Consider the following 53,707-nt stretch of genomic DNA (forward strand, 5'->3'; position numbering starts at 1 on the left):
TTCAGACGTGTGCTCTTCCGATCTGGCGCTGTTGGCGCGGCTGCGCCCTCGCGCGGCGCGGGCCAGCCGCCGATCGAGTTCGAGATGCTGCTCGGCATGGCGCAGGGGCAGGTGCAGGCCGTGTCCCGTGAGGTGGGAGAGGTGCTGCTGTACGTCCCCGTCGTCCGGCCGGACGAGTTCGATGTCGCGATCAGCTACCTGGTGCGCCGACTCGAGGAGAACGCCTCGTCCGACAACTTCCTCTCGGCCGCGTTCCACCTCGCCGACGACGAGTCGCTCTTCAGCCGGGAGCGCGATCGCTTCCTCGACGCGCTCGAGCTGTCGACGTCTCCGACGCTGCGGGTCGGCCCGCGCCGCGCCCAGGATCGGACGGCGCCGGTGCACGAGTCGGTGCGACCGGTGCTCGTGACCCCCGCCGCCGACGAAGGCCTCACTCAGGCGGTGCTCGGCATCTCGCGCGGATCGGACGACTCCGACGGACCGTTCCTCGAGACGGCGGTGTACGCGCATCGCGAGCTCGAGGAGGAGACGGGCGGCGCCCCCGGCTTCGAGAACACGCCGGACAGCGACCCCTCCCTGCCCGCCAATCGCGACTGGGCGCGGGAGATCCACGCCCGCATCGCCGACTCGACACGGGGCGTCTCGACCATCGAGGCCGCCCGGATCGACGACGCCGCCGTGCTCGAGAGCACCCTCTCCGGTGTGCGGGCCGCGGGCGCTCGGTGGGGCGCGCGCCCGGCGGTCGAGCGCGCCGAGGTCCTGCTGCGCGCCGCCGCGGCGCTCGAAGCACGCCGCGCAGAGCTCATCGAGGTCGCCGCGGCCGAGACGGGCAAGGTCCTCGCCGAAGCCGACATCGAGGTCAGCGAGGCGGTCGACTTCGCCCGGTACTACGCCGCCAAGGCGCGGGAGCTGGATGCCGTCGCCGGCGCCGCCTTCGAACCGGCCCGCGTGACCGTCGTCACCCCGCCGTGGAACTTCCCCCTCGCGATCCCCGCCGGGGGAGTGCTGGCCGCGCTCGCCGCAGGGTCGGGGGTCGTGTTCAAGCCTGCCCCGCAGTCGCGACGCTGCGCCGCCGTCATCGCCGAGGCGCTGTGGGAGGTCGGCGTGCCGCGCGACGTGCTCGCCCTGGTCGACATCGAGGAGGGCGACCTCGGTCGCGCCCTGATCAGCCACGAGGCGGTGGACCGCGTCATCCTCACCGGCTCCTGGGAGACGGCCGCGCTCTTCCGGTCGTGGCGGCCGGATCTGCCGCTGCTCGCCGAGACGAGCGGGAAGAACGCGATCATCGTGACCCCGTCGGCCGACCTCGACCTCGCGGTCGCCGACCTCGTGCGCAGTGCGTTCGGCCATGCGGGGCAGAAGTGCTCTGCCGCCTCGCTCGCGATCCTCGTGGGACCGGTCGGCCGGTCGAAGAGGTTCGCCCGCCAGCTGGCCGATGCCACTCGTTCGCTGCACGTCGGGTGGCCGACGGATCCGCTCGCCGAGGTCGGACCGGTGATCGAGCGTCCGCAGGGAAAGCTGGCCTGGGCGCTCACCGAGCTCGAGGGCGAGGAGCAGTGGCTGATCGAGCCGACGGTCTCGACCGACGACGACAGCGGGCGGCTGTGGCGACCCGGCATCCGCGTGGGGGTGCAGCCCGGCTCACGATTCCACACCGAGGAGTTCTTCGGGCCGGTGCTCGGGGTCATGCACGCGCCGACGCTGGAGCGCGCGATCGAACTGCAGAACGCGGTCGCGTATGGGCTGACCGCCGGGCTGCACACCCAGAACCCGGCCGAGCTCGGCCTGTGGCTCGACCGGGTGCAGGCGGGCAACCTGTACGTCAATCGCGGCATCACCGGTGCCATCGTGCAGCGGCAGCCGTTCGGGGGCTGGAAGCGCTCGTCGGTCGGCCCCGGTGCGAAGGCCGGCGGCCCGAACTACCTGATCGGGCTCGGGTCGTGGCGGTCGAGCGGGTCGGGTCCCGTCTCCAGCACGCTGCACCTGCGCGGGCTGGACTCGCGCATCACCGAGCTGATCGAGTCGGCGCAGCCGTCGCTCGACTACGAGGCGTTCGAATGGCTGCGCCGCTCGGCGCTCTCGGACGCGCTCGCCTGGGACCGCGAGTTCGGGCAGGTGCGCGACGTGTCGCACCTCGGCGTCGAGCGCAATCTGTTCCGCTACCGCCCGGTCGCCGTGGCGATCAGGGCCACTGCGGATGCCGGGTGGCAGGACCTGCTGCGAGTCGTCGTCGCCGCCGTGCGCGCCGGTGCCGGGTTCGTGCTGTCGACCCCCGTCGGACTGCCCGCGGGCGTGCGGCGGGCACTCGGCGACCTCGGTGCCATCGTGCACGTCGAGACGGATGACGAGTGGATCGAGCGGATGCGCCGGCGCGGCCGGTCGCCGGACGGTGCTGTTGCGGATGCCGTGGCGGAACCGCATCCGAGTCGCGTCCGTCTCGTGGGCCCGCGTGCGTCCGTCGCCGCGCTGCACAGCGCCCTCGCGGCGGCGGTCGACGGCGATCCCGACCTCGCGGTGTACGACGGCGAGGTGACGTCCGCCGGTCGCATCGAGCTGCTCCCCTTCGTGCACGAGCAGGCGATCGCGATCACCGCGCACCGCTACGGCAACCCCGACGACTGGAGCGCCTCCGTCATCTGACAGGTCGCTCCCCGCATCCCTCGCCCTGCGCATCCCCCGACCACCCATCCCGCTTTCGCCCATCCCGCTTCCGACGGGGATGCCTCGTCCCTACAGGCCAGGGGCCCGGCATCCGGTTCGGATCGATCGCGGCCCGCTGTGCGGGGTCAATAGCGCACCCGAACGAGTCGATTCGGATGCGGAACTGGCCCCCGCTGCGGGGGCGGATGCGGAAGTGGCCCCGCCTCACAGGGGCTGCCCCGCATCGCCAGGCGGGGTCAAAAGTGCCTCGGAATGTGTCGATTCGGATGCGGAAGTGGCCCCGACTGGGACAGGGGATGCGGAAGTGGCCCCGAACTGCGGGGGCGGGTGCGGAAGTGGCCCCGCTTGCGGGGGCGGGTGCGGCAGTGGCCCCGCCTGCGGCGGCTGCCCCGCATCGCCACGCGGGGTCAATAGCGCGCCCGATTGAGTCGATTCGGATGCGGAAGTGGCCCCGACTCGGACAGGGGATGCGGAAGTGGCCCCGACTGGGACAGGGGATGCGGAATTGGCCCCGACTGCAGGGGCGGATGCGGAAGTGGCCCCGGCTGCGGGGGCGGATGGAGGGCGGATGCGGAAGTGGCCCCGCCTCGCCGGGGCTGCCCTGCATCGCTAGGCGGGGTCAATAGCGCGCCCGATTGAGTCGATTCGGATGCGGAAGTGGCCCCGACTCGGACAGGGGATGCGGAAGTGGCCCCGACTGGGAGAGGGGATGCGGAATTGGCCCCGACTGCAGGGGCGGATGCGGAAGTGGCCCCGGCTGCGGGGGCGGATGGAGGGGCGGATGCGGAAGTGGCCCCGCCTCGCCGGGGCTGCCCTGCATCGCTAGGCGGGGTCAATAGCGCACCCGAATGAGTCGATTCGGATGCGGAAGTGGCCCCGCCAGCCGGGACGGATGCGGAAGTGGCCCCGACTGGGACAGCGGATGCGGAAGTGGCCCCGGCTGCGGGGGCGGCTGGGAGGGCGGATGCGGAAGTGGCCCCGGCCGACCGAGCCCAGAAGCCGTGTAAAGAATTCTTGACACAGCGGATGTCGCAGGCGTACCCTCATGTCAAGAATCTTTTACACGGGGAGGGCGTCATGGTCTACGAGGAGCGCAACGTCTGGACGGGGCTCGTCGTCAGCCTGATCGCGATCACGGCGTACGTCGTCGCGGTGCTGCAGCAGGCGGCGGGCGGGCCGGTGACCGAGGTCGACTGGCCTCCGCTGATGCTGTGGATGATCGGCGGCGGCATCGTCGTCACCATCGCGATCAGCATCGTCTGGGGCATGATCGCCGGCGCGCGCGACCCCGACGGCGTGGGGAAGTCCGACATCCGCGACCGGGACATCGGCCGCATGGGCAGCCGCGTCGAGCAGGCGTTCGTCGCCCTCGCGGGCACCGGGGTGATCCTGCTCTGTGCGCTGAACGCCGATGTCTTCTGGATCGCGCACACCATGTTCGCGGGCTTCGCGGTCGCCAGCATCGTGGGTGGGATCGCGCGGGTCGTCGCCTACCGACGCGGACTCGTCTGATGGTCAAGCCGACCCTCGTCTCCAACCGCATCCGCGCGCATCGAGAGGCCGCCGGATTCACCCAGGCCGAACTCGCCCGCCGCATCGGTGTGACGAGGCAGACGCTCATCGCGATCGAGCAGGAGAAGTACTCGCCGTCGCTCGAACTCGCATTCCAGATCGCCCGCGCATTCGGCGTCGGGCTCGACGACCTGTTCCAGTACCCGGAACCCCGCACGACGGAGGTGTGACATGAACGAGACGACGACGACCCCGATGATGCCGGCATGGCGCCGAGAGACCTACGGGCCCGCCGACGGGTTCCGACTCGAGCAGATCCCCGTGCCGGTGCCGCGCCGCGGCGAAGTGGTGCTGCGAGTCGAGGCGACGTCCCTCAACGCGGGGGATGTGCGGCTCATGCTCGGCGACCCGCTGCTGGTGCGACCGATCTACGGCCTGACCCGGCCGAAGCATCCGGTGCGCGGGATGGAGGTCGTCGGCACCGTCGTCGCCGTCGGGCCGCAGGCGATCGGCGCGGAGCTCGGAGAGCGGGTCGTCGGCGAGCTCGTCGGTGGGGGCGGCCTCGCCTCGCATGTCGCGGTGCCGGCGTCGCGGCTGGTGCCGATCCGTCCGGACGTCACCGCCGAGGCGGCGGCCTGTCTGCCCGTCGCCGGTGGCACGGCATGGCAGGCGCTCGACCTCGCCGGCATCGGCATCCGCTCGGATCGCTCCCCGGATCGTGATCCGGATCGACGTTCGGACGGCACTCCCGGGCATCGCTCGGGGACTGCGCCTGCCGGCGGTGTCCGGGATGACGCGCGAGTCCCGCGGGTCCTGATCCTCGGGGCCTCCGGCGGCGTGGGCACGTTCGCCGTGCAGCTCGCGGCGCTGCGGGGCGCGGAGGTCTGGGCGACGTGCGGTGAACGCAATGCGCGCCTCGTCGAGCACCTCGGTGCCGTGCGCACGCTCGATCATCGTCGCTCTCCCCTCGCCGAGCTCCCCGCCGGTCACTTCGATGCCGTGATCGACATCGCGGGCGGCGTCGGGCTGCGTGAGCTGCAGAATCTGGTGGCGCCCGGCGGCACGGTGGTGCTCGTCACGGGAGACGGCGGCCCGGTCCTCGGACCGATCCCGCGGATGCTGAAAGCCGCACTGCTCTCGATCGGATCCCGTCGTCGCATCCGCCCGTGCGCGGCGAGTCCGCGTCCCGAGATCCTCGCCAAGCTCCTCGAACTCGTCTCCGAAGGGCGCCTCACGCCCGTCATCGAGCGCGAGTACCCGTTCGAGGAGGGTGCCGTCGCCCTCGCGCACGTCGAGGCGGGGCACACGGTGGGCAAGGTGGTCGTGAGAGGAGCCTGAGCGAGAAGCGTCCGCGCTCTGGCGGCGTTCAGGGGCGGATGACAGAATGGATGCTGGCGTGCCCGAGTCGCATCTTCCCCGGGCGCCGACTCTGACCGAGCGGCGCGGGTCGAAGGACCGCCGGGCCCCTGGACAGCGTCCGCCGCATCCGTTCGAGGAGCCCCATGTCTGTCGAAACCACTGCGTCGACGTCCGAGACCGCCACTCCGGTCCGCACCGCACACCACCGTCACTACCTGATGTGCAAGCCGTCGCACTTCACGGTGAACTACTCGATCAACCCGTGGATGGAGCCGGCCAAGCCGACCGACACGGCCAGGGCCGTCGAGCAGTGGCAGAAGCTGCACGACCTCTACCTCGAGCTCGGCCACGAGGTCGAGCTCATCGAGCCGCTCGCCGGATACCCCGACATGGTCTACACCGCCAACGGCGGATTCCTGATCGACAACCGCGCCTATGTGCCGAAGTTCCGCTTCGTCGAGCGTCAGGGTGAGGCTCCGGCCTTCGCCGACTGGTTCCGCGCCGCCGGCTACGACACCGTCATCCCCGAAGAGGTCAACGAGGGCGAGGGCGACTTCCTGCTCGTCGGCGACGTGATCCTCGCCGGCACCGGCTTCCGCTCGACCGGCGACAGCCACCGCGAGGTGGGCGAGGTCTTCGGCCGCGAGGTCGTGTCGCTCAACCTCGTCGACCCGCGCTTCTACCACCTCGACACCGCGATCGCCGTGCTCGATCCGGTGCAGGGTGTCGAGAACGGCGGCCCCGAGCGCGCGAACATCGCATACCTCCCCGGAGCGTTCGACGACGAGAGCCGCGCGATCCTCGAGGAGCGCTTCCCCGACGCGATCCTCGTGTCCGACGAGGACGGCTCGGTGTTCGGTCTCAACTCCGCGAGCGACGGCTACAACGTCATCATCTCGCCGCGGGCGAAGGGCTTCGAGAAGCAGCTGCGCGAGCGCGGCTACAACCCGATCATGATCGACCTGTCCGAGCTGCTGCTCGGCGGCGGCGGCATCAAGTGCTGCACGCTCGAGCTGCGCGGTCAGGCATGACCGCCGTCGAGCCCGGCGTCGCGGCAGAGGTCGCGGCCGAGCCGCACGTCGCGCACAACTACCACCCGCTGCCGGTCAACATCGCCCGCGGCGAGGGCGCCTGGGTGACGGATGTCGAGGGCAAGCGCTACCTCGACCTGCTCGCCGCCTACTCCGCGGTGAACTTCGGCCACCGGCATCCGGCTCTCGTGGCAGCCCTGACCGAACAGCTCGGTCGGGTCACCCTCACCAGCCGCGCGTTCATGAGCGACCGCCTCGAGCCGTTCGCGGCCGCGCTCGCCGCGCTCGCCGGCAAGGAGATGGTCCTGCCGATGAACACCGGCGCCGAAGCGGTCGAGACGGGCATCAAGGTCGCCCGTGCGTGGGGCTACCGCGTCAAGGGCATCGCCGACGGGCAGGCGCGCATCATCGTCGCCGCCGGCAACTTCCACGGCCGCACGACCACCATCATCAGCTTCAGTGACGACGAGGAGGCGCGGGCCGGCTTCGGGCCGTACACGCCCGGATTCGACACCGTGCCCTACGGGGATGCGGATGCCGTCGCCGCGGCCATCACCGACGACACCGCGGCCGTCCTCATCGAGCCCATCCAGGGCGAGGGCGGAGTGGTGATCCCGCCGGAGGGCTACCTCCGCCGCATCCGCGAGATCTGCGACGAGAAGAACGTGCTGTTCATCGCCGACGAGATCCAGTCGGGTCTCGGTCGTGTGGGCGAGACGTTCGCCTGCGACCGGGAGGGCGTCGTGCCCGACCTGTACCTGCTCGGCAAGGCGCTCGGCGGCGGCATCCTGCCCGTCTCCGCCGTCGTCGGCGATGCCGACGTGCTGGGAGTCATCCGCCCCGGCGAGCACGGCTCGACGTTCGGCGGCAACCCGCTCGCCGCGGCCGTCGGGCTGCGCGTGGTCGAGATGCTCGAGTCCGGCGAGTTCCAGGAGCGCGCCCGCGCTCTGGGCGCCCACCTCGGTGCTGCGCTCGAGCCGCTGATCGGCCACGGCGTCACCGAGGTGCGCATCGCCGGGCTGTGGGCGGGCGTCGACGTCGACCCCGCTCGAGGCACGGGTCGCGAGATCGCCGAGAAGCTCCTCGATCGCGGCGTGCTCGTCAAGGACACGCACGGGCAGACCATCCGCATCGCCCCGCCGCTCGTGATCCGAGCGACGGAGCTGGACTGGGCCGTCGAGCAGCTGAAGCTGGTGCTCGGGGCCTAGTCCGCAGTCCGCTCAGGCCCGTGCAGCGACCCGCTCAGGCGGGGGTGTCGTTCGGGTCGAGGGTGCGCAGGGTGTCCTGCTCGACCTCGTTGTCGGCCTCGAGCTGGTCCTCGGTGTTCTCGTCGCCACCGAGGGCCGCGTCGCGGTCGGGGCTGGCGTCGCCCTGGATGGCGCCACGCGGGGATTCGCCGTGCGAACTGTCGCCCTGGATCGCGCCGCCCTGGGCGGCCCCCTGAGCGTTCTCCTCCTGGGCATCGCCCTGGATCGCACCGCGAGCGGCGTCGCCATGCGAGCTGTCGCCCTGGATGGCACCGCCCTGCGTCGAGCCCTGGGCGTTGCCGTCGAGCTCGTCGGGCCGGCGCCCGGCATCCGCGGTCGACTGTCCGGCATCCTCGGACGACTGTCCGTCCGGAGCGGTGTTGTGCTCGGGGATCTGCTCGGGGGAGCCCTCGGCGGGCTGCTCGGGGTGCGGGGTGCGTCCTGTGTTCTGGTCCATGTCGCGACGGTACGTCCGGCGTCGCCGACCGGGGAGGGCATTGACAAACCCCGTGGGCCCGGTCAGGACCGGTTCAGTCCCGGGGTGCCGTGCGGATCGGCGAGGTGGCGGCCGCTTCGTCGCTGAACTCGACGGGGTCCGCCTTCTCGCGCAGCTGGTCGCGATCCACGATGCTGAGCGGCCGGGTCTCGTCGAGCGTCATCAGGAACCGGCTGTTCTCCGAGCGGTGCAGGCGCCCCGAGGTGAACACCCAGATCGCGCCGATCGCGCAGGCGACGAACCCGGCGGTGCCGCCCAGCATGATCGCGCTGCGGGGACCGAACGTGTCGGCCACCCACCCGGCGATCGGGGCGCCGATCGGGGTCGAGCCCATGATCACGGCCATGTAGAGCGCCAGCACGCGCCCGCGCAGCGCCGGGGTGGTCGTCATCTGCACGTAGCCGTTCGCCGTGGTCAGGAGCGTCACGATCATGAACCCGGTGAACGTCAGCGTCACCGCGTAGGAGAGGTAGGTCGGCATCGCCGCCGACACGAAGGCGGCCACGCCGAAGCCGCCGGCCGCGAAGATCACCACGCGCACCCTGGCGCGGTCACGACGGGCGGCGAGCAGCGCCCCGGCCAGCGAGCCGATCGCGAGCACCGAGCTCAGTACGCCGTATCCGTCGGCGCCCGCCCCGAACTCCAGCGCCATGGTCGAGGCGAAGATCGGGAAGTTCATGCCGAACGCGCCGATGAGGAACACCGTCACGAACACCACCCGCAGGTCGCTGCGACCCCAGACGTAGCGGAATCCCTCGGCGAGACCGCCAGGACGGCGGTTCTTGAGCCGTGGTGCGAGCTGGCCGGTGCGCAGCATCAGCAGGGCGACGAGCATGGCGAGGAACGTCACGGCGTTCGCGATGAACACCCACCCCGACCCGATCGCGACGATCAGCAGGCCGCCGACGGCCGGGCCGATCATGCGGGCCAGGTTGAAGGAGGCCGAGTTGAGGGCGACGGCGTTCGAGGTGTCGCCGGCCGAGACCATGTCGGAGACGAACGCCTGCCGCGCGGGGGCGTCGAAGGCGTTCACGACGCCGAAGGCGGCGGCGAACCCGAACATCATCGGCAGCGTCATGACGTCGTTCAGCAGCAGCACGCCCACGGCGATCGCGAGCATCAGCAGCGCGGTCTGGGTCGCCAGCAGGATGCGCCGCCGCTCGAAGCGGTCGGCGACCCAGCCGGTCACGCTCACCAGCACGAGCGGCGGACCGAACTGCAGCGCCATCGTGAACCCCATGGCTGCGGCGTCGTTGTCGGTGAGCTCGGTGAGGACGACCCAGTCCTGGGCGGTCGCCTGCATCCATCCGCCGATGTTCGACACCAGCGCTCCGGCGAACCAGATGCGGTAGTTGATGTTCGCGAACGAACGGAACATCGCGCTCATCGGTCGACCACCTTCCGCATCAGGGCGCTCGCCGCACGCAGCGTCGCCAATTCGTCCTCCGTGAAGTCCAGCTCTCCGAGCATGTCGGCCAGCAGCTCGTCGCGGCGTCGGATGGTCTGCGCGACGATCTCGGTGCCGGACTCCGTGATGTCGACCTGTACGCGGCGGCGGTCTTCGGCATCCGGCGTGCGGATCACGTACCCCTGCTCCTCGAGGCCGTTGATCATGTTGGTCATCGACGGTGCGGTGACGCGCTCGCGTTCGGCGAGCGAGGTGATCGTGCGCTGCCCGTGCATGCGCAGCGTCGCCAGTACCGCCAGCTGCGCATCGCTCATGGCGTCGACGGCGCGGACGGAGCGAAGGCGCCGTGCGAGCCGGAACGTCGCCATGCGCAGGTCTGTCGCGGTGAGGTGGAGAGAATCATCGGTCGCAGACATTACTTAGACAGTCTAAGCAATTTCGATCGAGATCGGAAGTCGCAGCGGTCGAGTCCTCCGCGCTCAGGCCAGAATGGTCGGATGACCCGAACCCCCGCCATCGAGATCGCCGTCCAGGACCCCGCAGGCGTCCGCATCGCCGGAGCCGTGGGCGCCGCTCGCGTCGAGCTGGCTCAGGCCCTGCCGCTCGGCGGGCTCACGCCGTCGCCGGCGACGATCGAGCTCGCGGTCGAGGCCGCCCGGTCCGCGGGCGTCGAGGTGCACGTGCTGATCCGCCCGCGCGCCGGCGGCTTCCACTACGACGCCGACGAGATCGCGGTGACCGAGCGCGACGTGCGTCGCGCGATCGAGGCCGGTGCCGACGGCGTCGTGATCGGAGCGCTGGATGCCGACGGCGCCCTCGACCTCGCGGCGATGGCCAGACTCCGCGACGCCGCGGAGGGAGCATCCGTCACGCTGCACCGTGCCATCGACGTCACCGCGGATCCGGTCGCGACGCTGCGCGCGGCCCGCGACCTCGCACTCCGCCGAGTGCTCACCTCCGGGGGTGCGTCGGCGGCGATCGAGGGCGTCGAGACCCTCCGGGCGCTCGTCGCCGAGGCTGCGGGCTCGATCGAGATCATGGCGGGGAGCGGAGTGGATGCCGCCAGCGCGGCGACTCTGGCCGCAGCCGGCGTCGACGCGCTGCACTTCTCCGCCAAACGCACCGTGCACGAGCACGGCGGCGTTCGGATGGGGTCAGCCTCCGACGGCGTCGGCGGGTACGAGGTCACCGATCTGGAGATCGCCCGGGGCATCGTCGCCGCCGTCTCGGTCTGACGGGCGGCGCCCTGCGTCAGTAGGGTGGGGGCGTGACGGATACGCGCGAGTTCACGGATGCCCACGGCATCGCCATCGTCTACGACGTGCACCAGGCGGCGGGTGAGGCCAGGGGAGTCGTGCAGCTGCTGCACGGGGTCGGCGAGCACGCCGGCCGGTATGGCGCTCTGATCGCCGCCCTCACGGAGGCAGGCTTCTGGGTGTACGCCGACGACCACCGGGGACACGGGCGCACCGGCATCCGTCAGCACGGAGGTCCCGCGAAGCTCGGCCGGCTCGGCAAGGGCGGTCTGCGGGCGGCCGAAGCCGCGATCTGGCAGCTCACCGGGATCATCAAGGACGAGCATCCGGACCTTCCGCTCGTGCTGCTCGGCCATTCGTGGGGGTCGTTCCTCGCGCAGATGCTCGTCAACGACCACCCGGACGCCTGGGATGCGGTCATCCTCTCGGGCTCGGCGCTGCGGACGCCGGGGACGCTGAACGCCGCCCCGCTGAACGCCCGCTGGGCCGCCGCGGATGCGACCGGCTACGAGTGGCTCAGCCGTGACGCCGAGGTGGGGACCGCCTTCGGCGACGACCCGCTCACCACCGACGTCCCGCTGCTGAAGCTGTTCGGTCCGATCGAGGCCGCCAAGCTGTACGGCCGGCCCCGCAAGGACCTCGGCCGCGACATCCCGCTGCTCCTTCTCGTCGGTCGCGACGACCCGGTCGGCGGACCCCGCAGCGTGCACATGCTCGCCGACGAGTACCGGCGCAGGTCCGGCTTCACCGACGTCACCACGCTGGTGTACCCCGATGCGCGGCACGAGATCTTCAACGAGCTCCAGCAGGCCGAGGTCAGGGCCGACCTGCTGGCGTGGCTGGACGCGCGCATACCGGCTCGCTGAGCCAGGACCCTCCTCGGCGTCCGCGTGTTACGCGCCGTGAAGGTGCGTTACAGCGGGTGAATCCGCGTGACGGCGCGCGAGCGCGAGGCCCCGGCGGCGGCATAGATTCGCGGCGAGAGGGAGGTGCGTCGTGGGTTTCGTGGACGAGTGGCGTGCATGGCATGCATCGCGCGAGCGATATGCCGGGGCCGAGTACGGACCCGCCGCCCTCGAGTCCACGAACTGGCTCATCACCGAACCCGCAGCCGTCGACGGCGTCTCGGGCCTCTGGGCGCTGACCGGAGACGGCGGCATCCGCGGCACCGACCTCGGCGCGACCGGCTCGGTGGTCACCCTGCGTGGTAGAGAGACGCTGCGGATCGGCCGTCGCGAGCTGCGTGTGTTCGATCGGCGGGGCGAGGTGGCATTGCGGGTCTTCAACCCACGCCGCCCCGAGCGGGAGCGCTTCAGCGCGATCGACGCGTATCCGCCCAGGGAGGGGTGGCGGATCCCCGCGCGCTTCGAGGCGACGCCCGGCGAGACCATCGCGATCACGACGATCGACGGACGGACCCAGGAGTCCGAGCTCGCCGGCCGGGTGCACTTCACCCTCGACGGAGCCGCGTTGAGTCTGGCTGTGACCCGCTCCGAGCAGGGCGGGCTGAGCGCGGTCTTCGGCGACGGGACGAACGGCACCGAGACCTATCGGTTCCGCTTCCTCCCCGTCGAGGAGCCGGCCGCCGACGGCTCAGCGGTCATCGACTTCAATCGCGCCTATCTGCCGCCGTGCGCCTTCTCCGACCAGTTCGTCTGCCCTCTGCCGCCGGCCGGGAATCGCTACTCGGCGCCGATCAGGGCGGGGGAGCGGGCGGTCGTGCTCGGGCGCTGACCACCTCGATCCGCGCCGCGGCGGCGGTCGCGCCTTAAGCTGTAACCGTGCACGGTGAATACAAGGTCCCCGGAGGAAAGCTCGTCGTCGTCGACCTCGAGGTCGAGGACGGCAGGATCGCCCGATTCCACCTCGCCGGCGACTTCTTCCTCGAGCCGGATACGGCGCTCGCCGACATCGATGCAGCCGTCACCGGTCTGCCGGTGGAGTCGGATGCCACGGCGATCGCCGCAGTCGTACGCGGGGCCCTCCCCGAAGGCGCCCAGCTGCTCGGATTCACGCCGGAGGCGGTCGGCACCGCTGTACGCCGCGCTCTCGTCACGGCCCCTGGATGGGGCGACTTCGACTGGGAGATCGTGCACGAGAAGGCGGTCTCGCCGCGCATGAATCTCGCGCTCGACGAGGTGCTCACCTCGCGGGTGGGCGAAGGGCGGCGCCGCCCGACACTGCGCATCTGGGAGTGGGACCAGTCGGCCGTCGTGATCGGCTCGTTCCAGTCGTATCGCAACGAGGTCGACCCCGAGGGGGCGGCGCGCCACGGCTTCGACGTCGTCCGACGCATCTCCGGCGGGGGAGCGATGCTCATGGCCGCGGGGCAGATCATCACGTACTCGCTGTACGTGCCGGCGTCCCTCGTGCAGGGGATGACGTTCGCCGACTCCTACGCCTTCCTCGACGACTGGGTGCTGCAGGCGCTGCGCTCGCTCGGGATCGACGCGATCTATCAGCCCCTCAACGACATCGCCAGCTCGTCGGGAAAGATCGGCGGGGCGGCGCAGAAGCGTCTCGCGAACGGCGGAGTGCTGCATCACGCGACCCTGTCGTACGACATCGACGGCCAGATGATGACCGAGGTGCTGCGCATCGGGCGCGAGAAGCTCAGCGACAAGGGCACGACCTCCGCCGCGAAGCGCGTCGACCCGCTGCGCAGTCAGACCGGGCTCGCCAGGGCCGAGATCATCGAGCGCTTCAAGGACACGTTCCGCTCGCTCACCTCGGCGGAGGACGGGTCGATCAGCGCCGACGAGTACGCCGACGCCGAAGCGCTGGTGGAGTCGAAGTTCGCCACCGACGCGTGGCTGCACAGGGTTCCGTGACCGACAGCTCCGAGCCCGTCGCCCGGGGAGCCGTCTCGATCATCCAGGGCGACAATCTCGCGGTCGCCGCGACCCTGCCCTCGGCCTCTTTCACCCTCGTGTACCTGGATCCGCCGTTCAACACCGGCCGGGTACAGGAGCGACGGGTGGTCACCGCCCGACGCTCGTTCACAACTCCGGAACGGCCGGATGCGAGTGTCGGCCCGGGCGCGGAATCCGGCGCCGCCGAGGATACCGGCGCCGCAGATCTCCGGAGTTCTGGAACCAGATCAGCAGCACCTTCTGAAGCGGTCGCGACGCCGACCGAGGTGCGGCACGGGTTCCACGGCCACGCCTATGAGCGCGTGCGCGGGATGCTGCGCACTTACGACGACCGTTTCGACGACTACGGGGCCTTCCTGATGCCGCGGCTCGAGGAGGCCTGGCGCCTGCTCGCGGACGACGGCACCCTCTATCTGCACCTGGACTACCGCGAGGCCCACTACGCGAAGGTGATGCTCGACGCCGTGTTCGGCCGCGACTGCTTCCTGAACGAGCTGATCTGGGCGTACGACTACGGGGCGAAGTCGCGGCGCCGGTGGCCGACCAAGCACGACACGATCCTCGTCTACGTGAAGAATCCGCGGGAGTACGTGTTCAACTCCGACGACATCGACCGCGAGCCGTACATGGCTCCTGGGCTCGTGACCGCCGAGAAGGCCGCCCGAGGGAAGCTGCCCACCGACGTCTGGTGGCACACGATCGTGCCGACGACGGGGCGGGAGAAGACCGGATACCCGACGCAGAAGCCCGAGGGGATCCTGCGGCGCATCGTCCGGGCGTCCAGCCGACCGGGCGACCGGGTGCTCGATCTCTTCGCCGGCAGCGGCACGACCGGCGCCGTCGCCTCGGCGCTCGGGCGGGAGGCGGTGCTCGTCGACGACAACCCCGAGGCGGTGCGCGTCATGACCGAGCGGATGCCGCACGCCGAGGTCTCGCACGGCGGGACGTAGCTCCGGGGCTCAGCTCACCCGGTAGGCGCGGTAGCGCACGGCATCCGCCTGACGCTGGGCCGCCGAGAGGAACAGGGCTCGCTGCAGGTGGGCGAGTGCGGGCGCTGCCGTCTCGATCTGCACGGTCGTGCGGAAGTAGTACGAGCCGGGGTCGACGTCCTCACCGCGTCGCAGCTGCTCGAGCACATCGGGCGTTCCGGTGCGCAGCCCCTTCGCGTGCAGCAGCAGCAGGTCGCCACCTGGGGTCCGTGCCGAGTAGCGGCCGTCGATCTCGATCGTCCCGTCGGGCCGCACGATCTGCCAGTCAGCTCCGCCGGGCAGGATTTCGGCCTCGACGGCGCCCGTGACGCGTCCACCGAGGATCGGCACGACGCGGCGGTGGCCGACGCTCGTGCTGCCGTGGTCTTCGAGCGGACCCAGGTCGACGGTGACGTCGAAGGCGAACTCGAGGCCCGGGACGGGCAGTGCATCGTGCGAGGTCATCGGGTCTCCTCCCGGTCGGCGGTGCTCGCGCCGGTCGTCTCGGTCGCCCGCGGATCCGCCCCGCCGAGCACGTCGCAGAGCCGTTCCAGTGCGGGGACGGCGGCGGCGAGGGCGGCCCTCTCGTCCTCCCCGAGCCGCGCGGTCGCCTCTGCGACGAGGGCGGAGTTCGCCGCGTCGAACCGGTCGAACAGGTCGAGCGCCTTGGCTGATGCGCGCACGACGATCCGGCGACCGTCGGAGGCGGCAGGGGTGCGCTCGACGAGGCCCTCGCTCTCCATCGCACCGAGGAGGTTGCTCACGGTCGGTCGGCTCAGCCGCAGACGGCTCGCGATCTCGGCCGGACCTCGCGAGGTCCCCCGTGGCAGGGCGCGGATCACGTCGATCTGCGAGTCCGACAGCTCGGGCAGGCGCGCCTCGGCCCGCGTCGCGGCGAGCAGCGCGCGCCGGAGGGGAGAGATGACGGCGCCGAGTCGCGCGGCGTCGAGGTCGCCGCTCATCGGGCGACCGCGGAGGGAGGGGTGAGCGAGGGGCGCTCGTTGAGCACCTCGGGCAGGAACCCTGCGGCCGTCTTGTAGTCGGCGGCGATCTGCGCCCGCTCTGCGTACGGGATGACCTCGTCGATGTCGGTGAATCCCTGCGGCGCGCGTTCCCTGGCGAGCTGCATCACGCGCTCGGGACCCGTCGCGCGCGTGCCGGCGAGCAGGGCCGTCATCGCGGGACGGCGAGCCTGCTCGTAGGCGGCGAGTCCCGCATCGATGCTCTCGGACGTCGCCAGGTGGAAGGCGAGGGTGCGGGCATCGAGGATCGCCTGGGACCCGCCGTTCGACCCGTTCGGGTACATCGCGTGTGCGGCGTCGCCGAGAAGCGTGGTGCGGCCGAACGTCCACTGCGGCAGAGCGTCGCGGTCGACCATGGGGTACTCGAGGATCTCGTCCGCGGCGGCGATCGCGGCCGGGACGTCGAGCCAGTCGAAGCGCCACTCGTCGAACATCTCGGCGATCGGGCCGGGGTCGACGGCGCGGTTCCAATCGGCCTCGCCGGTGCCGCCGACGCGGCGCTCGGCGATGAAGTTCACCGGCATCCGACCGTCGGCGTCCGCTGGTGCAAGCGGGTACGCGACGAACTTCTGCTCGCCGTCGCCGGCCATGACCATGGTGCGTCCGTCGAGGAACGTCGGGATCCGGGTCACCCCGCGCCACAGGGTGAGGCCGCTCCACGGGGGCGCTCCCTCGGCGGGGTAGCGCAGCGCCCGCAGCGCGGAGTGGATGCCGTCGGCGCCGATGATCACGTCGGCCGTGGCCTCGACCGTGCCGGCGTCCGTCGCGAACCGGGCGGTCTCGGTGCCGTCGGCGTTCGTCGTGACGTCCGTGAGTCGGTGTCCGAGTCGGATGGGCTCGGCGAGACGGGCCTCGGCGAGGTCGCGCAGCGCGAGCTGGAGGCGTCCGCGGTGCACCGACAGCTGGGGCCAGCGGTATCCCGCGTCGCGTCCGCGCGGCTCGCTCCAGACCGGCTGCCCGAACCGGTTGTAGTAGGCGAGGGTGCGCGGTTCGACCCCCAGCTCTGCGATGGCGTCGGCGACCCCGAGCTCGGTGAGCTCACGCAGCGCGTGCGGCAGCAGGTTGATGCCGACGCCGAGCCCGCGGATCGCGGCGCTGCGCTCGTACACCGTGACGTCGCGCAGTCCGGCCTCGTGCAGACTGACCGCGGCTGCGAGCCCGCCGATCCCCGCACCGATGATGATGATCTTCATTGATCGCTCCCTGTTCGCGGTTCCTCTGAGCCGCTGCTGAATATAGTTTTGGCACAAAACCATATTCAGCGCAAGAGGTGATCGTCTCCGGTGCCGGTGGCGGCCTGTCAGCGGGCGGCAGCGGTGCGCGCAGCCTCGATGATCACGTCTACGCCCAGGAGGAAGAGCTCGCGGTCCTGCAGCTCGGACAACAGCGTGCTGTTCTCGGCGATCAGGGGGAACTGCCGCGGATCGGCGAGCAGCGGCGAGTCGATCCAGGGGCTGTCCTCGGCGTCGGTGCGGCGATCCGCCCTCGCCCGTGCGATCCCCGCGGCACCGGCCAGCACGTGGGAGGCGAGCAGGGCGTAATGGCGCACCAGCTCCTGACCGCGGAGCCCTGCCCGGTGGAACGCGTCGAGCATCAGCTCGATCGCCGCGAGCTCGCCGGGACCGTGTGTGGTCAGGCTCGTCGCCTCGGCGCCGATCGCCGGATACCGCGTGAACGATGCGAGGGTCGCCTCGCTGAGCATCCGCAGGCGACCGGCCCAGTCCTCGGCAGGGAGGTCGACGCGAGCAGCGGCCTGCCCGTTGAGCTCGTCGAGGAGTGCGCTCATCAGCGCGTCCTTGCTCGCGAAGTGGCGGTAGATCGCGGTGGGGTCGGCTCCGAGGTGTGTGCCGAGTTCCCGCACCGAGATGGCTGCCACGCCGGTCTCGGCGAGCTCCATCCCGGCGTCGATGATCGACGCCCTGTCGAGCCGCACGCGCGTGGATGCCTTGTTCGCCATCGTGTCTCCGGTCTTCCGTGATCCATCGTGCCATGTCCCTGGGCGGATCTGCGCGTTTCGCAACGGATCCGCATCGCCTGTGACAACACTGTTGACAGCATAGATGACCGGAGATACGTTTATCGCGTTCCAGCAGCATCGACGATGAGGGAAGGTCCACTATGGCGAGCGAGTTCGTCTTCCACGGGGGTCTCGTGTTCACCGGCAGCGGGGCACCGCTCGAGGCCCACGCCGTCGTCGTGAGGGACGGCCGCATCGCGGCCGTCATCCCGGAAACGGAACTCGACCTCGAGGCGTTCCCCGAAGCGAACCGCATCCACCTCGACGGAGCCCTGCTCAGTCCCGGCTTCCAGGACGCGCACATCCATCCGGTGGGCGGGGGCATCGAGCTGCTGCAGTGCAACCTCTCGGACGCGGAGAGCGCCGCCGAGGCCGTCGAGCTCATCCGCTCGTACGCCCGGGCGCATCCCGAGCAGGAATGGATCCTCGGCGGCGGCTGGAGCATGGACCACTTCGCCGGAGGCAACCCGCCTCGAGGACTCCTCGACGAGGCGACGGGCGGACGCCCCGTGCTGCTGCAGAGCCGGGACCACCACAGCACGTGGGCGAGCACGGCGGCGATCGAGCGCGCCGGGATCACGGCGGAGACGCCGGATCCCGACGACGGACGGATCGTCCGCGAGGCGGACGGGTTCCCGGCCGGCACCTTCCACGAAGGCGCAGGGGATCTGTTCGCGTCCGTGCGCCCCGCGACCTCTCCCGACCTCGCCTACCAGGGGCTGCTGCGTGCCCAGGAGGAGCTCATCGCCCTCGGCATCACGGGCTGGCAGGACGCCATGGTCGGTGCGGACTCCGGGGGCATCTCCGATCCCCTGGCCGCCTACGAACGTGCCGCCGCCGATGGCCGGCTGCTCGTCCACGTCGTCGGCGCCCAGTGGTGGCTGCGCGACGGCGGCATCGAGCAGGTGGCGCGGATGACCGAGCGCCGCGAGCGGGCCGCCGCCGCGCATCCCGACCGTCGGATCGACCTGGGCACCACGAAGATCATGGTCGACGGGGTCGCGGAGAACCAGACGGCGGCGATGCTCACGCCCTACCGTGATGCCTCCGGCCACGACACCTGCAACCACGGCCTGAGCTTCATCGATCCCGCGATGCTCCGCGAATACGTGACGGCACTGGATGCCGCGGGCCAGCAGGTGCACATGCACGCGCTCGGCGACCGCGCCGTGCGAGAGGCTCTCGACGCGCTGCAGGTCGCACGAGACGAGAACGGCGACACCGACGGTCGCCACCATCTCGCACACCTGCAGGTCGTGGCGCCGGATGACACCGCTCGCTTCGCGCCGCTCGGAGCGATCGCCAACATCCAGGCGCTCTGGGCGACCCACGAGGATCAACTCGACGACCTGACCCTGCCCTTCCTGCAGGACGGGCAGGTCGACCGCCAGTACCCGTTCGGTGACCTCGTGCGCGCCGGCGCTCGTCTGGCCGCCGGCAGCGACTGGCCCGTGTCGACCGCTGACCCGCTCGCCGCCATCCACGTCGCCGTGAACCGCGCGTATCCGGGATCCGAGCGACCGCCGCTCGGCGGTGCGCATCAGCGCATCGACCTCGAGACCGCGTTCGCCGCGTACACCTCGGGGTCCGCGTACGTGAACCGACGGGACGACGACACGGGCAGCATCCGCGAGGGGTACCTCGCCAACCTCGTCGTGATCGAACCGAACCCGTTCCGCCTGCCGATCGACGAGCTGCACCGGGCGCGCGTGACCTCGACGTGGATCGAGGGACGCCTCGTCCACGCGGCGCAGCCCGCCACGGCATCCGCCACGGCATCCGCCACCACCGCATCCGCCACCACCGCGTCCGACACCCACCGCACGGAGTCCCGATGAACCGCACGCCGCTGTCCCGTCCCCTTGCTCGTCGCGGCGCCGCTGTGCTGGTCGGCGTGCTCGCGGTCGCCGCGCTCACCGCCTGCGGACCGGCTGCCACCGGCGGCGCCGGCTCGGAGGAGCCGATCGACTGGAAGCTGACCGAGACGACCGCGGCCCCGAGCGGCGACATCGACTCGTTCACCTTCGCGACATATGCCGAGCCCTACTCGCTCGACTACGCGTACGCGTTCGACTACGCCGACAACTCGATCCTCGCCAACACCTGCGAGTCGCTGCTGCGGCTCAACCCCGACTACTCGCTGAGCCCGGGTCTCGCCGAGTCGTTCGACCACCCCACGCCGGACACCTGGGTGTACACGATCCGCGAGGGTGTCACCTTCCACGACGGCACTCCGCTGACGGCGGCTGACGCGGTGGCGTCGATGAGCCGGCACCTCGATCCCGCGGTCGGATCGTTCTGGTACTCCGTCTACCAGAACGTGAAGACGATCGAGCAGACCGGCGACCGCGAGGTGACCGTCACCATGACCGGCCCCGACTCGCAGTTCAACCTCGGCATGGGCGGCTCCGCCGGTGTCATCGAGTCGGCGGCGACCCTGGCCGAGAAGGGCGACGAGTACGGCAACTCGACCGGCGGCGTGAACTGCACCGGCCCGTTCGAGCTGACCTCGTGGGAGTCCGGTGAGTCGATCACGATGACCCGCTACGACGACTACTGGGACGAAGACCTCACGGCGCACTCCGGCGAGGTCCGGTTCGTCTTCATGACCGACCCCACCGCCCGCATCAACGCCCTGAAGTCCGGGAGTGTGGGCGGCTCGTGGATGGTGCCGATGGAGGCCGTCTCCTCGCTGCGGGATGCGGGCAAGGGAGACGTGCTCTTCGGGATGAGCACGGCGGTGGGCAACATCGTCGTGAGCAACCTCGAGGGACCGCTGGGCGATGTCCGCGTGCGCAGAGCGCTGCTGCTCGCGATGGACCGCGACGGCATCCTGCAGGCCGCGTACCGGGGCGTCGGCGAGACGACCGACGTGATGACCACCGAGTCGGTCTGGCAGGACGCCGATGAGTCCGCGCGGACGGCGGCCTTCGACGACGTCACCGCGTACGAGCAGAACGTCGAGGAGGCGAAGAAGCTCATCGCCGAGGCGGGCGCCGAAGGCGCCGAGCTCACCTACGTCACGGCTCCGATCAGCAACGACTTCTCCGTCATCTCGCAGGCGACGGTGGCCGCCGCCCAGTCGATCGGCCTGAAGGTGAACGTCGAGACCGTCACCCCCAACGCGTACACCGCGCTGTTCTCCGATCCCACCGCCCGCGAGGGCGTCGACCTGTTCTACACCAGCTGGTACCTCTCGAGTCCGGATGCCCTGGAGATGTACTCGGTGCTGCGCACCGGCGACTTCAGCAACTACGGCGGCTGGTCGAATCCCGAGTTCGACGCGATCCTGCAGGAGGCCGTCGCGATCGACGACCCAGCCGCCCGCAGCGAGCTGACCGCCCGGGCGCAGCAGATCGCGAACGCGGAACTGCCGTGGCTGCCGCTGTACGAGGCGCCGATCTCGCTGTACCTCGGCGAGAGGATCACCGGAGTCCAGCCGTCGATCGCCTTCATGTACTACCCCTGGGCCGCCACGATCGGCGCCCGGTGACAGCCGCTCGACGCGTCGCGGGAAAGCTCGGCGGACTGCTGCTGACGCTGTTCCTGGCGTCGCTGCTCGTGTTCTTCTCGCGCTTCCTGGTGCCGGGCGACCCGGTGAGCTTCCTGCTCCGCGGCCGCAAGCCGAGCCCGGAGGCGGTGGCGCAGGTGACCGCGCAGTACGGGCTGGATCTGCCTCCGTGGGAGCAGTACCTCCGGTGGGTGCTCGGCCTTCTGCAGGGGGATCTCGGGCGGTCGTTGCAGTACCGCCAGGATGTCACCGTGGTGATCGGGGACAGGCTCCCCGTCACCCTCCTGCTCGTCACGATGGCCGGCGCGATCGTGCTGGTCGCCGGCGTCGCGCTCGGGGCCGTCGCCGCGCTGAATCGCGGCAGGGCGCTCGACAGGTTCGTGCTGATCGGTCTCACGGTGCTGGGCGCGATCCCCTCGTTCGTCGGGGCGATCGTCCTCATCGCACTGTTCTCCGTGCAGCTCGGCTGGGTCCCCTCGTTCGGCTCCGGCGACGGCTTCGCGGACATGGTCTACCACCTGATCCTGCCCTCGATCGCTCTGGCACTCGTGTTCATCGTCCTGGTGGGCAAGGTGACGAGGTCGGCCATGGTCGATCAGCTGAGCCGCGAGCACGTCGAGGTGTCGACGAGTCGGGGCGTGCGCCGGTCCGTGGTCGTGCGCCGGCATGTGCTGCGCAACGCCCTCGGTCCGATCCTGACCGTGAGCGGCGTGCTCGTGGCCGGGCTCATCGTCGCGAGCTCGATCGTCGAGGCGGCGTTCGGGCTGTCGGGGATCGGATCGCTCCTCGTGCAGTCCGTGGACCGGCTCGACTTCCCCGTCGTGCAGGCGATCGTCCTCCTCGTCGTGTGTGCGTTCGTCGTCATGAACGCGATCGTCGACGTCCTCGAACCCTGGATCGACCCGCGATCCGCCGCAGGAGCTGGTGCCCGATGACCTCCTCGACGCCCACCCTCGCGATGCGGGTGCTGCGCGCGCCTCGCCGGCGTCGCCCACGATTCCTCTACCTGGCCAGTCTCGTCGTGCTCGGCGCGATCGTCCTGGCGGCGATCTTCGCGCCCTTCGTGGCTCCGTACGACCCGGATGCCGTGGACTTCACGTCCTTCCTCGCCCCGCCGTCCGCAGCCCACTGGCTCGGCACCGACTCGCTCGGCCGTGACCTGCTGAGCCGCCTCATCTTCGGCGGGCGCACCGCGCTCGTCGGTCCGCTGCTCGTCGTCGTCTTCTCCACCGTCATCGGCATCCTGCTGGGGCTGTGGGCCGGGTGGCGCGGAGGCTGGATCGATGCCGCCCTCAGCCGGGTCTTCGACGTGCTCTTCGCGTTCCCCTCGCTGCTGATCGCGATCATGGCGGTCGCACTGTTCGGCAAGGGGCTGGTCGCCCCGGTCATCGCCATGAGCATCGCCTACGCGCCGTTCGTCGCACGGCTCACGAGGTCGCTCGTCACCGCGGAGCGGGCGCGGCCGTATGTCTCGGCCTACCGGGTGCAGGGCTTCGGAGGTGGCTGGATCGCACTGCGGCGCGTGCTGCCGAACGTCACGCCGATCGTCGGTGCGCAGTCGACCCTCAACTTCGGCTACGTGCTCGCCGAGCTCGCCGGCCTGTCGTTCCTCGGCCTCGGTGTGCAGGCGCCGACCGCCGACTGGGGCGCGATGATCAACGAGGCGCAGTCGGGGGTCGCCGCCGGTCACTTCCTGCCGGCGATCGCCCCGGCGGTCGCGGTCGTGATCGTCGTCGTGTGCGTGAACATCGTCGGCGAAGAGCTCTCCGACCGAATCGGCGGAGGGATCCCCGCATGACCGCTCTTCTCGACATCCGGGACCTGACGCTCGACCTCGCGGACGGCACCCGGCTGCTGCACGGCATCTCCCTGCAGGTCGCACCGGGAGAGACCGTGGGACTCGTCGGGGAATCCGGTTCCGGCAAGTCGCTCACGGCCCGTGCGGTGCTGGGGCTGCTGCCGGATCGGGCCATCGCCGGCGGCGTCGTCGAGGTGAACGGCCGGTCTCCGCTGGCTGGCGCTGCGGGGCGGCAGGAGATCCGCCGCCACGAGGCCGCCATGGTGTTCCAGGATCCCCGCGCGGGCATCAATCCCATGCGGACGATCGGCGATCACGTCACCGAGGCGCTGCGGCTCTGCGAGGGCTGGGCGAAGGATGCGGCACGAGCTCGTGCGATCGAGCTGCTGACCTCCGTCCGGCTGCCCGCCCCCGGGGAGCATCTGTCGCAGCATCCGCACGAGCTGTCCGGAGGAATGCTGCAGCGCGTCATGATCGCCGGCGCCCTGAGCGCCTCGCCGGGACTGCTCGTGTGCGACGAGCCGACGACGGCACTCGACGTCACGACACAGGCCGGGATCGTCCAGGTGCTGCGCGATCTCTGCGAGCAGAGCGGGATGGGGATGCTGTTCATCACCCATGACCTCACCCTCGCCGGCTCGCTCTGCGACCGGCTCGTCGTCATGAAGGACGGAGCCGTCGTCGAGCAGGGGACGGCCAGGGAGGTGCTCGTGGCTCCGACCGCGGAGTACACGCGACGGCTGGTCGATGCCACCCCGCGCATCTCGGGAGAGATCGCATCGCCGGAGGTGGGCTCGGCATCCGAGTCTCAGCTCGTCGTCGCGGGGGTCGGCAAGACCTATCGGCGGCGCGGGGCGGAACGCGTCTCCGCGGTGGTCGACGCCGACCTGGTCATCCCGCGAGGCGGCTCCGTCGCGGTCGTGGGCGAGTCGGGATCGGGCAAGTCGACCCTTGCGAGGATGATCGTCGGACTCGAAGCGCCCGATGGGGGGACCATCACGATCGGCGGCCGATCGATGTCGGGCATCCCGCGCACACGCGCTGAGCGGCTCCAGCGCGCGAAGAGCGTGCAGATGGTCTTCCAGGACCCGTACCTCTCACTCGATCCCCGGATCCCGATCGGTCGAGTGATCGAGGACGTGCTGAGACTGCACACCGGCCGCTCCGGGAGTGCGGCCGCCGAGCGGGTGCTCGAACTCATCACGGCGGTGGGCCTGGGCGAGGAGCATCTGACGGCTCGTCCGCGCACCCTGTCCGGCGGTCAGCGTCAGCGCGTCGCGATCGCCAGGGCGCTGGCCGTCGAGCCGGAGCTGCTCGTCATGGACGAGGCCACGAGTGCGCTCGACGTCTCGGTGCAGGCGCAGGTGCTCGACCTCGTCGCCCGCATCCGCCGGGAGCAGGGGCTCACCGTGCTCTTCATCAGCCACGATCTGGCGGTCGTGCGGCGGGTCTGCGCCGACACGATCGTGATGCGCCGCGGTGAGATCGTCGAAGCGGGGCCGACCGAGCAGCTGCTGAACGACCCGCAGCACGAGTACACCCGCCTGCTGATCGACTCGGTGCCCGTTCCGATCACCTGAACCGTCGAGTCGATCACTCGCGCGTGTGCACGACGGTGCCGCCCACGACCGTGACGGCGGTGCCCACGCTGATGAGCGCCTCGGTCGGGATCGCGAACGGGTCGACGGTCGACACCGCGATGTCTGCGCGGGCGCCGACGCGCAGCATCCCTCCTCCGCCCAGCACGAGTTCGGCGGACCCGCTCGTGTACGCGGCGAGCGCCTCGGTGAGGGTGAGGCGCTGCGTGGCGTCGAGCGGTTCGCGCGGCTGCCCGTCGGGGCCGGGGAGCGAGCGGTTGACGGCGACGTGGATCGCGAGCCACGGGTCGGCGGGCGACACGGGCCAGTCCGACCCCATGGCTATCGCGGCACCGCTGTCGGCGATCGCGCGGAACGGGTATCCCGCGCGCATCCGCGCGTCGCCGATCATCGGCACGACGGCAGGATCGACGGATGCCCACAGCCCCTGGATGTTCGCGGTGATGCCGAGCGGGCCGAAGCGGCGGGCGTCGTCGGGGTGCACCATCGAGAGGTGCGCGAAATGATGGCGCTGACCGGTGCCGTTGGCACGCCGGGCCGCCTCGACCGCTGCCAGAGCGACACGCACCCCGCGGTCGCCCATGATGTGCAGGTGCATCGCGAAGCCCTCGGCGTCGAGTGCGACGACGAGCGCCTCGAGCGCCTCGGCGTCGATGTGCAGCTCGCCGCTGCCCGCGTGGCTGCAGTACGGCTCGAGCAGCGCCGCGGTCTCGCCGTGCGGGACGCCGTCGACCATCGCCTTGGCGGTCGACGTGTCGAATCCGGCCGCGGCGTTGGCTGCTCGCAGCGCGATGAAGCGCTCGACCAGCTCCGGCACCTGCGCGGCCGTGGTGCCAGGCGGGACCCAGAGTGCACCGGAGGTGCGGCTGCGGAGGGTGCCGTCGGCGATGGTCCCGAGATACGCCGCCGTGCAGTCGGCCTTGCCGTTGTACTCTCCCAGGATCGCTTCGTGCCACCCGGTGATGCCCAGCGACCAGAGGAAGTCCTGGGCGTTGAGCAGGCCCGCGGCGATCTCCGCGTCCGTTGTGGCGGGGATGACCCGACCGACGAGCTCCGCCGCCGTCTCGTTGAGGTATCCGGTCGGCTCGCCCTCGTCGTCATGGTGGATGTGGCCGTTCGGCGGAGCCGGGGTGTCGCGGTCGATCCCGGCGAGCTCCAGGGCGAGCGAGTTGACCCACAGGGTGTGATGGCCGGCGTCGCTGAGCGCCACAGGGCGGTCGGCGACGATCGCGTCGAGCAGCTGCCTGGTCGGGTGCGCGAACAGCTCATGGCTCCATCCGCCGCCCGTGATCCACTCGGCATCCGTCGCCTCGGCTGCCGCAGCGATCAGCGACAGAGTCTCGTCGACGCTCGTCGCCGTCGTCAGGTCGCAGCTGAGTCGCTCGACGCCGGCGAAGGCGGCATGGATGTGCGCATCCACGAACCCGGGAAGGATGCCGCCGCCGGCCGCCTCGATCATCCGGGTGCCTGGGCCTGCCAGGGCGCTGATCTCCTCGTCGGAGCCGATCGCGATGATGCGCTCGCCGCGGATGGCGACGGCGGTGTCGGCGGTGCCCACCCGTCCGTCGAACACGCGGCCGTCGACGATGCACACGTCGGCGGTGAGGGTGCGGGTCATGGTGGTGCCTCTCGTCGTGGCGGCTGCGCCGCTCGGATCCTGCTCGTCGATCATCTCGTCACACCACTCGGAACACGCGGATGACGACCTGGTCGACTCCCGGTCGCGCGTAGCCGATGAACTGCGACTCTGCGAGCCAGCGCAGGGGTTCCGCATCCGTCTGGAAGACGAACGCCGTGCGGTAGTAGAGATCCTGCTCGGACGGCTGTACACCTGATTCGAACTGCGCGATCGCCGCCTCGTTCGCACGCCAGTAGCCGCGGTTGACGACGTCGACGAGATGGCCGTCGATCTCGATCAGATATCGCGCGTCGAGCTGGGTGGTGACGCCGTGGTCGATCCACCAGTCGCCGCCACCCGGAACGACGCGCCCTTCGGCGCGGGGACCGGTCACGCGGCCGCCGACGATCGGGGTGAAGTGCAGCTGGCCGCCCTCGCCTCGACCGATGCGCTGAGGCGGAGTGACATCGACCTGCAGCTCGAAGCAGTACTCGAATGCGGGGGTCATCAGCTCGGTGTCGGTCATCGCCGTCTCCTCTTCGTCGGTCGGTCGAGTCCGATCGTCGGGATCGGAGTGGTGCGCACCGGGATGCGCCGCTGGGGGATCCAGCCCTCGCTCGGGATCGAGTCGAGCAGCAGGCGGGTGTACTCAGCCTGCGGGTCGTCGAGCACGCTGCCGGTAGCGCCGCGCTCCTCGATGCGGCCCTCGCGCATCACCACCACGTCGTCGCACAGTCGGCGGATGACAGTGAGGTCGTGGGTGATCATCAGCAGGGCGACGCCGGTCTCGAGGCGGATGCGCTCGAGCAGCGTCAGGATCTCGACCCGGGTGGTCACGTCGAGCGCCGACACGGCCTCGTCGAGCACGAGGATGCGCGGCTCGGCGGCCAGTGCCCTGGCGATCGCCACCCGCTGCCGCTGTCCTCCGGAGAGCGAGCGCGGACGCGCGTCGAGCAGGGCGGGGTCGAGGCGCACCGATCGCATCAGCGCGAGCACGCGCGCCGAGAGGGCCTGGCGGTCGTCGTCGCGACGGTGCACTCGGATCGCTTCGATCAGGCACTGCCGCACGGTCTGCCGTCGGTCGAGAGACTGATACGGATCCTGGAAGACCATCTGCGCGGTCTTCGCCCGGGTGCGCCGCTCGGTGCCGGAGGCTGCGGGTGTGCTCCAATCGGAGCCGCCGACGCGCACACTGCCGGCATCCGTGCGCTCCAGTCCGCAGATGATGCGGGCCGTGGTGGACTTGCCCGATCCGGATTCCCCGACGATGCCCAGAGATCCTCCGGCAGCGAGGGTGAACGACACGTCGTCGACGGCGGTGAGGATGTCGTGACCGCGGCCGCGGGCCGCCCGCACACGGAATCGCTTGGTGACGCCGTCGACTCGCAGGAGAGGCTCGGTGTCGAGGGGACTCGTCTGCTCCGCGGGGGCGGTCAATGGCACGGTGTCGAGCGACGCCGACATGAGGATGCGCGTGTAGTCCTGCGTGGCATCCTCTCTCATGCTCCCCGCCCGCAGTGTCTCGATCGTGCGCCCCTCCTTCATGACCACGACGCGATCGCACACGGCGCCGGCAAGAGCGAGGTCGTGGGTGATGAACAGCAGCGACAGGTCGCGGTGGCGGCGCAGGTCGCCGATCACCGCCATGACCTCCTCCTGCGTGGTCACATCCAGCGCCGTGGTGATCTCGTCGGCGAGCAGCAGGCGCGGATCCATCGCCAGAGTCGATGCGATCATCACGCGCTGCAGCAGACCGCCCGACAGCTCGGCGGGCCGCTGCCGCAGGCGCCGGGCGGGGGAGGGGACCCCGACCTCGTCGAGCAGCTCGATCGCGCGACGTTCGGCGGCGTCGACCGTGAAGCCGGCCACCGTGACCAGGCCTTCGGTGAGGAAGTCGCCGATCGTCCGCAACGGATTGAGGTGCGCGCGCGGGGTCTGGAACGCCATGCCGATGCGCAGCGCCCGAAGCTCGCGTCGTCCGCGTTCGTCGAGACCGGCGAGGTCCTGACCCTCGACGCGGATCGTGCCGGCGGTGGTGAACGACTCCGGCAGGAGACCCGCGATCGCTCGCACGCTCAGAGTCTTGCCCGAGCCGGACTCGCCGACGAGGCCGACGGACTCTCCGAGGGCGACCTCGAGGGTGCAGTCGTGCACCAGCATCCGAGGGCCCTCGGCACAGGGCATCGCGATCTCGAGGCCCTGCAGTTCCAGAACCGGTGCGGTCATCGTTCCTTCTCCTCTGCCCAGGTGGTGGTGCGGGCGCCGATGATGCCGACCGAGAGCACTGTGACGACGATGAGCGCGGCCGGGAACAGGGACTGCTCGGGAGCGCCGGCGAGGATCGCGGCCTGCCCTCCCGCGATCATCGATCCCCAGTCGGCCGCCGGGGGCTGCTCTCCCAATCCGAGGAACGAGATCGCCGCGAGGTCGAGCATCGCGTAGCCGAACCCGACAGTGGCCTGTGCGGCGACGACAGGGATCAGCGCCGGGATCAGATGGCGGAAGCAGATCGCCGCACTCGAGACGCCCTGCACGCGCAGGGCCGCGATGTACGGACGCCCGAGCTCCCGCGACGCCGCGGTCTGGGTGAGTCGCGCCACGACCGGGATGTAGGCGATCGACAGTGCGACGACCGGAGCGACGAGCCCCTTGCCGAACATCGCGACGGCCAGAACGGCGAGCACCAGGCCGGGGATCGCGAAGATCACGTCGATGACCCGGGCGATCGTGCCGCGCACGAAGCCGCCGAACCATGCCGAAGTCACAGCCAACGCCAGACCGAGCGTGGTGGAGAGCACGACGACGATGACCGGCGCCGCGACACTGGACGATGCGCCGACGAGCACCCGCGACAGGATGTCCCTGCCGAGGTCGTCGGTGCCGAACAGGTGGTCGAGCGATGCCGCGCCGTTGATCGGTCCGGCGTACAGCTGGTCCGGTGCGAACGGCGCGAGCCAGCGTCCGGCGACCGCGATCACGGCGACGATCGCGAGCACGACGACGGCGACGACGACGAGCGGATCGCGTCGGGCGAGCCGGCGCGTGGCGGCGGGGAGGCGTCCCGCGGCGAGCTGACCGACGCTCATGCGTTCCTCCTGGTTCCGGCGCTGTCGGGGTCGATCGCGGCGGCCAGCAGATCGGCTGTCGCGTTGAGCACCACGAAGAGCGTGACGAGCAGCAGCGAGACGACCTGCACGACCGGGAGGTCCTTGCGAGCGGCGGCTTCGGTGAGCAGCGAGCCGATGCCGCCGAGCCCGAAGGCCTGCTCGGCGATCGCAGAGGCGGCGAACAGCCCGGCGATCGTCGTGCCCGAGATCGCCAGGATCTGCGGTGCCGCGTTGTGGAAGACGTGGCGACGGAACACCCGCGGCCAGGGGATGCCGCGCACGCGAGCCGTCTCGACGTGCTCGGAGTGCAGCTGGGCGACGAGGGCGCTGCGGGTCACCCGGCTGATGTAGGCGATGAACATCAGCGCGAGCGACACCGCGGGCAGGATCAGATGCCAGAGGCGATCGAGCCCCTCGTCACCCGCGCCGAAGGTCGGGAACCAGCCGAGCGAGGTGGCGAAGATCCAGATCAGCAGGATCGCGACGATGAACGTCGGCAGCGCCATCCCGAGCGACGTCGTGACCGAGACGACCATGTCGGTACGACGACCGCTCACTGCGGCGAGGATGCCGGAGCCCAGGCCGAACACCGCGATCAGAGCGGTGGTGAGCAGCACCAGTTGGAAGGTGACCTCGAAGCGGGATCCCACCAGCACGGCGACATCCGTCTTATAGACGAAGGAGCGACCGAAGTCGCCGGTGAGGACGCCGCCGAGCCAGTGGAGGTACTGCAGCCAGACCGGATCGTCCAGCCGGTACTCGGCGCGGATCGCCGCGATGAGTTCCGGGGTCGGACGAGCTCCACCGGCCAGGGCCGTCACCGGGTCACCCGGCGTGAGCAGCAGCGCCGAGAAGATGACGACGCTGGCGAGGAACAGCGTGAGCGCGAGACCGCCCAGCTTGCCGAGCAACGTCCTGATCATGAGGGGGATCCGTTCCGTGGTCGCAGCAGACTCACTCGCCGCCGAGGTGCAGCGCCCAGGGGGAGCTGTAGATCGCGACAGAGGTCGTGATGCCGGTGAGGTCGTCGGACAGGTAGGTGAGCTGGTAGGCCGCGGCGAGCGTCACCTGCAGCTGATCGGGGGCGAAGATCTCCTGAGCGCTCACGAACGCCTCGGCGGCTGTTGTGGCATCCGTCGCGGTGCGCGCCGCCTGCAGGTCGGCCGTCACCTCGTCGTTCGCATAGCCCGACCAGTTGAAGATGCCGCCGATCTCGGCCGGCAGCATGAACAGCTGCGGATAGCCGAGCACACCGGGAACCTCGAGGTACCCGGTCGTGGCCACGAAGTCGATGCCGTCACGCAGCTCCGGCGTGTAGAACAGCGCCCCGAAGTCCGCGGGCTGGCGCTCGTCGATCGTGATGGTGAGGCCGATGTCCTTCGCGGCGCTCTGCACGATGGATGCCGTCTGCGAGAACTCCTTGGCCCCGGCAGGCACCGCGAGCACCAAAGGCACCGAGGTGTCGATGCCCGATTCGGCGATGAGCTCCTTGGCCTTGTCGAGATCGACCTCGGGTGCGGGCAGCGCGTCGTAAGCGTCCTGATAGATGTCCTTCGCCTCCATTCCGCTCCACACGAACGGCGGCACGATCGTCTTCTGGACCTCTCCCAGTCCCTGCAGCACGGTGTCGATGTACACGTCGCGGTCGATGGCGAGACTCAGCGCCTGTCGTACCCGGGGGTCGGCCGCAGCGCTGTCGGCGGAAGCGGGTCCGAAGCTGTACGACGCGGTCGACGGGCCGGCGATCAGGCGGCCTTCGCCGTCCTCCGCTTCGAAGCTCTGTCGCGACCCGGGTGGCACGGTGAATGCGCCGTCGATCTCGCCCGATGTCAGAGCGGAGGTGAGAGTGGGACCGTCCGTCACGAACACGAAGCGGATGCGCTCGGTCAACGGAGCGCCGTTCCAGTAGTCGGGGTTCGCGGTGACCGAGATCTCGGACCCCGGCTTCCATTCCTCGAGCTGATAGGGGCCGGCGCACATCAGGCCGCCACCGGAGGTGCCGAGGTCCTTCCCGGCGGTGCCGCCGAATGCCTGGCTCATGACAGCCCCGCCGCCTCCGCCGAGAGCATCGCGGAAGGTGGTGTCCGGCGCGGTGAAGCGCACGAGCACGGTGTCGTCATCGGGAGTCTCGATGCTCGAGATCAGCGCGAAGGCCGCATACCACTGCGAGGCGGGGGTGCGGTTCCGCTCCAGGCTGTAGGCCACGTCCGCGGCGGTGACGGGAGTGCCGTCCCAGAAGGTGACCCCCTCACGGACGGTGATCTCGAAGGTCACGGGGTCGACCCAGTCGGCCTTCTCGGCGATGCCGGGTTCCACCGTGAAGTCCGGTTCGACGGTGAGCAGGCTGTCGCACAGGTTCGGGATGATGATGTTGGCCGAGGACGACGGATCCAGCGTCTGCGGCTCGCCCTCCACGACGGCCCAGGTCACCTCGTCGACGGGTTCGGTGGCTGCCGGGAGTGCCGTGACGAGCGACGAGGCGTCGATCTCCTCGGGTGACGAGTCTGTCGTACCGGTGCGCGGTGCACAGGCGGTGGCGGCGAGAACGGTCGCGGTCGCCAGGGCGGCGACGACGGTGAGCCGGCGTCGGGTGGTGCGGGTCATGTCGGGTCCTCTCGAGTGCGTGCGGCGGGGGCGTCGTCGACCCCGCCGGGGGTGGTGGTGCGGGTGGTGCGGGATGCCGTGCTCAGCGCACGACGTAGATGCGGATGCAGATCTGCTCGTCCTCGTCGCGCGCCAGGCCGATGAACTGATTGCGGCTGAGCCAGCTGTGCGCCGGCGCGTCTGTCTGGAAGACCGGCGCGGTGCGGAAGTACGACGTGCCGTCCTCCTCTTCGCGGTAGTAGCCGCGATTGAGGATGTCGATGGCCGAGCCGTCCGACGCGCGCAGCAGGTACCGCGCCTCGAGCTGGAACGTGCCGTCGCGCTCGACCGACCAGTCGCCCCCGCCGGGGATCACGGTGCCCTGCAGCAGCGGGCCGTCGACCGTGCCCCCGGTGATGGGGGTGAATCCGAGGATCTCGTGCGGGCCGCGTCCGAGGTGGATGTCGGCGTCGACGTCGACGCGGATCTCGAAGGCGTACTCGAGCACCGGCTCGGGCTGGGGGGCGGACGTGGTCATGACAGTTCTCCATCCAGGACAGGGAGGTGGATCGTGAGGCCGTCGGGCCCCCCGACGGTGAGGTGCTGCTGATTGGTCGCGGTCGGTCCCCAAGCCCAGGGGTCGACGCCCGTGCCCGGCTGCGGGATGAACTCGGGGTAGTCGCTGCTCGACACGTGGAGGCGGAGGCGGTGGCCGGCGCGGAGCCGGTATCCGATCTGCCCCAGACCGACGTCGATGGTCGCGGGTGTCGTGGCCTCGGCGACCTGCCGCTGACCGCGGGCGATGCGCAGCGCCGTGCCGTCGGGTGCGACATCGAGCAACCGGAGGAAGAGATCGAGCACCGGTCCGTCGGAGCGGACAGCGACGGTGGCGGTCACGGGGCCGGCGAGATCGACGTCGGAGGCGACCGGGGCGGAGGTGAAGACGCGCACGTCATCGCGCTCGCCGATCGGCGCTTCGTCCGGCACCTCGAGCAGGAACGAGAAGGCGTCTGCAGCACTCGACGGTACGAGGTCGGCCGGATCGTGCGTCCAGGTCAGCTCGGTCGGCTGCTCTGCGGCATCCGTGCTCAGTCCTCCGGCGGCGGTCGCCTGCAGCGTGACGGTGCGGATGCCCTCGGGCGGCCAGGCCGCATCCGTCCTCTCCTCGTTCGTGCCCGCGAGGTTCCAGCGCACGGCGGGGATGTCGGACGGGGCGCCGTGGCCGCGCAGGTACACCTCGAAGAACTCGAGCGCCGGGTCGAGGGTGCGAGGAAGCAGAGCGCGGACCTGCTCGTCCGTGCGCTCGACCACCCGGTCGGCCGGATCGCTGAGCAGCTCGTACCCCTCGTGGTCGACCGACTCGATGCGCAGGTGGTGGTGCGCGGCCCAGGCGGGATGCTGCGCGATGTCCGCGACGTCGGCCCAGGACAGTGGCGCGCAGTTGTCCCACCAGCCGATGGTGTGCAGTACCGGCACGGAACGTGAGGCGAAAGGACTCCCGAGCGGGAATCTCGGCAGGTGCACCGGCCGCGGGTACCACTGGTCGTAGGAGATCGATCGCTCTCCGACCTCGGCCAGGAACTCCTCGACCTGCGAGGCGAAGTCACGTCGAGCCCAATCGGGCTCCCACATGAAGGTGTCGTTGCCGTGGAAGTGACTGACCGGATACAGGTAGGTGATCGCCCACTCGACGTCGGAGATCCGCTGGCCCGGCGTGCGTCGCACCGGCTCGCCGAGGCGTGTGCCTGTGACCCGGGGGGCGATCGCCTTGAGAGCCGGGTGGCCGCTCGCGGCTGCGGCCCACTGCGTGTAGCCGTAGTAGCTGTCGCCCCACATCGCGATGCGGCCGTTCGACCAGGGCTGCTGCACGATCCAGTCGAGCGTGTCCTCGCCGTCCCGCACCTCGTTGACGAAGAGCAGCGCCTCGCCCTCGGAGCGGAACTTGCCGCGCACATCCTGCGCGACGACGCGGTAGCCGCGGGCCATCAGGTACTCCGCGATCAGGGGGATGTAGGTGTAGGCGCCGCTCTTGTCGTACGGCAGGCGGATGAGGATCGTGTCGCCGGCGCGTTCGCCGCCGTCCTCGGGGAGGTACACGTCCGCAGCGAGCAGCACGCCGTCGCGCATCCGGACGCGGGCGGGGCGCGCCAGTTCGCTCTCGGGGGCCGCGGGGATGCGGATGTAGCGGGTCATTGCTCTCCTTCGAAACCTCTGCGCCGGGAAGACCGCGGTGCTCGATGAATCACAACGTAGGTCCGCCTCAGTTAATAGTCAAGTCCGACTAGACTAAAAACTTGTAACATCTATGTATCCTGCTGACGCAGGGGAAAAGGGGGAGACGATGGCACGCCCGACCGTGGCCGCAGAACGCCGCGACCAGATCATCGACGCCACATTGCAGACCGTGGCCCAGCACGGCATCGCGGGGACCTCGCTCGACCGCATCGCGGAGGCCGCCGGCATGTCACGCGGACACGTCCGCCACTTCGTCGGCAATCGGGACCAGCTGCTCGCGGAGGCTGCGCGCCGAGTCTTCTCGGATGAGGAGGGGGCGTTGACGATCCTCCCCAGCGAGGTGACGACGTTCTCCGCCGCCCTCGACTTCCTTTTCGGGGAGGAGTTCACCCGCTCGGATGCCGAGAACGCGGTGGTCCTCGGCTTCGTGGAGCTCTCGCGCACGAACCCCCCGATCGCCGAGGTCCTCGCTGAGGCCTACGGCCGCACGCGCATCACCCTGGCGGAACTCGCCGAAGCGGAGTATCCGGACGCGGATGCGGAGACGCGCGCGCTCGTGGCCGACGGAACCCTCTCGGCTGCGCTCGGCAACGTGTTCATGGGCGATTTCGACCCGGACGAGGTACGCACTGCGCGCGTGCGTCGGAGCGTCGAGGCGTTGCTCTCGACGCTCTGAGATCGGGCGGCGGCGGCTGTTGTGCGTCTGCCGCCGGTGCGATGCTGCCGTCCTGATGAGCTGATCTGAAACGCATCGCGACGAGGTCGCGGCCCAGTAGGCGCGATACGACCACGCGCGATCCTGATCCCGACCGGCGGCCGGGAGCTTCTCTAGCCGGCAGCACCCGGTTTGATGATCATGAGGAAGAGGGCGGTCAGCCATATCACGTTCAGGGTTCCCGGGTAGAGCATCGCGCGTTTCGCGCGCCCTCGTCATCGGGCGGCTCTAGGCGGCACTCAACCGGTCACGACTGCCTCAGTGTGTTCCCCGTAGGGCTGCGGTCAAGACTTCTGGAAGTCAGAAGGCTTCCAGTTACCATCGAACGCGGGGGCGCCCGGACCGTAGATACGGAAGTACGCGAACCACTGCGAACCCGGATTAGTCTGCAGCCACGGCACGTCACCGTCCGGCTGAGCGGGTCCGAAATGAAGAGTGATCGAGCCTGACTCGTCGGGCTCCAGGTTGTCGCGCAGGCTTGTCAGCACCGGTTTGAACTGCGGCGTGTTGATCTCCGACCGTGTGTCGAGATCGTACAAGGTGACAGACCAGAACTGCGCGGCGGGCACGGGCGAGGGAACGGTCAGCGAGTAGGACATGCCACCATCGAGCGCAGCGCCATCGCGGTCGAATGCAGCGAGCCAGTAAAGGGAGCCGGCGCCCTCCTTGTGCATGAACATCTTGTCGGTTTCGAGGGTGGCCTGGTAGAACCAACGCTCCCGCACGGAGAGGTGCAGAAAGTCCTTCTCGTAGTATCCGAAGTCCCCCTCGGAGTACACGACCCACTCCCACTGACGATCAGGCCAGACGAGCCGTTCCGGCGCGTCGTCGGCGAACGCTGCGACCACGAGCTGCTCGTTCGCCTTCTCGGCTGCCTCGGAGAGAATCGAGACGAGTTCCGCATCCGGGGCGAAGGATCGGTCCGCCCGCAGGCCGAGGTCGGCGAGCATCCCGTACTGGGTGTAGAGAGCGGACGACGGCACATCGACGTCGAGGGCCCGCTTGAGAGCGTGCCAGTACTCGATCGTCCCGTCGACCACGCAGGGGTTCGCGACTGCCTTGCGATCCGACATGTCGACGAACACGTTCGGCGTGGGGTTCTCCGCCTCCGCCCAAGGATAGACCTTCAGCGTGCGCAAGAGCGCCTTTCCCTTCTCCGGGTCGGGGAAAGGTGCGCGGGCGCAGACGAGGAACCTGTTGGTCTTGAGGCGCTTGACGAAGTAGCCGGCTTCGGGCAGCGGACCGTCATAGCCCGGTGCCACGAACAGATACTTTGCCCCCTTGCCTTCGTCCTCGCCGACGACGCCCATGTTGGTGACGAACTGAAAATTCGTGTCATCAACCACCCCGATCAGCGGCCCCGCAGGGAGCTCGACCACGACCGGCCCATCAGCCGTGTCACCCAGCCCGATCCCGTACGGGGTATCGGAATTCTGAGTGAGGGTGACGAGATCCGGGGTGGTCAGCTGGATAAGGAAACCGCGGTTGGCGGGTGCGCCGAGCTCTTCGAGGGATTCGTAGTTCAGCACCATGGACACGGTCGGATAGAAGAATTTGTATGCCTCGACAGCCCGGTTGAGCAGCGCTTCGCGGCGGATCCTGACAATCTCTCCAGAAGTGGGGAGCTTCTTCATCGGCGGTGTCCCTTCAACGGCGTCTCGGTGATCGTGTCAGATGCTCACTGCGTGCCTCAGCGTCCGCGTTCAGTCAACCAGAACGCACCCGACACGTCACCCGTGGTGTTCTGGTCGACAGCTTCTAGTCTGATCACGTGAGTAATCCCCACACCGCAGCTGACCGCAGCATCCTCCGCATTCACCACGCCCTACGGCCAGGGTTTGGGACAGAGGCAGCTGTCTATGGCACGATTCTCGTCAGCGGGCTCGTGGCGGTGTCATCCGCACACGGCGAGACTTCCGCCGTGGTTCTGATCACAGTCGCCGCCACTGTGCTGGTGTTCTGGGGTGCGCACGTGTACGCGGGCACGCTGGCCCGGCTCGGGGCCAGGCCGGAAGGAAGCGAACACGACAGCCTAAAGATCAGGCGCGCGTTCCGTGAGTCAATTCAGCATTCGCTAGGAATGCTGAGCTCTGCAGCCATACCGACTCTGATACTGCTGGCCGGAACCAATCGACTCATCCCAGACGACCTCGCAAACGACGTCGCGCTCTGGTCAGGGGTCGTCATCCTCGCCTTTCTCGGGTACGTCGCCTTCCTTCGCCGAGGCAGCCCGCAGCTCGTCCGCATCGCCGGCGCCTTGGCCACCGCATCATTCGGAGCAGTCTTCGTCATATTGAAGGCGCTTGTTCACTAGCCGACGACGGCCGGTACGCGACATCGGGGGCATCAATCATCACGATTCGGTGATCGCCGACAGCGGCGCGCAGGACACCCCCGCCTGGACTTCCGCGAGACGAGCGACGCCCATACGCCGGATACGTCTGCCCGCTCGGTACCGTCCGAATCGGCGTACGCGATGACCGTGAAGCCGGGGCCTCCCCAGCTGAGGCCGGGGCCCGCCACGCCGAGGCCGGCTAAGCCGAGCATTAGAGCCCGAAAAGTCCGATGAGCGTCGCGGCGATGGTCAGGGCTGCGTTGGATATCGGCTCGGTCTGCGTTCCTGCGCGAGACTGGGACGTATCATGATCAGCCCGTTGCCTCACGGCGCGGGCTGATTTTCTTTCGATCCCCGACCTCAGGCGATGTAGACCTTGCGCAGCGTCTCGGTGACCGTCCAGGCGGTGCGCTGCCCCTCGGCCAACCGCACGACCGACCCGGGGCCGACCTCGATCGCGGGGAGCGGCGGATCGACGAACTCGATCCGCGCCCGACCGGTCAGCACGACGAACACCTCGTCGACCTCGGTGTCGGATGCCGTGCCCGGCGTCATCTCCCAGAGACCGACCTCGACCTCGCCGATCGTCGCGAGGGCGTGGGTGGCGGACGTCGGAGTGCCGATGATCAGGTCCTCCGTCGGAAGCGGCTCGTGCACGAGCGGCAGTGCCGCGGCATCCACTCCGGTTCCCGGCGCGAGCTCGCCCGGCACGAGTTCGCTCACGAGTCGAAGCCCATGCCGACGGCATCCAGCGTCTTGAGGAACAGGTTGCGCTTGCCCTCGTTGTGATCCGCCCGGTTCATCGCAGCGCGCACGAGGTTGACGCCGATCGAGGCGACGGGCTCCGGGGGGAACGGGATCGGCTTCTCGCGCACCATCGCGAGCTCGGTGCGCTCCGTCGGCTCGCCGGACAGCTTGTCGAGCATCACGTCGGCGGCGAAGCGCGCCGCCCCCACGCCCAGGCCGGTGAACCCGGTCGCGTAGGCCACCCGGCCCTTGCGGGCGGTGCCGAAGAACGCGCAGAACCGGCTCGACGAGTCGATCGCGCCTGCCCAGCGGTGCGTGAACCGCAGGCCCTCGAGCTGAGGGAACGTGGTGAAGAAGTGCGAGGACAGCTTGCGGTGGCTCTCGGCGCGGTCCTCGTACTCCGGGCGCACCTTGCCGCCGAAGTGGTAGACCGCGTCGTATCCGCCGAACAGGATGCGGTTGTCGGCGGTGAGTCGGTAGTAGTGGAACTGGTTGGCGCTGTCGGCGAGACCCTGCCGGTTCGACCAGCCGATCGAGGCCAGCTGCGCATCGGTCAGCGGCTCGGTCATGAGCACGTAGTCGTACACGGGCACGGTCATCAGCCGGTTGCGCTTGAGCAGCGAGGGGAAGACGTTCGTCGCCAGCGCCACGGCATCGGCGGTGACGCGTCCACCCTCGCGGGTGATGAGGGTGATCGGACCGGAGCCGTCGCCGGAGACCGCGCGCACGAGCGACTGCTCGTAGATCTCGACGCCCAGCTCGACGGCCACGCGGGCGAGCTCCAGGCCGAGCTTGGCCGGATGCACGAGCGCGCATCCGTCGCGTTCCCAGGCGCCGGCGAGGAAGGTGTCCGAGTGGACCTCGGCCTGCACGGCATCCCGGTCGAGGAAGCCCTCTTCCTCGCGCAGCCACTCCACCTGGTGCGGCTCGACGGCCACGGCCAGCTGGCCGGTGCGCTCGAAGTCGACATCCATGCCGTACTTCTTCACGGTCGCCTCGATGCCGTCGAGGTTCTCGTGCCCCAGCTCCTCCAGGCGATCGATCTCTTCGGGCCAGCGGGTGAGGCCGTTCTCGTGCCCGTGCGTGAGGCTCGACTCGCAGAAGCCGCCGTTGCGGCCGGACGCCGCCCACGCGATGCGCGAGGCCTCCAGTAGTACGACGCGCCGCTCCGGGTCGCGCTCCTTCGCGCGGACGGCGGTCCAGAGGCCCGCGTACCCGCCGCCGACGATCGCGAGGTCGGCGGAGATGCTCCCCGAGAGCGAGGGATGCTCGACGCGCTCGACGTTATCGAGCCAGAACACGCCGAAGGCCGTGTCGCGCAGCGAGGCGTCGATGACGGCATCCGCGGGGCGGCGGCGTTCGAAGACCGTGGTTCCCATGATTCAGTCCTGTTCCAGGGGCCGCGCTTCAGCGCGTGCCCCAGTTGTAGAGGTCCTTGTAGAGGCCGGCGTAGAGCAGGCTCTCGGTGTGGGCGACGCCCGGGATGGTGCGGATGCGGGTGGCGATCAGGTCGAGCAGGTGCGCGTCGCTCTCGCACACCGCCTCGACGAGGATGTCGAAGGTGCCGAGCGTGACCACGACGTAGGCGAGCTCGGTGATCTTCGTCAGCTCCTCGGCGATGAGGCGCGGGTCGCCGGTGACGCGGATGCCGATCATCGACATCCGGTTGAACCCCAGCTGCATGGGATCGGTGACGGCGACGATCTGGATGACGCCCGCCTCGGTCATCCGCTGCACCCGCTGCCGGGCTGCAGCTTCGCTGAGTCCCACCTCGCGGCCGATCTCGGCGTAGGGTCTGCGGCCGTCCTCCTGGAGCAGCTCGACGATCCGCTTCGAGATGTCATCCAGCACGGGTTGCTTCGGCGTCGGGGTCATGTGTCGATATTGACAGGATCATGCGCTCTAAGCAACTGATTCCATCGTTCAGAGCGATTGAGTCTTCTGTATTCGCAATCCGATCGCTAGCATGGCGACATGGCCACAGAACTCCTCCAGAACTTCATCGGCGGGCAGCGCGTTCCCGTGAACGGACAGGGGCGGATGCCTCTCATCGATCCGGCGACGGAGGAGACCTACGGCGAGCTGCCCGTCTCGGACGCCTCGGATGTCGACGCCGCCTACGCCGCAGCGGCCGCCGCCTTCCCGGTGTGGCGCGACACCACCCCCGCCGACCGCCAGCTCGCGCTGTTCCGCATCGCCGACGAGATGCAGGCGCGGGCCGAGGAGTTCGCCGACCTCGAGTCGAAGGACACCGGCAAGCCGCGGGCGAGCCTGGTGGCGGACGAGATCCTGCAGTCGATCGACCAGCTGCGCTTCTTCGCCGGCGCCGCGCGCAACCTCGAAGGGCGCGCCGCAGGGGAGTACCTCGCCGGTCACACGTCGTTCGTGCGCCGCGAGCCGATCGGCGTGATCGGTCAGGTCACGCCCTGGAACTACCCCCTCAACATGGCGGTGTGGAAGATCGCGCCCGCGCTCGCCGCCGGCAACACGGTCGTGCTCAAGCCTGCCGAATCGACACCGCTGACCACGCTCCTGCTCGCCGAGATCGTCGCGCTGCACACGCCGGCGGGCACGCTCAACGTGGTGCTCGGCGATCGCGACACCGGGGTGGCGCTGGTCGAGCACCCGACCCCGCAGATGGTGGCGATCACCGGATCCGTGCGCGCAGGGATGGCGGTCGCGCGTTCGGCGGCGAACGACGTCAAGCGCGTGCACCTCGAGCTCGGCGGCAAGGCGCCGGCGATCGTCTTCCCCGATGCGAACCTCGACAAGGCGGCCTCCGGTATCGTCACCGGCGCGTTCTTCAACGCAGGGCAGGACTGCACCGCGGCCACCCGCGTGCTCGTGCACTCGTCGGTGCACGACGCCTTCGTGGCGACGCTCGTCGAGAAGGCGAAGGCCGAGGCGCGAACCGGCGGCCCGCACGAAGAGGGCGTCCTCTACGGTCCGCTCAGCAGCGCCGCTCAGCTCGCCCAGGTGCAGGGGTTCGTCGACCGCCTGCCCGCGCACGCGACCATCGAGACCGGCGGATCGCGTCAGGGCGAGACGGGCTACTTCTTCGAGGCCACGATCGTGTCGGGCCTGAAGCAGGATGACGAGGCCGTGCAGGGCGAGATCTTCGGTCCCGTGCTCACGGTGCAGTCGTTCGAGACCGAGGAGGAGGCGCTCGAGCTCGCGAACGACGTGCCCTATGCGCTCGCCTCGTCGGCGTGGACGACCGATCACGCGCGCGCGATGCGCTTCTCCCGGGACCTCGACTTCGGGTGCGTCTGGATCAACACGCACATCCCGTTCGTGTCGGACATGCCGCACGGCGGTTTCAAGCACTCCGGTTACGGCAAAGACCTCTCGCAGTACGGCTTCGACGACTACACGCGCATCAAGCACGTGATGTCGGCGCTCGACTGATCCGGGTTCCGGCTGCACGACTCCGGAGATCCGGTCGCTCCGGGCGCGAATCCCGGCGGTACCGCGCCTTCGGGCGCGAATCTCCGGAGTTGTGGCTGGTGCTGACGGCGGTCGCGTCACTCGACACGTATGACGCGATGTGTCAGGCTGGGCGCACGTCGAATCCGGGGGGATCCTCATGGCACGACCGCTGGCCGGTCCGCAGAGCCTGCTGCGCACACTCAACGGACGCGCGATCCTCGAGACGCTGGCCCGTCGGGGTCCGCTCACGAGGACCGAGCTGGTCGCCGAGACGGGGCTCTCACGCACCGCGGTGACGCAGGTGCTGCGGATGCTCGAGAACTCCGCGGCCGTCGTTCCGGCCGGCGTCGACCGGGACACCCGGGGACCGGCGGCCGGACGAGTCGCCCTCCACCCCCAGCTCGGCTTCGCCGCCGCCGTGCATGTCGACAACCACGCCGCTCACGTCGCCCTCGTCGACCCGACCGGTGCCGTGCGCGCCGAGCAGCACGCCCCCTTCCCGCCACGCGCCGACCGGGTGGAGCACATCGCCGCCCTCGTCGAGGGCTGCCGGCGCGCGCTCAACGGTCCGCTGCACCTGGTCGTGGTCGGCATCCCCGGAATCGTCACGGCCGACGGCGGCATCCGCGACGACCAGGGGCCCGATGGCGGGGCCTTCCGTGCCGCACTGTCTGCTCGACTCGGATGCCCGGTGCGCGTCGAGAACGACGTCAACCTGGCGGCGCTCGCCGAGCTCACCGAGGGGACGGGCGCCGACCTCGCCAGCTTCGCGCTGCTGCTCCTGGACGACGGGCTCGGTGCCGGCATCGTGCTCGACGGCATCCTGCACCGCGGATTCTCGGGGGTGGCCGGCGAGGTCATGTACCTGCCGCAATCGCCGCTGCCGATCGGGGCGCCGGTGCTCGGCGACGAGGTCGTGCGCGACCTCGCGCTCGCGCACGGCCGCGACCCCGACGCCACGATCGACCAGCACCTCGACGCCGCATCAGCGGGCGATGAGGCGGCGCGGGCCATGGCCGCCGAGATGGGGCGCCGCCTCACGCTCGTCGCGGGCAGCGTCGCGCTCGTGCTCGACCCCGAGGCCTTCATCCTCGGGGGAACCGCGGCGCATCCGGCTCTGGTCGACGCAGCCCTCGCCACGGCCGAGGAGCTCGCCGCCCAGCTGCCCCTCCGGTTGCTGGTCTCGTCGTTCGGGCCCGAGGCGCCGCTCGTCGGCGCCGTCGGCGAGGCCGCCGCCGCACTGCGCGCGACGGTCTTCTCGCACGCGGTCCCGGGCGCGGACAGGAGCCGGAGATGACCGCAGACCTCGCGACGCGGCTCGGACTGCCTCCCGGCGCGAGGGCGCTGATCATCAACGCGGACGACTTCGGCATGTGCCATGCGGCGAACACGGCGATCATCGATCTGCTCCAGGCCGGGCACATCGACTCGACGACGCTCATGGTGCCGTGCGCGTGGGCGCCGGAGGCGCTGGCGTTCGCGGCATCCCGTACCGACTTCGACGTGGGCGTGCACCTCGTGCTCACCAGCGAGTGGTCGGACTACCGCTGGCGTCCCCTCACCGGGACGAGCACGAGCCTCGTCGACGAGGGCGGATGGTTCCCCCGCGATGTGCTCTCGGTCGAGCAGAGCGCGTCCGCCGACGATGTCGCGGCAGAGATCGGCGCACAGCTGCAGGCGGCACTGGATGCCGGAGTCGACGTGACCCACCTCGACAACCACATGGGCTCGGTCTACGGACTGCTCACCGGTCGGGACTTCCTCGCACAGGTGCTCGAGCTGTCTGCGCGGAACGGACTGCCGTTCCGGCTGCCGCGCAGCATGGCGGGGACGGGCAACGACGAGGCGCTCCAGGCCCAGCTCACCCGGGCCGCCGCGGCGGCCGACGCGCTCGGGGTCGAGATCATCGACCGGCTGTGGAGCCATCCGTTCGAAGCCGCTCCCGATGAGTCGTACGAGCAGGTGCGGGACGGCTTCATCGCGCTGCTCCGCGCGGTCCCCGCCGGGGTGACGGAGATCTACCTGCATCCGATGGTCGACGATGACGAGCTGCGGGCGACGGTCGACTTCGGAGCCGAGAAGCGCGGACACGAGCTGCGGCTGCTCTCCGACCCCGAGGTGCGGCAGGTGATCGCCGACGAAGGACTCGTCCGGATCGGCTGGCGGGACCTGCGCGAGCTGCAGCGCGGAGAGCGGGCATGAGCGCGTTGAGCGGACTGCGCGATCGCAGACTGGATGCCGCGCCCACCCGCGCGCAGGCCGTCGCCTTCGGGGCATCCGGGTTCCCGACCCAGCTCATGGCGCAGACGTTCTCGGCGTTCGTCGTCTACTTCTACGTCACGCATCTGGGCGTGGAGCCGACGTGGGTGGCGGCGGCGATGATCGCGCACGGCATCCTGAACGCCGTTCTGAACCCGGTCGTCGGCGCGCTCTCCGATCGCATCCGCACGCCGTGGGGGCGCCGCATCCCGTGGATCGGCCTCGGGATCGTGCCGCTGGTGGTCGCCTTCGCCCTGATCTGGATGCCGCCGGAGCTGCCGGCCGCCGGACTGATCGTCTGGTTCCTGGTCGTCGTCGCGGTGTACGACATCGCCTTCGTGGTCGTGGTGCTGAACATCTCGGCCCTCTTCCCCGAGATCTTCCGCACAACGGACGAGCGTGCCCGGGGCAATGTGCCGCGGCAGATCTTCGCGATCCTCGGCATCGTGCTCGGCACCGCGGGGGCGCCGGCCCTGTACGGCTGGATCGGATGGCCGGGCATGGCGATCGTCCTCTCGGCGGTCTGCCTGGTGCTGCTGGTGTGGTCGTTCGCCGGAGGGATGATCGAACGACGGGTCCCCGAGGCCGCGTCCGAAGCCATGCGCTGGGGCGACCAGCTGAAGTACACCTTCGCGAACCGCGCGTTCGTCCCCTACGTCCTCGGCTCGCTCTTCATCCAGACCTCGATCGCGGTCATCCTCGCCGCCCTCCCGTTCTACGTGCGCTACTCGCTGGGTGCGGCCGAGGGGGAGGGGAGCATCCTGCTCGGGGCGATCTTCGTGACGGCCATCCCGTCGATCGTGCTGTGGAGCGCCGTGGTGCGGCGCACCTCCCCGCGCATCGCCCTGCTCGCGAGCGTCGGGGTCTTCGGCCTTGCCGTGCTCGGATACCTGGCGACCTCGACCGTGCTCGCCGCAGCGTTGGTCGGGATCGCCGTCGGCGTCGGGGTCGGCGGCCTCCTGCAGCTCCTCGAGGTGGTTCTCGCGCAGATCATCGATGAGGATGCCACCCGCACCGGCCACCGCCGCGAGGGTGCCTACTTCGGCGTCAACGGGTTCGTGGTGCGCGGTTCGGTCGTGCTGCAGGCCGTGGTCGCCGCTGCGGTGCTCACGGCATCCGGTTTCGACGCGTCGCTCGGCGATGCCCAGCCCGAGGCGGTCGACGGCGGCATCCGGCTGATGGTCGCGGTCGTCCCGCTCGTCTTCGCCGCCCTCGCGTGGCTCTGCTTCTGGCTCTACCCGATCCGCACTCGCGACCTCTGACGCTGTCGGCCGCCGGAACAGACGATCCGGGAGCCCGAGCTCAAGCCCGGCGGCGCGCCTCCCAGCCCGTCCGCACCATCTCGTCGACCGTGTACCGCATCTTCCAGTCGAGGTCGCGGGCGGCGAGCTCGCCCGTGGCGACGATGCGATCCGGGTCGCCGGGTCTGCGCGGGCCGATCTCCGGGGTGAAGTCGATGCCGGTCACGCGGGCGACGGCATCCATGATCTGCTTCACGCTCAAGCCGTCACCCGAGCCGAGGTTGTAGGCGGGCTCGATGGAGTCGCCGGCGGCGAGGCGCTTCGCCGCAGCGACGTGCGCGGCCGCGATGTCTCCGACGTGCACGTAGTCGCGGACGTTCGTGCCGTCCTCGGTCGCGTAGTCGTCGCCGAAGATCTTCGGCGTGCGCCCCTCGATGAGCGCCTCGAAGACGATCGGGAAGAGGTTGTGCGGGCTGACGTCGTAGACCGTCGGATCCGCGGAGCCGACCACGTTGAAGTAGCGCAGCGAGGTGTGGCGGAGCGGGACGTCGGAGTCGGCCGTGGCGATGGCCTGATCGCGCAGGAGCCATTCGCCGATGAGCTTGGACTCGCCGTAGGGGCTGGCGGGGCGCTTGGCCGTGTCTTCGACGACCAGCGCGACGTCGGGCGTCCCGAACACGGCGGCGGATGAGGAGAACACGATGTTCGCGACCCCGCTGGCCTGCATCGCCTCGAGGATCACGCGCGTCCCCTCGACGTTCTGCGCGTACGTGTGCAGCGGCCGCTGGACCGAGACGCCCGCGTACTTGTATCCGGCCACATGGATGACGCCCTCGGCATCGTGCTCGCGGAGAGTCCGCTCCACGAGCTCGCGATCGAGGATGGAGCCCTCGACGAAGGGGACGCCCTCAGGCGCGAACGACGCCACCCCGCTGGAGAGGTCATCGAGGATGACGGGTGCGAGCCCCGCCTCCGAGAGTGCGCGGACGACGTGCGAGCCGATGTAGCCGGCGCCGCCGGTCACGATCCAGGACATTGTGCTCCTCAGGTGGTGAAGGTTCAGTATCTCAGGACCCCGGGCTGATGGCCGGTTCCGGCGTCGCCCTGTTCCGATATGCCGGACTGCCCTGTTCGTGTCTCGGGTTCCACCGTGTGCCGATCCGCGGAGGTTGCCCGATCTGTGGACCCTGCGTGTCCCGATCTGCGGAGGTTGTCCCGTTCTGCGGACGAATTCGCCAGATCGGTGTGCGGATCGGGGCAACCTCCGCGAATCGGGACATGCGACCGGACGGGAGCGGACGGGACGGGGATGCGACGGGATCGGAGGGGTCAGACGTCGCGGTGCGCCCCGGCCGAGGGCGTGACGGTGAACAGCACGGGGGCCGCGAAGCCGGATGCTGCGAACGCGGCGTTCACGGCATTCGTCACTCGAGGAACGGCGTCCTGCTCGACGAGGGCGATGGCCGCTCCGCCGAATCCGCCGCCCGTCATCCGCGCGCCGACGGCTCCGGCTGCGAGAGCCGCCTCGACAGCCGTGTCGAGCTCGGGCACCGAGATCTCGAAGTCGTCGCGCATGGACGCGTGCGAGGCCACGAGGAGGTCGCCGATGTCGCGCGCGCTCCCCTCGCGCAGGACCCGCACGGTGTCGAGCACGCGCTGATTCTCGGTCACGACGTGGCGCACGCGGCGGAAGGTCACGTCATCCATCAGCTCCTGCGCTCGCGGCAGGTCGTCCACCGAGACGTCACGCAGGCTCGGCACGCTCATGATGGCGGCGCCGCGCTCGCACGCGGCGCGACGCTCGCCGTAGCCGCCGGTCGAATGCGCATGCTTCACTCGCGTGTCCATCACGAGGATGGCGAGCCCCGCCTCGGCGATGCCGACCTGCACGAGGTTCGCGTCGAGCGTGCGGCAGTCGAGGAAGATCGCGGCATCCGGCTCGCCGAGCATCGAGGCCATCTGATCCATGATGCCCGTCGGCGCTCCGACGGCCTCGTTCTCGGCGCGGCGTCCGACCCGCGCCAGGGCGGGGCGGTCGAGCCCGGCAGCCCAGAGATCGTTGAGCGCGGATGCCGTGGCGCCCTCGATCGCGGCCGAGGAGGAGAGCCCGGCGCCCACGGGGACGTCGGAGGCGATCGCGATGTCGAGTCCCGATCCGACGGCGGCCGATGCGGCGATGCCGTCGGCCTGGCGCAGCGCCCAGGCCACGCCGAGCGGGTAGGCGGCCCACTCCGGCACCTGCGGGGCGCTGCCGGTGGGCGTCGGGAACAGGCGGTCGAGGTCGTCGAGCTCGACTTCCACCGGCTCGTCGGCGAAGGTCGAGGCGACACGGATGCGGTGATCTTCGCGACGCCCGACGGCCGCCACCGTGCGGTGCGGGATGGCGAACGGCAGCACGAAGCCGTCGTTGTAGTCGGTGTGCTCGCCGATGAGGTTCACCCGGCCCGGCGCGGACCAGATGCCCTCGGGGGCGTGGCCGGTCAGGTCGGTGAAGAGCTCGCGGGCGGCATCCTGGGTCGGGGTCATGACATCGCCTTGTCTGCGCGCACGGGTGCGCTGTCGGTCGCGGTCCGGGTGGATGCGGTGGATGCGGCGTTCTGCGGGGCCGCGTCATCCGCCGGCCGGGCGATGTCCACCGGCTGTGCGGCGTTCGCGATGGCCTCGCGGATGCGGGCGGCACCCTGCTCGGGGGTGATCTCCGCCGCCCACGCCCACATCGCCGCCTCGGAACCTGCGAGGAACTTGAGCTTGTCGGCAGCACGCCGCGGGCTCGTCAGCTGCAGGTGCAGGCGCACGCTGTCACGGCCTACGTGCACCGGAGCCTGGTGCCAGGCGGCGATGTACGGAGTCGGGGTGTCGTACAGCGCGTCGACGCCGCGCAGCAGACGCAGATACAGCGGGGCGAGCTCATCGCGCTCGGCATCCGTCGTCTCAGCGAAGTCCGGGACGTGGCGGTGCGGCATGAGGTGCACCTCGAGCGGCCAGCGCGCGGCGAAGGGCACGAACGCGGTCCAGTGCTCGCCGCGGAACACGACGCGCTCGGATGCCTGCTCGGACTCGAGGATGTGCTGGAAGAGCTCGGGAGCGGTGCGGTCGATCGACTCCAGGAGTCGCGTGGTGCGCGGCGTCACGTAGGGGTAGGCGTAGATCTGCCCGTGCGGGTGGGGGAGGGTGACGCCGATCGCCTCACCGCGGTTCTCGAACGGGAAGATCTGCTCGATGCCGGGCAGCTTCGACAGTGCGGCGGTGCGGTCGGCCCAGGCCTCGATCACGGTGCGCGCCCGGGTGACGGACTGGGTGCCGAACGAGCCGGTGTGCTCGGGGCTGAAGCACACGACTTCGCAGCGTCCGACAGAGGTGCGCGTGCGACCGAGACCGAGGGCTGCGAGATCGTCGAGGCCGCGCGGCGGGTTGCTCGCCTCGGGCGCCGAGCCGATGGCTTCGGCCAGGGCCGGGCCGAACGCCGGGGAACGATTCTCGAACACGGCGACGTCGTAGAGCGACGGCACCTCAGAGGGGTTGGTCGGCGTCTGGGGGGCCAGCGGATCGGCGTCGGCGCTGGGCATCATCACGCGGTTCTGGCGGTTCGCGGCCACGGTGATCCAGTCGCCCGTGAGCACGTCGAGGCGCATCGTCGCGGTCTCACCGCGGGCGTCGAGCGTGCGGCTGTCGACGGCGCGGTCGGGGCCGAGCGTGGTGTCGGGGTCGTCGAAGTAGAAGAGCTCACGGCCGTCGGCGAGGGTCGTGGTGCGCTTGACGATGCCGGCGGAGAGGGTCTCGGTTCGCAACTCAGGAGATTCGGGCGTGTTCACGTAAACATGGTACGCACAGCGCCGTGGTAACGTCAACATTCCGGAGTTGTGGATCGAGAGCGGAGGTGCCTGTGGCCGACGATGACGCGCGCGACGCTCTCTCCGGCGGGCAGCTGTCGTCCGGCGGGGAGCTGTCGTCCGGCGCAGACCTGTCGTCCGGCGCAGAGCGCTCGCGCCGACGCACCCCGTCCGGCCGCGTCTCGATGGCGATGGTCGCCTCGCGCGCCGGTGTCTCCGGGCAGACCGTCTCACGGGTGGTGAACGACAGCCCGCGTGTGGACCCCGCGACGCGGAGCCGCGTCGAGCGGGCGATGGCCGAGCTCGGATACCGCCCGCACCGCGCCGCGAGGGCACTGCGGACCGGCCGCTCGCACACCATCGGACTCGTCGTCACCACCCTCGCCACGGTGGGCAACTCGCGGATGCTGCAGGCCACGGCCGAGGCTGCCGCCGAGCGCGGATACGCCCTCACCCTCGTGACGGCGGGGGACAGCGTGGCCGAGGCGTTCGAGCGCCTCGCCGAGCAGGAGGTCGACGGCGCCATCGTGCTGAACGAGGCCTCGGCGCTGCTTCCGGCTGCCGACCGTCCTGCCGGGCTGCGACTGGTGGTCGTCGACGCGTCGACCGCGGCGGGACTCACGGTCGTGCACAGTGATCATGTCGGCGGCGCAGCCGCAGCAACCGCGCACCTGCTGAGCCTCGGGCACGGGAACGTCCACCATCTGGCCGGACCGGCCGGCTCCTTCGCGGCGGCGGAGCGGGAGCGCGGCTGGCGAGACACCCTCGTCGAGGCCGGCATCGAGGCTCCCGAGATCGTTCGCGGTGACTGGTCCGCGGAGGCGGGGTACGCCGCCGGCGAGTCGCTCGCTGCAGCATCCGCCGTCTTCTGCGCCAATGATCAGATGGCGCTCGGACTGCTCCGCGCGTTCGCCGACGCCGGTCGGCGCGTGCCCGAGGAGGTAGGCGTGATCGGTTTCGACGACGTCCCGGATGCTGCGAACTACCGCCCTCCCCTGACGACGATCCGCCAGGACTTCACCGCCCTCGCCCACCGGGCGGTCGGACTCCTCGTCGCTGACATCGAGGGGCGGGCCGAGGAATCGGCATCCGCTGTCGTGGTGTCGACGCTGCTGGTCGAACGCTCCAGCACCCGCTGAGAAGTCGCCCGCTGCGGGGGTGCGCTGCCCGCCTCGGTGGGCGCCGGTGGAAGTCGAGGTGCGGGGTCAGTTGCGCATGGCTCGCCAGGTGCGGGGTCAGTTGCGCACGGCCCGCCAGGTGCGGGGTCAGTTGCGCACGGCTAACGGCCTTTGGGGATGCACTATTGGCCTCGGCTGGGCCCATGGTGGGCGGTGGTGCCGAGCGCCGGTGGGAGTCGGGGGTCGGGGTCAGTTGCGCACGCGCCACCAGGGTGCGGGGCCAGTTCCGCATCCGCCGCCAGGTGCGGGGTCAGTTGCGCACGGCTAACGGCCTTTGGGGATGCACTATTGGCCTCGGCTGGTTCATGGTGGGCGGTGGTGCCGAGCGCCGGTGGAAGTCGGGGTGCGAGGTCAGTTGCGCACGCGCCACCACGGTGGCGGGGCAAGTTCCGCATCCGCCGCCAGGTGCGGGGTCAGTTGCGCACGGCTAACGGCCTTTGGGGATGCACTATTGGCCTCGGCTGGGCCCATGGTGGGCGGTGGTGCCGAGCGTCGGTGGGCGCCCGGGTGCGGGGCCAGTTGCGCACGCGCCACCAGGGTGCGGGGCCAGTTCCGCATCCGCCGCCAGGTGCGGGGTCAATAGTGCGCCGCAGGCGGTCGGTTCGGATGCGGTACTGACCCCGCCGCGGGCGAGGAGTGCAGTTCTCCCGGTCGGTAAGGGACGCTCAGTGCACCGGGAAGCCCCGGTGCCTCCGGGATAGCGATTTCCCACGACGGCTTGCACGCGCCCGCCCGCCATGGCATGCTATCGGAAAGCGCTTACCGGGAACGGCAGCAGCGCACGACTTCCCAGAGAACGGACCAGCAATGTCACAGGCGACGACCCGCGAGATCGGGATCATCATGAACGGCGTCTCCGGACGCATGGGCTACCGGCAGCACCTCGTGCGGTCGATCCTCGCGATCCGCGACGAGGGCGGCATCGAGCTGCCCGACGGATCCCGCATCACCGTGAAGCCGCTCCTGGTCGGCCGCAACGAGGCCAAGCTCGCCGAGCTCGCCGCGAAGCACGGCATCGAGGACTACACGACCGACCTCGACGCGGCGCTCGCCGACCCGAAATGGGAGATCTACGCCGACTTCCTCGTGACCAAGGCCCGCGCCTCCGCCCTCCGCAAGGCGATCGCGGCCGGCAAGGCGATCTACACCGAGAAACCGACCGCCGAGTCGCTCGACGAGGCACTCGAACTGGCCCGGCTCGCCGACGCGGCAGGAGTCAAGACCGGCGTCGTGCACGACAAGCTGTACCTGCCGGGCCTGCAGAAGCTCAAGCGCCTCATCGACTCGGGCTTCTTCGGCCGCATCCTCTCGGTGCGCGGCGAGTTCGGCTACTGGGTCTTCGAGGGTGACTGGCAGCCGGCGCAGCGCCCGAGCTGGAACTACCGCACCGAAGACGGCGGCGGCATCATCGTCGACATGTTCCCGCACTGGAACTACGTGCTCGAGAACCTGTTCGGCGAGGTCACGAGCGTCTACGCGCAGGCCGCCGTGCACATCGCGGACCGCTGGGATGAGAACGGCGAGCACTACACGGCCACCGCCGAAGATGCCGCGTACGGCATCTTCGAGATCGAGGGCGGCATCGTCGCGGAGATCAACTCCAGCTGGACCGTGCGCGTCAACCGCGACGAGCTCGTCGAGTTCCAGGTCGACGGCACACACGGATCCGCCGTCGTCGGGCTCTTCGGCGCGAAGATCCAGCCCCGCAACGCGACTCCGAAGCCGGTCTGGAACCCCGACCTCGAGGACAGTCACGACTACGACGCCGACTGGCAGAACGTCCCGACCAACGACGTCTTCCTCAACGGCTTCCGTCAGCAGTGGGAGGAGTACCTGGTCTCGTTCGTCGAAGGCTCGCAGTATCCGTTCGACCTGCTCTCGGGCGCCCGCGGCGTGCAGTTCGCCGAGGCGGGTCTGACCTCCAGCGCCGAAGGCCGCAAGGTCGCGCTCGAGCCGCTGACGCTGGGCTGAGCATGAGCACTCTCCGACTTCTCGACGCCGCAGGCGCGGTGACGGATGCCGAGCTGCGCGAGGGCGGCGGGTTCGCGCGTCCCACGGGCCCGCTGCAGAGCCGCGTCGCCTACGCCGCGGCCCACGTCGTGCCGCAGATCCACGCCGACAACACCCCGGGGCAGCCGGCAGACATCGACTGGGATTCGACGCTCGCGTTCCGCCGCAACGTCTACTCGTGGGGCCTCGGCGTCGCCGATGCCATGGACACCGCCCAGCGGAACATGGGGCTGGATGCCGCGGCGACGCGTGAGCTCATCGCGCGCAGCGCCGAGGTCGCGCGCGAGGAGGGCAGCTCGGTCGTGGTCGGCGTCAACACCGATCACGTCGCCGAGTCGCACATCTCGCTCGGCCAGGTGATCGACGCCTACAAGGAGCAGCTGCATTTCACCGAGGAGCAGGGCGCGGGCCCGGTGCTCATGGCCTCCCGCCACCTCGCGAGGGTCGCGACGGATGCCGACGACTACCGCCGCGTCTATCGCGAGGTGCTCGCATCGGCCACGGTTCCGGTCGTGCTGCACTGGCTCGGCACGGTCTTCGACCCCGAGCTCGCCGGGTACTTCGGAGCGGATGACTGGCAGACGGCATCCGCTGTGCTGCTCGATGTCATCGCCGAGAATCCTGACAAGGTCGCCGGCGTGAAGATGAGCCTGCTGAACGCCGAGTCCGAGATCTCGGTACGCGAGCGTCTGCCGGAGGGCGTGCGCATGTTCACCGGTGACGACTTCAACTACGTCGGCCTGATCGGCGGCGACAGTGTGGGCCAGGGCGACGGGCACTCCGACGCGCTGCTCGGAGCGTTCGCGGCGATCACGCCGGTGGCGTCTGCGGCGATCCAGGCGCTGGATGCCGGGGATCCTGCGCGCTATCTCGAGATCCTCGGCCCGACCGAAGAGCTCAGCCGTCAGGTGTTCGCGGCGCCGACCTTCTATTACAAGACGGGCGTCGCCCTCCTCGCGTGGCTCAACGGGCACCAGCCCGCGTTCCAGATGGTCGGCGGGCTGCACTCGGCGCGTAGCCTCCCGCACCTCAGCCGCATCGTCGAGCTGGCGAACGCCTCGCTCGCCCTCGAGGATCCCGAGCTCGCCCGCGAGCGCTGGCACGGGATGCTGCGCCTGAACGGAGTGGACCTGTGACCGTCGATCCCCGCCTATCGATCAACCAGGCCACGATCAAGCACGCAGACCTCGCGACGGCGCTGCGGGTGACGGCGGATGCCGGCATCCAGGCGATCGGTCTGTGGCGCGAGCCCGTGAACGAGGTCGGGCTGGAGACCGCTGCCCGGATGCTCGCGGACTCCGGGCTGCGGTTCACGACGCACTGCCGCGGCGGATTCTTCACCCTTCCGGAGGGACCCGAGCGCGTGGCGGCGCTCGACGACAACCGGCGCGCGATCGAGGAGACCGCGACGCTCGCCGCCGCGGGCGCCGACGGATCGACGGCGGTGCTCGTGCTCGTCGCCGGCGGCATCCCCACCGGTTCCCGCGATCTGATCGGCGCACGCGAGCGTGTGCGCGACGCGATCGGCGTGCTCGCGTCCGACGCGAAGGCGGCGGGCGTGACTCTGGCGATCGAGCCCCTGCATCCGATGTACGCCTCCGACCGCGCGGTCGTCTCGACGCTCGGGCAGGCGCTCGACATCGCGGCCGATTTCGATGCCGAC

At 70.1% G+C, this 53,707-nt stretch carries 48 protein-coding genes; 26 read left to right on the forward strand and 22 right to left on the reverse strand.

Features of this window, described 5'->3' with window-relative positions; all coding sequences use genetic code 11:
- The 6 genes from ACESK8_RS12965 to rocD all read left to right on the forward strand — a co-directional run.
- Window positions 1–2,640 (forward strand): proline dehydrogenase family protein (locus ACESK8_RS12965; protein WP_372968981.1); only part of this gene is annotated, 2,640 nt, incomplete at its 5' end.
- Between the two features lie 1,098 nt (window positions 2,641–3,738).
- Entirely contained in the window at window positions 3,739–4,173 is a 435-nt protein-coding gene (locus ACESK8_RS12970; protein ID WP_372968982.1) for a hypothetical protein, read from the forward strand.
- Window positions 4,173–4,403 carry a helix-turn-helix transcriptional regulator gene (locus tag ACESK8_RS12975; protein WP_060928683.1) on the forward strand — a complete coding sequence of 77 codons (231 nt, stop codon included), beginning with the start codon at window positions 4,173–4,175 and terminating at the stop codon, window positions 4,401–4,403. The genes ACESK8_RS12970 and ACESK8_RS12975 overlap by 1 nt, the downstream gene beginning before the upstream one ends.
- Before the next feature lies 1 nt (window position 4,404).
- A complete protein-coding gene (locus ACESK8_RS12980) occupies window positions 4,405–5,511 on the forward strand; it encodes an NAD(P)-dependent alcohol dehydrogenase (protein ID WP_372968983.1) in 1,107 nt (368 codons plus the stop codon).
- 164 nt (window positions 5,512–5,675) lie between these two features.
- Window positions 5,676–6,563: a dimethylargininase gene (gene ddaH, locus ACESK8_RS12985; RefSeq protein ID WP_372968984.1), complete on the forward strand. Its 888-nt coding sequence runs from the start codon at window positions 5,676–5,678 to the stop codon at window positions 6,561–6,563.
- Window positions 6,560–7,771 (forward strand): ornithine--oxo-acid transaminase, encoded by a 1,212-nt coding sequence (gene rocD / locus ACESK8_RS12990; RefSeq protein WP_372968985.1) that lies wholly within the window; start codon window positions 6,560–6,562, stop codon window positions 7,769–7,771. The genes ddaH and rocD overlap by 4 nt, the downstream gene beginning before the upstream one ends.
- 34 nt (window positions 7,772–7,805) lie before the next feature.
- On the opposite strand, the gene ACESK8_RS12995 is transcribed toward rocD, so the two are convergent.
- The 3 genes from ACESK8_RS12995 to ACESK8_RS13005 all read right to left on the reverse strand — a co-directional run bounded on the left by ACESK8_RS12995 (window position 7,806) and on the right by ACESK8_RS13005 (window position 10,130).
- Window positions 7,806–8,267, reverse strand: coding sequence for a hypothetical protein (locus tag ACESK8_RS12995; protein ID WP_372968986.1), 462 nt, complete (start codon window positions 8,265–8,267; stop codon window positions 7,806–7,808).
- A gap of 73 nt (window positions 8,268–8,340) precedes the next feature.
- The gene (locus ACESK8_RS13000) at window positions 8,341–9,684 is read right to left on the reverse strand and encodes an MFS transporter (protein ID WP_372969025.1); all 1,344 of its coding nucleotides are present in this window, start codon (window positions 9,682–9,684) and stop codon (window positions 8,341–8,343) included.
- A gap of 5 nt (window positions 9,685–9,689) precedes the next feature.
- A complete protein-coding gene (locus ACESK8_RS13005; RefSeq protein ID WP_372968987.1) occupies window positions 9,690–10,130 on the reverse strand; it encodes a MarR family winged helix-turn-helix transcriptional regulator in 441 nt (146 codons plus the stop codon).
- Between the two features lie 81 nt (window positions 10,131–10,211).
- On the opposite strand from ACESK8_RS13005, the gene ACESK8_RS13010 reads away from it, so the two are divergent.
- From ACESK8_RS13010 to ACESK8_RS13030, 5 genes are all read left to right on the forward strand, one after another.
- Window positions 10,212–10,949: a copper homeostasis protein CutC gene (locus tag ACESK8_RS13010; protein ID WP_372968988.1), complete on the forward strand. Its 738-nt coding sequence runs from the start codon at window positions 10,212–10,214 to the stop codon at window positions 10,947–10,949.
- 32 nt (window positions 10,950–10,981) lie between these two features.
- Window positions 10,982–11,836, forward strand: a complete 855-nt coding sequence (locus ACESK8_RS13015; protein ID WP_372968989.1) for an alpha/beta fold hydrolase — start codon at window positions 10,982–10,984, stop codon at window positions 11,834–11,836.
- A 130-nt stretch (window positions 11,837–11,966) separates the two neighbouring features.
- Entirely contained in the window at window positions 11,967–12,704 is a 738-nt protein-coding gene (locus tag ACESK8_RS13020) for a DUF1684 domain-containing protein (RefSeq protein ID WP_372968990.1), read from the forward strand.
- 47 nt (window positions 12,705–12,751) lie between these two features.
- A complete protein-coding gene (locus ACESK8_RS13025) occupies window positions 12,752–13,801 on the forward strand; it encodes a biotin/lipoate A/B protein ligase family protein (RefSeq protein ID WP_372968991.1) in 1,050 nt (349 codons plus the stop codon).
- Window positions 13,798–14,793 carry a site-specific DNA-methyltransferase gene (locus ACESK8_RS13030; protein WP_372968992.1) on the forward strand — a complete coding sequence of 332 codons (996 nt, stop codon included), beginning with the start codon at window positions 13,798–13,800 and terminating at the stop codon, window positions 14,791–14,793. The genes ACESK8_RS13025 and ACESK8_RS13030 overlap by 4 nt, the downstream gene beginning before the upstream one ends.
- Window positions 14,794–14,802: 9 nt before the next feature.
- Here ACESK8_RS13030 and ACESK8_RS13035 read toward each other — a convergent pair whose 3' ends face one another.
- The 4 genes from ACESK8_RS13035 to ACESK8_RS13050 all read right to left on the reverse strand — a co-directional run bounded on the left by ACESK8_RS13035 (window position 14,803) and on the right by ACESK8_RS13050 (window position 17,790).
- Window positions 14,803–15,276 (reverse strand): DUF3237 domain-containing protein, encoded by a 474-nt coding sequence (locus tag ACESK8_RS13035; protein WP_372968993.1) that lies wholly within the window; start codon window positions 15,274–15,276, stop codon window positions 14,803–14,805.
- On the reverse strand, window positions 15,273–15,773 hold the full coding sequence (locus ACESK8_RS13040; protein ID WP_372968994.1) for a MarR family winged helix-turn-helix transcriptional regulator: 501 nt from the start codon (window positions 15,771–15,773) through the stop codon (window positions 15,273–15,275). The genes ACESK8_RS13035 and ACESK8_RS13040 overlap by 4 nt, the downstream gene beginning before the upstream one ends.
- Window positions 15,770–17,026: a flavin-dependent oxidoreductase gene (locus ACESK8_RS13045; RefSeq protein WP_372968995.1), complete on the reverse strand. Its 1,257-nt coding sequence runs from the start codon at window positions 17,024–17,026 to the stop codon at window positions 15,770–15,772. The genes ACESK8_RS13040 and ACESK8_RS13045 overlap by 4 nt, the downstream gene beginning before the upstream one ends.
- Before the next feature lie 107 nt (window positions 17,027–17,133).
- A complete protein-coding gene (locus ACESK8_RS13050; RefSeq protein ID WP_372968996.1) occupies window positions 17,134–17,790 on the reverse strand; it encodes a TetR/AcrR family transcriptional regulator in 657 nt (218 codons plus the stop codon).
- Between the two features lie 161 nt (window positions 17,791–17,951).
- Between ACESK8_RS13050 and ACESK8_RS13055 the strand changes: the two genes are divergently transcribed.
- The 5 genes from ACESK8_RS13055 to ACESK8_RS13075 are packed head-to-tail and all read left to right on the forward strand — an operon-like array spanning window position 17,952 to window position 24,739.
- On the forward strand, window positions 17,952–19,688 hold the full coding sequence (locus ACESK8_RS13055; protein WP_372968997.1) for an amidohydrolase: 1,737 nt from the start codon (window positions 17,952–17,954) through the stop codon (window positions 19,686–19,688).
- On the forward strand, window positions 19,685–21,343 hold the full coding sequence (locus ACESK8_RS13060; RefSeq protein WP_372968998.1) for an ABC transporter substrate-binding protein: 1,659 nt from the start codon (window positions 19,685–19,687) through the stop codon (window positions 21,341–21,343). The genes ACESK8_RS13055 and ACESK8_RS13060 overlap by 4 nt, the downstream gene beginning before the upstream one ends.
- On the forward strand, window positions 21,340–22,296 hold the full coding sequence (locus ACESK8_RS13065) for an ABC transporter permease (RefSeq protein ID WP_372968999.1): 957 nt from the start codon (window positions 21,340–21,342) through the stop codon (window positions 22,294–22,296). Before ACESK8_RS13060 ends, ACESK8_RS13065 begins: the two co-directional genes overlap by 4 nt.
- Window positions 22,293–23,159: an ABC transporter permease gene (locus ACESK8_RS13070; protein ID WP_372969000.1), complete on the forward strand. Its 867-nt coding sequence runs from the start codon at window positions 22,293–22,295 to the stop codon at window positions 23,157–23,159. Before ACESK8_RS13065 ends, ACESK8_RS13070 begins: the two co-directional genes overlap by 4 nt.
- Entirely contained in the window at window positions 23,156–24,739 is a 1,584-nt protein-coding gene (locus ACESK8_RS13075; protein ID WP_372969001.1) for an ABC transporter ATP-binding protein, read from the forward strand. The genes ACESK8_RS13070 and ACESK8_RS13075 overlap by 4 nt, the downstream gene beginning before the upstream one ends.
- A 13-nt stretch (window positions 24,740–24,752) precedes the next feature.
- On the opposite strand, the gene ACESK8_RS13080 is transcribed toward ACESK8_RS13075, so the two are convergent.
- The 8 genes from ACESK8_RS13080 to ACESK8_RS13115 all read right to left on the reverse strand — a co-directional run bounded on the left by ACESK8_RS13080 (window position 24,753) and on the right by ACESK8_RS13115 (window position 34,258).
- Entirely contained in the window at window positions 24,753–26,375 is a 1,623-nt protein-coding gene (locus ACESK8_RS13080) for an amidohydrolase (protein ID WP_372969002.1), read from the reverse strand.
- 58 nt (window positions 26,376–26,433) lie between these two features.
- On the reverse strand, window positions 26,434–26,901 hold the full coding sequence (locus tag ACESK8_RS13085; RefSeq protein WP_372969003.1) for a DUF3237 domain-containing protein: 468 nt from the start codon (window positions 26,899–26,901) through the stop codon (window positions 26,434–26,436).
- Window positions 26,898–28,601 (reverse strand): nickel ABC transporter ATP-binding protein NikE, encoded by a 1,704-nt coding sequence (gene nikE / locus ACESK8_RS13090; protein ID WP_372969004.1) that lies wholly within the window; start codon window positions 28,599–28,601, stop codon window positions 26,898–26,900. The genes ACESK8_RS13085 and nikE overlap by 4 nt, the downstream gene beginning before the upstream one ends.
- Entirely contained in the window at window positions 28,598–29,461 is an 864-nt protein-coding gene (locus ACESK8_RS13095) for an ABC transporter permease (protein WP_372969005.1), read from the reverse strand. Before ACESK8_RS13095 ends, nikE begins: the two co-directional genes overlap by 4 nt.
- Entirely contained in the window at window positions 29,458–30,405 is a 948-nt protein-coding gene (locus ACESK8_RS13100) for an ABC transporter permease (protein WP_372969006.1), read from the reverse strand. Before ACESK8_RS13100 ends, ACESK8_RS13095 begins: the two co-directional genes overlap by 4 nt.
- A 31-nt stretch (window positions 30,406–30,436) precedes the next feature.
- Entirely contained in the window at window positions 30,437–32,086 is a 1,650-nt protein-coding gene (locus ACESK8_RS13105) for an ABC transporter substrate-binding protein (protein ID WP_372969007.1), read from the reverse strand.
- Window positions 32,087–32,168: 82 nt separating this feature from the next.
- Window positions 32,169–32,603: a DUF3237 domain-containing protein gene (locus ACESK8_RS13110; RefSeq protein WP_372969008.1), complete on the reverse strand. Its 435-nt coding sequence runs from the start codon at window positions 32,601–32,603 to the stop codon at window positions 32,169–32,171.
- Window positions 32,600–34,258: a CocE/NonD family hydrolase gene (locus ACESK8_RS13115; protein ID WP_372969009.1), complete on the reverse strand. Its 1,659-nt coding sequence runs from the start codon at window positions 34,256–34,258 to the stop codon at window positions 32,600–32,602. The genes ACESK8_RS13110 and ACESK8_RS13115 overlap by 4 nt, the downstream gene beginning before the upstream one ends.
- Before the next feature lie 148 nt (window positions 34,259–34,406).
- Here ACESK8_RS13115 and ACESK8_RS13120 point away from each other — a divergent pair, with 148 nt between their 5' ends.
- Window positions 34,407–34,976, forward strand: coding sequence for a TetR/AcrR family transcriptional regulator (locus ACESK8_RS13120; RefSeq protein ID WP_372969010.1), 570 nt, complete (start codon window positions 34,407–34,409; stop codon window positions 34,974–34,976).
- Window positions 34,977–35,299: 323 nt separating this feature from the next.
- On the opposite strand, the gene ACESK8_RS13125 is transcribed toward ACESK8_RS13120, so the two are convergent.
- Window positions 35,300–36,649, reverse strand: coding sequence for a DUF1214 domain-containing protein (locus tag ACESK8_RS13125; protein WP_372969011.1), 1,350 nt, complete (start codon window positions 36,647–36,649; stop codon window positions 35,300–35,302).
- Window positions 36,650–36,786: 137 nt separating this feature from the next.
- Here ACESK8_RS13125 and ACESK8_RS13130 point away from each other — a divergent pair, with 137 nt between their 5' ends.
- On the forward strand, window positions 36,787–37,329 hold the full coding sequence (locus ACESK8_RS13130) for a hypothetical protein (RefSeq protein ID WP_372969012.1): 543 nt from the start codon (window positions 36,787–36,789) through the stop codon (window positions 37,327–37,329).
- A 381-nt stretch (window positions 37,330–37,710) separates the two neighbouring features.
- Here ACESK8_RS13130 and ACESK8_RS13135 read toward each other — a convergent pair whose 3' ends face one another.
- From ACESK8_RS13135 to ACESK8_RS13145, 3 genes are read right to left on the reverse strand one after another with little or no spacing between them, the layout of a single operon-like run.
- A complete protein-coding gene (locus tag ACESK8_RS13135) occupies window positions 37,711–38,073 on the reverse strand; it encodes a cupin domain-containing protein (RefSeq protein ID WP_372969013.1) in 363 nt (120 codons plus the stop codon).
- Window positions 38,070–39,476, reverse strand: coding sequence for an NAD(P)/FAD-dependent oxidoreductase (locus ACESK8_RS13140; protein ID WP_372969014.1), 1,407 nt, complete (start codon window positions 39,474–39,476; stop codon window positions 38,070–38,072). The genes ACESK8_RS13135 and ACESK8_RS13140 overlap by 4 nt, the downstream gene beginning before the upstream one ends.
- 28 nt (window positions 39,477–39,504) lie before the next feature.
- A complete protein-coding gene (locus ACESK8_RS13145; RefSeq protein WP_060928413.1) occupies window positions 39,505–39,972 on the reverse strand; it encodes an Lrp/AsnC family transcriptional regulator in 468 nt (155 codons plus the stop codon).
- 99 nt (window positions 39,973–40,071) lie between these two features.
- Here ACESK8_RS13145 and ACESK8_RS13150 point away from each other — a divergent pair, with 99 nt between their 5' ends.
- From ACESK8_RS13150 to ACESK8_RS13165, 4 genes are all read left to right on the forward strand, one after another.
- A complete protein-coding gene (locus tag ACESK8_RS13150) occupies window positions 40,072–41,505 on the forward strand; it encodes a gamma-aminobutyraldehyde dehydrogenase (RefSeq protein ID WP_372969015.1) in 1,434 nt (477 codons plus the stop codon).
- Between the two features lie 178 nt (window positions 41,506–41,683).
- Entirely contained in the window at window positions 41,684–42,823 is a 1,140-nt protein-coding gene (locus ACESK8_RS13155; protein ID WP_372969016.1) for an ROK family transcriptional regulator, read from the forward strand.
- Window positions 42,820–43,728 (forward strand): polysaccharide deacetylase family protein, encoded by a 909-nt coding sequence (locus ACESK8_RS13160; RefSeq protein ID WP_372969017.1) that lies wholly within the window; start codon window positions 42,820–42,822, stop codon window positions 43,726–43,728. The genes ACESK8_RS13155 and ACESK8_RS13160 overlap by 4 nt, the downstream gene beginning before the upstream one ends.
- Window positions 43,725–45,047 (forward strand): MFS transporter, encoded by a 1,323-nt coding sequence (locus tag ACESK8_RS13165; RefSeq protein WP_372969018.1) that lies wholly within the window; start codon window positions 43,725–43,727, stop codon window positions 45,045–45,047. The genes ACESK8_RS13160 and ACESK8_RS13165 overlap by 4 nt, the downstream gene beginning before the upstream one ends.
- Window positions 45,048–45,087: 40 nt before the next feature.
- On the opposite strand, the gene galE is transcribed toward ACESK8_RS13165, so the two are convergent.
- The 3 genes from galE to galT all read right to left on the reverse strand — a co-directional run bounded on the left by galE (window position 45,088) and on the right by galT (window position 48,838).
- A complete protein-coding gene (gene galE, locus ACESK8_RS13170) occupies window positions 45,088–46,062 on the reverse strand; it encodes a UDP-glucose 4-epimerase GalE (protein WP_372969019.1) in 975 nt (324 codons plus the stop codon).
- A 293-nt stretch (window positions 46,063–46,355) separates the two neighbouring features.
- Window positions 46,356–47,552, reverse strand: a complete 1,197-nt coding sequence (galK, locus tag ACESK8_RS13175; protein ID WP_372969020.1) for a galactokinase — start codon at window positions 47,550–47,552, stop codon at window positions 46,356–46,358.
- On the reverse strand, window positions 47,549–48,838 hold the full coding sequence (gene galT / locus ACESK8_RS13180) for a galactose-1-phosphate uridylyltransferase (RefSeq protein ID WP_372969021.1): 1,290 nt from the start codon (window positions 48,836–48,838) through the stop codon (window positions 47,549–47,551). Before galT ends, galK begins: the two co-directional genes overlap by 4 nt.
- Before the next feature lie 203 nt (window positions 48,839–49,041).
- Here galT and ACESK8_RS13185 point away from each other — a divergent pair, with 203 nt between their 5' ends.
- From ACESK8_RS13185 to ACESK8_RS13200, 4 genes are all read left to right on the forward strand, one after another.
- Window positions 49,042–49,995 (forward strand): LacI family DNA-binding transcriptional regulator, encoded by a 954-nt coding sequence (locus ACESK8_RS13185; protein WP_372969026.1) that lies wholly within the window; start codon window positions 49,042–49,044, stop codon window positions 49,993–49,995.
- A gap of 846 nt (window positions 49,996–50,841) precedes the next feature.
- Window positions 50,842–52,005: a Gfo/Idh/MocA family protein gene (locus ACESK8_RS13190; protein ID WP_372969022.1), complete on the forward strand. Its 1,164-nt coding sequence runs from the start codon at window positions 50,842–50,844 to the stop codon at window positions 52,003–52,005.
- A gap of 2 nt (window positions 52,006–52,007) precedes the next feature.
- Window positions 52,008–53,180, forward strand: coding sequence for a dihydrodipicolinate synthase family protein (locus ACESK8_RS13195; protein WP_372969023.1), 1,173 nt, complete (start codon window positions 52,008–52,010; stop codon window positions 53,178–53,180).
- Window positions 53,177–53,707: sugar phosphate isomerase/epimerase family protein (locus tag ACESK8_RS13200; RefSeq protein ID WP_372969024.1), on the forward strand; the 531-nt coding region annotated here is incomplete at its 3' end. The genes ACESK8_RS13195 and ACESK8_RS13200, both read left to right, overlap by 4 nt.

The organism is Microbacterium sp. (assembly GCF_041641055.1).
Lineage (GTDB): Bacteria > Actinomycetota > Actinomycetes > Actinomycetales > Microbacteriaceae > Microbacterium.

Coding starts and splice junctions, on each gene's coding strand:
- nikE (WP_372969004.1), bottom strand. CDS start 28,601: ATGACCGCACCGGTTCTGGAACTGCAGGGCCTCGAGATCGCGATGCCC.
- ACESK8_RS13080 (WP_372969002.1), bottom strand. CDS start 26,375: ATGACCCGCACCCTCACCGCCGACGTGTGCATCGTCGACGGCCGCGTG.
- ACESK8_RS13165 (WP_372969018.1), top strand. CDS start 43,725: ATGAGCGCGTTGAGCGGACTGCGCGATCGCAGACTGGATGCCGCGCCC.
- ddaH (WP_372968984.1), top strand. CDS start 5,676: ATGTCTGTCGAAACCACTGCGTCGACGTCCGAGACCGCCACTCCGGTC.
- ACESK8_RS13050 (WP_372968996.1), bottom strand. CDS start 17,790: ATGGCGAACAAGGCATCCACGCGCGTGCGGCTCGACAGGGCGTCGATC.
- ACESK8_RS13110 (WP_372969008.1), bottom strand. CDS start 32,603: ATGACCACGTCCGCCCCCCAGCCCGAGCCGGTGCTCGAGTACGCCTTC.
- ACESK8_RS13005 (WP_372968987.1), bottom strand. CDS start 10,130: ATGTCTGCGACCGATGATTCTCTCCACCTCACCGCGACAGACCTGCGC.
- ACESK8_RS12995 (WP_372968986.1), bottom strand. CDS start 8,267: ATGGACCAGAACACAGGACGCACCCCGCACCCCGAGCAGCCCGCCGAG.
- ACESK8_RS13145 (WP_060928413.1), bottom strand. CDS start 39,972: ATGACCCCGACGCCGAAGCAACCCGTGCTGGATGACATCTCGAAGCGG.
- galK (WP_372969020.1), bottom strand. CDS start 47,552: ATGACCCCGACCCAGGATGCCGCCCGCGAGCTCTTCACCGACCTGACC.
- ACESK8_RS13010 (WP_372968988.1), top strand. CDS start 10,212: ATGACCCGAACCCCCGCCATCGAGATCGCCGTCCAGGACCCCGCAGGC.
- ACESK8_RS13070 (WP_372969000.1), top strand. CDS start 22,293: ATGACCTCCTCGACGCCCACCCTCGCGATGCGGGTGCTGCGCGCGCCT.
- ACESK8_RS13075 (WP_372969001.1), top strand. CDS start 23,156: ATGACCGCTCTTCTCGACATCCGGGACCTGACGCTCGACCTCGCGGAC.
- ACESK8_RS13160 (WP_372969017.1), top strand. CDS start 42,820: ATGACCGCAGACCTCGCGACGCGGCTCGGACTGCCTCCCGGCGCGAGG.
- ACESK8_RS13190 (WP_372969022.1), top strand. CDS start 50,842: ATGTCACAGGCGACGACCCGCGAGATCGGGATCATCATGAACGGCGTC.
- ACESK8_RS12970 (WP_372968982.1), top strand. CDS start 3,739: ATGGTCTACGAGGAGCGCAACGTCTGGACGGGGCTCGTCGTCAGCCTG.
- ACESK8_RS13185 (WP_372969026.1), top strand. CDS start 49,042: ATGGCGATGGTCGCCTCGCGCGCCGGTGTCTCCGGGCAGACCGTCTCA.
- ACESK8_RS13035 (WP_372968993.1), bottom strand. CDS start 15,276: ATGACCTCGCACGATGCACTGCCCGTCCCGGGCCTCGAGTTCGCCTTC.
- ACESK8_RS13060 (WP_372968998.1), top strand. CDS start 19,685: ATGAACCGCACGCCGCTGTCCCGTCCCCTTGCTCGTCGCGGCGCCGCT.
- ACESK8_RS12975 (WP_060928683.1), top strand. CDS start 4,173: ATGGTCAAGCCGACCCTCGTCTCCAACCGCATCCGCGCGCATCGAGAG.
- ACESK8_RS13115 (WP_372969009.1), bottom strand. CDS start 34,258: ATGACCCGCTACATCCGCATCCCCGCGGCCCCCGAGAGCGAACTGGCG.
- ACESK8_RS13140 (WP_372969014.1), bottom strand. CDS start 39,476: ATGGGAACCACGGTCTTCGAACGCCGCCGCCCCGCGGATGCCGTCATC.
- galE (WP_372969019.1), bottom strand. CDS start 46,062: ATGTCCTGGATCGTGACCGGCGGCGCCGGCTACATCGGCTCGCACGTC.
- ACESK8_RS13195 (WP_372969023.1), top strand. CDS start 52,008: ATGAGCACTCTCCGACTTCTCGACGCCGCAGGCGCGGTGACGGATGCC.
- ACESK8_RS13095 (WP_372969005.1), bottom strand. CDS start 29,461: ATGAGCGTCGGTCAGCTCGCCGCGGGACGCCTCCCCGCCGCCACGCGC.
- rocD (WP_372968985.1), top strand. CDS start 6,560: ATGACCGCCGTCGAGCCCGGCGTCGCGGCAGAGGTCGCGGCCGAGCCG.
- ACESK8_RS13055 (WP_372968997.1), top strand. CDS start 17,952: ATGGCGAGCGAGTTCGTCTTCCACGGGGGTCTCGTGTTCACCGGCAGC.
- ACESK8_RS13105 (WP_372969007.1), bottom strand. CDS start 32,086: ATGACCCGCACCACCCGACGCCGGCTCACCGTCGTCGCCGCCCTGGCG.
- ACESK8_RS13125 (WP_372969011.1), bottom strand. CDS start 36,649: ATGAAGAAGCTCCCCACTTCTGGAGAGATTGTCAGGATCCGCCGCGAA.
- ACESK8_RS13100 (WP_372969006.1), bottom strand. CDS start 30,405: ATGATCAGGACGTTGCTCGGCAAGCTGGGCGGTCTCGCGCTCACGCTG.
- ACESK8_RS13150 (WP_372969015.1), top strand. CDS start 40,072: ATGGCCACAGAACTCCTCCAGAACTTCATCGGCGGGCAGCGCGTTCCC.
- ACESK8_RS13000 (WP_372969025.1), bottom strand. CDS start 9,684: ATGTTCCGTTCGTTCGCGAACATCAACTACCGCATCTGGTTCGCCGGA.
- ACESK8_RS13155 (WP_372969016.1), top strand. CDS start 41,684: ATGGCACGACCGCTGGCCGGTCCGCAGAGCCTGCTGCGCACACTCAAC.
- ACESK8_RS12980 (WP_372968983.1), top strand. CDS start 4,405: ATGAACGAGACGACGACGACCCCGATGATGCCGGCATGGCGCCGAGAG.
- ACESK8_RS13085 (WP_372969003.1), bottom strand. CDS start 26,901: ATGACCGACACCGAGCTGATGACCCCCGCATTCGAGTACTGCTTCGAG.
- ACESK8_RS13045 (WP_372968995.1), bottom strand. CDS start 17,026: ATGAAGATCATCATCATCGGTGCGGGGATCGGCGGGCTCGCAGCCGCG.
- ACESK8_RS13040 (WP_372968994.1), bottom strand. CDS start 15,773: ATGAGCGGCGACCTCGACGCCGCGCGACTCGGCGCCGTCATCTCTCCC.
- ACESK8_RS13120 (WP_372969010.1), top strand. CDS start 34,407: ATGGCACGCCCGACCGTGGCCGCAGAACGCCGCGACCAGATCATCGAC.